The 57671-nt window shown below is 63.7% G+C and carries 48 protein-coding genes and 2 tRNA genes; 22 read left to right on the forward strand and 28 right to left on the reverse strand.

Annotated features, from left to right (window positions below; genetic code table 11):
• Positions 1–311 precede the first annotated feature (311 nt).
• Entirely contained in the window at positions 312–2153 is a 1842-nt protein-coding gene (locus ACOJSI_RS18990) for a PAS domain S-box protein (protein WP_420139887.1), read from the reverse strand.
• A gap of 134 nt (positions 2154–2287) precedes the next feature.
• Between ACOJSI_RS18990 and ACOJSI_RS18995 the strand changes: the two genes are divergently transcribed.
• The 6 genes from ACOJSI_RS18995 (at position 2288) to ACOJSI_RS19020 (ending at position 8942) form a co-directional block, all read left to right on the forward strand.
• Positions 2288–3463, forward strand: a complete 1176-nt coding sequence (locus tag ACOJSI_RS18995; RefSeq protein ID WP_420139888.1) for a zinc-dependent alcohol dehydrogenase — start codon at positions 2288–2290, stop codon at positions 3461–3463.
• A gap of 11 nt (positions 3464–3474) precedes the next feature.
• Positions 3475–4065: a hypothetical protein gene (locus ACOJSI_RS19000; RefSeq protein ID WP_420139889.1), complete on the forward strand. Its 591-nt coding sequence runs from the start codon at positions 3475–3477 to the stop codon at positions 4063–4065.
• A gap of 211 nt (positions 4066–4276) precedes the next feature.
• The gene (locus ACOJSI_RS19005; RefSeq protein WP_420139890.1) at positions 4277–4576 is read left to right on the forward strand and encodes a hypothetical protein; all 300 of its coding nucleotides are present in this window, start codon (positions 4277–4279) and stop codon (positions 4574–4576) included.
• Between the two features lie 10 nt (positions 4577–4586).
• Positions 4587–5750 (forward strand): zinc-dependent alcohol dehydrogenase, encoded by a 1164-nt coding sequence (locus ACOJSI_RS19010; RefSeq protein WP_420139891.1) that lies wholly within the window; start codon positions 4587–4589, stop codon positions 5748–5750.
• Positions 5751–5761: 11 nt separating this feature from the next.
• Positions 5762–6853 carry an ion channel gene (locus ACOJSI_RS19015; RefSeq protein ID WP_420139892.1) on the forward strand — a complete coding sequence of 364 codons (1092 nt, stop codon included), beginning with the start codon at positions 5762–5764 and terminating at the stop codon, positions 6851–6853.
• Between the two features lie 250 nt (positions 6854–7103).
• A complete protein-coding gene (locus ACOJSI_RS19020) occupies positions 7104–8942 on the forward strand; it encodes an AI-2E family transporter (protein ID WP_420139893.1) in 1839 nt (612 codons plus the stop codon).
• A 277-nt stretch (positions 8943–9219) separates the two neighbouring features.
• On the opposite strand, the gene ACOJSI_RS19025 is transcribed toward ACOJSI_RS19020, so the two are convergent.
• The 7 genes from ACOJSI_RS19025 to ACOJSI_RS19055 form a co-directional block, all read right to left on the reverse strand.
• A complete protein-coding gene (locus ACOJSI_RS19025; RefSeq protein WP_420139944.1) occupies positions 9220–10059 on the reverse strand; it encodes an aldehyde dehydrogenase family protein in 840 nt (279 codons plus the stop codon).
• A 164-nt stretch (positions 10060–10223) separates the two neighbouring features.
• On the reverse strand, positions 10224–12731 hold the full coding sequence (locus tag ACOJSI_RS19030; protein WP_420139894.1) for a TonB-dependent receptor domain-containing protein: 2508 nt from the start codon (positions 12729–12731) through the stop codon (positions 10224–10226).
• Positions 12732–13289: 558 nt separating this feature from the next.
• Positions 13290–14240, reverse strand: coding sequence for a FecR family protein (locus ACOJSI_RS19035; RefSeq protein WP_420139895.1), 951 nt, complete (start codon positions 14238–14240; stop codon positions 13290–13292).
• Positions 14237–14713 (reverse strand): RNA polymerase sigma factor, encoded by a 477-nt coding sequence (locus ACOJSI_RS19040; protein ID WP_420139896.1) that lies wholly within the window; start codon positions 14711–14713, stop codon positions 14237–14239. Before ACOJSI_RS19040 ends, ACOJSI_RS19035 begins: the two co-directional genes overlap by 4 nt.
• A 68-nt stretch (positions 14714–14781) precedes the next feature.
• Positions 14782–15765 (reverse strand): amidohydrolase family protein, encoded by a 984-nt coding sequence (locus ACOJSI_RS19045; RefSeq protein WP_420139897.1) that lies wholly within the window; start codon positions 15763–15765, stop codon positions 14782–14784.
• Positions 15762–17717 carry a prolyl oligopeptidase family serine peptidase gene (locus ACOJSI_RS19050; RefSeq protein ID WP_420139898.1) on the reverse strand — a complete coding sequence of 652 codons (1956 nt, stop codon included), beginning with the start codon at positions 17715–17717 and terminating at the stop codon, positions 15762–15764. Before ACOJSI_RS19050 ends, ACOJSI_RS19045 begins: the two co-directional genes overlap by 4 nt.
• Positions 17718–17768: 51 nt before the next feature.
• Positions 17769–20471: a TonB-dependent receptor domain-containing protein gene (locus tag ACOJSI_RS19055; protein WP_420139899.1), complete on the reverse strand. Its 2703-nt coding sequence runs from the start codon at positions 20469–20471 to the stop codon at positions 17769–17771.
• Between the two features lie 675 nt (positions 20472–21146).
• Between ACOJSI_RS19055 and ACOJSI_RS19060 the strand changes: the two genes are divergently transcribed.
• Both ACOJSI_RS19060 and ACOJSI_RS19065 read left to right on the forward strand, forming a co-directional pair.
• Positions 21147–22967, forward strand: coding sequence for a diguanylate cyclase (locus ACOJSI_RS19060; protein ID WP_420139900.1), 1821 nt, complete (start codon positions 21147–21149; stop codon positions 22965–22967).
• A 144-nt stretch (positions 22968–23111) separates the two neighbouring features.
• Positions 23112–23273 (forward strand): hypothetical protein, encoded by a 162-nt coding sequence (locus ACOJSI_RS19065; RefSeq protein WP_420139901.1) that lies wholly within the window; start codon positions 23112–23114, stop codon positions 23271–23273.
• A gap of 120 nt (positions 23274–23393) precedes the next feature.
• Here the strand turns inward: ACOJSI_RS19065 and ACOJSI_RS19070 are convergent, their stop codons facing one another.
• The 4 genes from ACOJSI_RS19070 to ACOJSI_RS19085 form a co-directional block, all read right to left on the reverse strand.
• Complete coding sequence (locus ACOJSI_RS19070) at positions 23394–23828, reverse strand: NUDIX hydrolase (RefSeq protein WP_420139902.1); 435 nt, start codon at positions 23826–23828, stop codon at positions 23394–23396.
• A gap of 74 nt (positions 23829–23902) precedes the next feature.
• The gene (locus ACOJSI_RS19075; RefSeq protein ID WP_420139903.1) at positions 23903–24370 is read right to left on the reverse strand and encodes a tyrosine-type recombinase/integrase; all 468 of its coding nucleotides are present in this window, start codon (positions 24368–24370) and stop codon (positions 23903–23905) included.
• 174 nt (positions 24371–24544) lie between these two features.
• The gene (locus ACOJSI_RS19080; RefSeq protein ID WP_420139904.1) at positions 24545–24970 is read right to left on the reverse strand and encodes an Arm DNA-binding domain-containing protein; all 426 of its coding nucleotides are present in this window, start codon (positions 24968–24970) and stop codon (positions 24545–24547) included.
• Positions 24971–25104: 134 nt separating this feature from the next.
• Positions 25105–25180 (reverse strand) — tRNA-Thr (locus ACOJSI_RS19085).
• A gap of 189 nt (positions 25181–25369) precedes the next feature.
• Between ACOJSI_RS19085 and ACOJSI_RS19090 the strand changes: the two genes are divergently transcribed.
• Complete coding sequence (locus ACOJSI_RS19090) at positions 25370–30019, forward strand: NAD-glutamate dehydrogenase (RefSeq protein WP_420139905.1); 4650 nt, start codon at positions 25370–25372, stop codon at positions 30017–30019.
• Between the two features lie 15 nt (positions 30020–30034).
• On the opposite strand, the gene ACOJSI_RS19095 is transcribed toward ACOJSI_RS19090, so the two are convergent.
• Positions 30035–31741 (reverse strand): heparinase II/III family protein, encoded by a 1707-nt coding sequence (locus ACOJSI_RS19095; protein WP_420139906.1) that lies wholly within the window; start codon positions 31739–31741, stop codon positions 30035–30037.
• The gene (rpe, locus tag ACOJSI_RS19100) at positions 31738–32406 is read right to left on the reverse strand and encodes a ribulose-phosphate 3-epimerase (RefSeq protein ID WP_420139907.1); all 669 of its coding nucleotides are present in this window, start codon (positions 32404–32406) and stop codon (positions 31738–31740) included. The genes ACOJSI_RS19095 and rpe overlap by 4 nt, the downstream gene beginning before the upstream one ends.
• 174 nt (positions 32407–32580) lie before the next feature.
• On the opposite strand from rpe, the gene ACOJSI_RS19105 reads away from it, so the two are divergent.
• From ACOJSI_RS19105 to ACOJSI_RS19115, 3 genes are all read left to right on the forward strand, one after another.
• On the forward strand, positions 32581–32856 hold the full coding sequence (locus tag ACOJSI_RS19105) for a DUF4242 domain-containing protein (protein WP_420139908.1): 276 nt from the start codon (positions 32581–32583) through the stop codon (positions 32854–32856).
• Positions 32856–33938 carry a GlxA family transcriptional regulator gene (locus tag ACOJSI_RS19110; protein ID WP_420139909.1) on the forward strand — a complete coding sequence of 361 codons (1083 nt, stop codon included), beginning with the start codon at positions 32856–32858 and terminating at the stop codon, positions 33936–33938. Before ACOJSI_RS19105 ends, ACOJSI_RS19110 begins: the two co-directional genes overlap by 1 nt.
• Before the next feature lie 215 nt (positions 33939–34153).
• Entirely contained in the window at positions 34154–34471 is a 318-nt protein-coding gene (locus ACOJSI_RS19115; RefSeq protein ID WP_420139910.1) for a UrcA family protein, read from the forward strand.
• Between the two features lie 39 nt (positions 34472–34510).
• On the opposite strand, the gene ACOJSI_RS19120 is transcribed toward ACOJSI_RS19115, so the two are convergent.
• A complete protein-coding gene (locus tag ACOJSI_RS19120; protein WP_420139911.1) occupies positions 34511–35785 on the reverse strand; it encodes an RsmB/NOP family class I SAM-dependent RNA methyltransferase in 1275 nt (424 codons plus the stop codon).
• A gap of 38 nt (positions 35786–35823) precedes the next feature.
• Between ACOJSI_RS19120 and ACOJSI_RS19125 the strand changes: the two genes are divergently transcribed.
• Both ACOJSI_RS19125 and ACOJSI_RS19130 read left to right on the forward strand, forming a co-directional pair.
• The gene (locus tag ACOJSI_RS19125; protein ID WP_420139912.1) at positions 35824–35991 is read left to right on the forward strand and encodes a DUF1674 domain-containing protein; all 168 of its coding nucleotides are present in this window, start codon (positions 35824–35826) and stop codon (positions 35989–35991) included.
• A gap of 38 nt (positions 35992–36029) precedes the next feature.
• Positions 36030–37871, forward strand: a complete 1842-nt coding sequence (locus ACOJSI_RS19130; protein ID WP_420139913.1) for an AsmA family protein — start codon at positions 36030–36032, stop codon at positions 37869–37871.
• Here the strand turns inward: ACOJSI_RS19130 and ACOJSI_RS19135 are convergent.
• From ACOJSI_RS19135 to ACOJSI_RS19145, 3 genes are read right to left on the reverse strand one after another with little or no spacing between them, the layout of a single operon-like run.
• Positions 37868–38845: an NAD(P)H-dependent glycerol-3-phosphate dehydrogenase gene (locus ACOJSI_RS19135; RefSeq protein ID WP_420139914.1), complete on the reverse strand. Its 978-nt coding sequence runs from the start codon at positions 38843–38845 to the stop codon at positions 37868–37870. The genes ACOJSI_RS19130 and ACOJSI_RS19135 overlap by 4 nt on opposite strands.
• Positions 38842–39876, reverse strand: coding sequence for a tRNA (adenosine(37)-N6)-threonylcarbamoyltransferase complex transferase subunit TsaD (gene tsaD / locus ACOJSI_RS19140; protein ID WP_420139915.1), 1035 nt, complete (start codon positions 39874–39876; stop codon positions 38842–38844). Before tsaD ends, ACOJSI_RS19135 begins: the two co-directional genes overlap by 4 nt.
• Before the next feature lie 31 nt (positions 39877–39907).
• Positions 39908–40246 carry a DMT family protein gene (locus ACOJSI_RS19145; RefSeq protein WP_420139916.1) on the reverse strand — a complete coding sequence of 113 codons (339 nt, stop codon included), beginning with the start codon at positions 40244–40246 and terminating at the stop codon, positions 39908–39910.
• Between the two features lie 83 nt (positions 40247–40329).
• Between ACOJSI_RS19145 and ACOJSI_RS19150 the strand changes: the two genes are divergently transcribed.
• A complete protein-coding gene (locus ACOJSI_RS19150) occupies positions 40330–40761 on the forward strand; it encodes a pyridoxamine 5'-phosphate oxidase family protein (protein WP_420139917.1) in 432 nt (143 codons plus the stop codon).
• Here ACOJSI_RS19150 and ACOJSI_RS19155 read toward each other — a convergent pair.
• Both ACOJSI_RS19155 and ACOJSI_RS19160 read right to left on the reverse strand, forming a co-directional pair.
• Complete coding sequence (locus ACOJSI_RS19155; protein WP_420139918.1) at positions 40751–41542, reverse strand: ABC transporter ATP-binding protein; 792 nt, start codon at positions 41540–41542, stop codon at positions 40751–40753. The two genes, ACOJSI_RS19150 and ACOJSI_RS19155, sit on opposite strands and share 11 nt — an antisense overlap.
• Positions 41536–42507, reverse strand: a complete 972-nt coding sequence (locus tag ACOJSI_RS19160) for a FecCD family ABC transporter permease (protein ID WP_420139945.1) — start codon at positions 42505–42507, stop codon at positions 41536–41538. Before ACOJSI_RS19160 ends, ACOJSI_RS19155 begins: the two co-directional genes overlap by 7 nt.
• Before the next feature lie 123 nt (positions 42508–42630).
• On the opposite strand from ACOJSI_RS19160, the gene ACOJSI_RS19165 reads away from it, so the two are divergent.
• A complete protein-coding gene (locus ACOJSI_RS19165) occupies positions 42631–43425 on the forward strand; it encodes an ABC transporter substrate-binding protein (RefSeq protein WP_420139919.1) in 795 nt (264 codons plus the stop codon).
• A 35-nt stretch (positions 43426–43460) separates the two neighbouring features.
• A tRNA-Gly gene (locus tag ACOJSI_RS19170) sits at positions 43461–43534 on the forward strand.
• A 104-nt stretch (positions 43535–43638) separates the two neighbouring features.
• Here ACOJSI_RS19170 and ACOJSI_RS19175 read toward each other — a convergent pair.
• The 7 genes from ACOJSI_RS19175 to ACOJSI_RS19205 form a co-directional block, all read right to left on the reverse strand.
• Positions 43639–44382 carry a hypothetical protein gene (locus ACOJSI_RS19175; protein ID WP_420139920.1) on the reverse strand — a complete coding sequence of 248 codons (744 nt, stop codon included), beginning with the start codon at positions 44380–44382 and terminating at the stop codon, positions 43639–43641.
• Positions 44383–44519: 137 nt separating this feature from the next.
• Positions 44520–44978 (reverse strand): hypothetical protein, encoded by a 459-nt coding sequence (locus ACOJSI_RS19180; RefSeq protein WP_420139921.1) that lies wholly within the window; start codon positions 44976–44978, stop codon positions 44520–44522.
• A gap of 223 nt (positions 44979–45201) precedes the next feature.
• On the reverse strand, positions 45202–46263 hold the full coding sequence (locus ACOJSI_RS19185) for a hypothetical protein (RefSeq protein WP_420139922.1): 1062 nt from the start codon (positions 46261–46263) through the stop codon (positions 45202–45204).
• Positions 46264–46316: 53 nt separating this feature from the next.
• Positions 46317–46676: a hypothetical protein gene (locus ACOJSI_RS19190; protein WP_420139923.1), complete on the reverse strand. Its 360-nt coding sequence runs from the start codon at positions 46674–46676 to the stop codon at positions 46317–46319.
• A 122-nt stretch (positions 46677–46798) separates the two neighbouring features.
• Positions 46799–48445: a M28 family metallopeptidase gene (locus ACOJSI_RS19195; RefSeq protein ID WP_420139924.1), complete on the reverse strand. Its 1647-nt coding sequence runs from the start codon at positions 48443–48445 to the stop codon at positions 46799–46801.
• A gap of 127 nt (positions 48446–48572) precedes the next feature.
• Positions 48573–50888 carry an ATP-dependent Clp protease ATP-binding subunit ClpA gene (gene clpA / locus ACOJSI_RS19200; RefSeq protein WP_420139925.1) on the reverse strand — a complete coding sequence of 772 codons (2316 nt, stop codon included), beginning with the start codon at positions 50886–50888 and terminating at the stop codon, positions 48573–48575.
• Positions 50889–51004: 116 nt separating this feature from the next.
• Positions 51005–51202 (reverse strand): DUF1192 domain-containing protein, encoded by a 198-nt coding sequence (locus tag ACOJSI_RS19205; RefSeq protein WP_420139926.1) that lies wholly within the window; start codon positions 51200–51202, stop codon positions 51005–51007.
• Between the two features lie 169 nt (positions 51203–51371).
• Here ACOJSI_RS19205 and ACOJSI_RS19210 point away from each other — a divergent pair, with 169 nt between their 5' ends.
• A complete protein-coding gene (locus ACOJSI_RS19210) occupies positions 51372–52370 on the forward strand; it encodes an NAD(P)H-quinone oxidoreductase (RefSeq protein WP_420139927.1) in 999 nt (332 codons plus the stop codon).
• A 10-nt stretch (positions 52371–52380) separates the two neighbouring features.
• Here the strand turns inward: ACOJSI_RS19210 and ACOJSI_RS19215 are convergent, their stop codons facing one another.
• Positions 52381–52701, reverse strand: coding sequence for a GIY-YIG nuclease family protein (locus ACOJSI_RS19215; protein ID WP_420139928.1), 321 nt, complete (start codon positions 52699–52701; stop codon positions 52381–52383).
• A gap of 151 nt (positions 52702–52852) precedes the next feature.
• On the opposite strand from ACOJSI_RS19215, the gene ACOJSI_RS19220 reads away from it, so the two are divergent.
• The 4 genes from ACOJSI_RS19220 to ACOJSI_RS19235 all read left to right on the forward strand — a co-directional run bounded on the left by ACOJSI_RS19220 (position 52853) and on the right by ACOJSI_RS19235 (position 57656).
• Entirely contained in the window at positions 52853–54781 is a 1929-nt protein-coding gene (locus ACOJSI_RS19220; protein WP_420139929.1) for a CocE/NonD family hydrolase, read from the forward strand.
• Between the two features lie 167 nt (positions 54782–54948).
• Positions 54949–55275 carry a hypothetical protein gene (locus tag ACOJSI_RS19225; RefSeq protein ID WP_420139930.1) on the forward strand — a complete coding sequence of 109 codons (327 nt, stop codon included), beginning with the start codon at positions 54949–54951 and terminating at the stop codon, positions 55273–55275.
• A 188-nt stretch (positions 55276–55463) separates the two neighbouring features.
• The gene (locus ACOJSI_RS19230; protein ID WP_420139931.1) at positions 55464–56663 is read left to right on the forward strand and encodes a diguanylate cyclase domain-containing protein; all 1200 of its coding nucleotides are present in this window, start codon (positions 55464–55466) and stop codon (positions 56661–56663) included.
• A 105-nt stretch (positions 56664–56768) separates the two neighbouring features.
• Entirely contained in the window at positions 56769–57656 is an 888-nt protein-coding gene (locus ACOJSI_RS19235) for an AraC family transcriptional regulator (RefSeq protein ID WP_420139932.1), read from the forward strand.
• Positions 57657–57671: the final 15 nt, after the last annotated feature.

The following is a 57671-nucleotide window of genomic DNA, read 5'->3' on the forward strand; positions in this document are numbered from 1 at the left end:
GTTCAGAACAAAGTCTCGCTCGTGCGAGCTTCTCCGAACACGGCCACAGCACCGCGCCAAGGCTTAGCCTCCAAGGCAGGCTCCCATCTAGCCGCGGTGTAGATCGTCATGACCTGCCCCGCCTCAGGTTCTGAACAGAAGACGATTGCGTCCATCGCGAGCTTTTCGACCTGCACGGTAAGTTAGTGCACGGGAGAGGAAGAAGGTCTCACAGCTTAACGCAAAAAAATCGACGCCGGTTCACCAAGGCGACTGGTCACCTACCGCTGTTGCGCGATCCGCCTCAAACTCGTTCCTGATGCCTCGTTTCCCTAGCTGCCCACCCGCTGTTCGCCGGCATCTCCGGCCGACGGCATGATCCCGGCGGCGAGCGCGATCTGAAGAAGTTCGGCAAGGCCGCTTGCATTCAGCCGGTTCATCACTTGGGCACGGTGGAGTTCAACCGTGCGGGGGCTGATGCCCAGCCTTTGACCGATCACCTTGTTGGTTCCGCCATCAATCAGGCCGATAAGTACTTCCCGTTCGCGTGGGGTCAGCCGCGCGATGCGCGCGCTCGCATTGTCGTCTCGCGTCGAAATGCGCGTGGATCCCTGACACTCCGCGACTGCGCCGGCGATGCTTGCGCGCATCGAGGCTTCGTCTCCGGCAATGATATAGTCGACGGCGCCGGCCTTCATGGCAGCGACGGCGTACGAGATGTCGGCGCCCGGGGCATCCAGTGCGATAGTGGGTATAGAGATTGATAGCGCCCTGAGCTCGCGTGGTACGCACAGCGCTTCCTCCCTCCTCTTGCGCAGGTCGAGCAGGACGCAGCCCGAAGAGAGTATAGGCGCGAGATCAAGAAAGGTCGCGCCGCTTTCAAACGTGCGGGCGCGACAACCAATGGCGCGAACCAACGCGCTCAGCTTACGGGCCTCGGCAGCCTTGCCGCTCACGATATAGACGTGTCGGACCTCCTCTTGCGTGAGATCTTCAGTAATTCCGCCAATCCGCGTCACAACGCCTGCTCCATCAAAGATGGGAAAGCTGGTGTCGCGCAGCCAGCGGATAGCCCCATCGCCGGGGCGAACGATCTTATACTCGAATTGCCTGACCTCGCCTGCCTTGACGGCGGCTAAGGCGTGGTCGACTTGTTGACGGTCATCGGGGTGAACGTCCTCAAGCCACGCCGCGAAGCCGTTCGCTGCGGCATGGCACGGCACGCCCCAGATCCGTTCATAGGCGGCGCTCCGGTAAACGATCGTGTTTGACGATGGATCGCCAATCCAGATCAGGTTGCTGCTGTGCGCTGCGAAGCTGCGAAATTGCGCCTCGCTTGCGCGAATGGCAGCTTCTCTCTGGTACTGAGCCGTCACGTCGATCGCCGCGCCGATAAACCCGGTCGGACGCCCCTCGGCAAAACTGGTTCGGCCGGAGGTGGCGATGCGGCGCACGATCCCGTCGTCTCGCCCGATCACGCGATATTCGACATTGTAACTGCCGTCTCCAGTGGGATCGACGCAGCGGGCGATCGCGTCGCGGACCCTCTCACGATCCTCTGGATGGATGCCGGCCTCGAAGACTCCGGTATCGACAGGCGCATCGGGCGCCAGTCCCCACATTGCCCGTAACCGCGCGTCCCATTCCAGCGAATTGGCAACCGGGTCCCAGGAGTAGATGCCTATGCCAACCAGCTCGGTCGCCGCGCGCAGGCGCGCCTCGCTCGATCGTAAAGCGTCTTCAAATGCCCGCCGATCGCTGGTGCCGCGCGCAACCCCGACCACCAATTCGATCGAGCCGTCCTCGGCGCGGATGGGGCCCCATAAATAGGCGAAATCGGCGGCGCGGCCGGTGGGACTTTGGAAGAACGCCTCGTCCTCGACGGTTACGCCCTCAGCGAAGATCCGGTCGATCTGCGCGTTGAGACGACGAGCCAGGTCCGGCGGGTAGTCCAGGTCGGCGAAAGACTTGCCAAGTATCTCATCTGCCGAGAGCCCAAGGAAGGCGAGCATCGCCGGGTTCGCGTAGGCGAAGCGGCGCTGCCGGTCGAACGTGTACACATAGTCCGGGAGCGACGACAGGTTTTCATCAAGGAAACGCGCCTGACTCGTCAGTAATTTCTCCGCGGCGAGTTCTGTAATCTCTCGCGCTGCAACGGATAATTTTTCAGTCACGCTGCCCCGGCCCCACAATGCTTGCCGGCATGTCCGGCAATCCCCGTGAGAGGGTAAGGTTCCTTAGGGATCGCCCGTATGTGCCCGTCCTGAGACGAAACTTACGTCGTCCCCATCCAATGCAGGAGACCGGCATGAAAGCCCTAGTCTGGCACGGCAAGGAGGACATCCGATACGACACGGTGTCCGACCCTGCGATCGAAGATGCTCGTGACGCCATAATCAAGGTTACGAGTTGCGCGATTTGCGGCTCGGATCTTCACCTCTTCCACAATCTCGTTCCCGCAATGCTGCCCGGCGATATCATGGGGCACGAGACGATGGGCGAAGTCGTCGAGGTTGGTAATGCGGCGAAGGGATCGCTCAAGAAGGGCGACCGCGTCGTCATCCCGTTCACGATCCAGTGCGGAGAATGCGACCAGTGCCGTCGCGGCAACTTCTCTGTCTGTCAGCGGACCAATCGTAAGGGTGAGCTGGGCGATAAAGCCTTCGGGCACAGGACGGCCGGTCTATTCGGATATACCCATCTGACCGGTGGCTATCCGGGCGGCCAGGCCGAATATCTGCGCGTTCCCTTCGCCGATACCACGCACATCAAGGTGCCCGACGGCATCGACGACGAGAAGTTGCTGTTCCTATCGGACATCTTGCCCACTGGTTGGCAGGCGGCGGTCCAGGCGGACATCCAACCAGGGGACACGGTCGCGATCTGGGGCTGTGGCCCGGTCGGCCAGATGACGATCCGCTCCGCTATCCTGCTTGGCGCCGAGCAGGTGATCGCGATCGACTATCTTCCGGAACGACTGTCCATGGCGGCAGCCGCGGGGGCGACAGTCATCAACTTCAAGGAAGAAAGCGTCGTCGAGCGGTTGAACGAGCACACCGGCGGCCTTGGTCCGCACAAATGCATCGATGCGGTCGGCACAGAGAGCCATGTCAGCTTCGGCCAACCGGACACGGTGCTCGACCGCGCCAAGCAGATGCTGATGATGGAAAATGACCGGCCGCACGTGTTGCGGGAGATGATCTACGTCTGCCGCCCGGCGGGCGTCATCTCGATCATCGGGGTCTATCTCGGCTTGGTCGACAAGATCCCGATGGGTCAGGCGATGAACAAGGGCCTGACCTTCCGAATGGCGCAGGCCCATGTCCCCCGCTGGACGGGCGACCTCCTTCGCCGGATCGAGGATGATCAGATCGATCCCTCGTTCGTCATCACCCACAAGGTCAACCTTTCCCAAGGTCCCGAGATGTACGCCACGTTCCGCGACAAGGCGGACGGCTGCATCAAGGTCATGCTCCAGCCCTGAAGGAAGCATCGATGCCACTCACCAATCTCACCGGAATCACGCGCTCGGAAGGGGATCCCCGGATCGAGCGCAAGGGGCCCAGCTCGCTCAGCGGTGCCGACCGGCTCGCACGGGCGCTCGGCTGGTTCTCCATCGGCCTCGGCATCACCGAGTTGGTGGCGCCGGGGAAGCTCGCCCGCACGTTGGGTCTCGACGACAAGGAAGGCTTGATCCGGGCCTACGGCGCGCGGGAGCTTGCCAGTGCGGTGCCGACCTTATCGGTCGACAAGCCCATCGGCCTTGCCACACGGATCGGCGGCGACGCGCTCGACTTGGCCACGCTTGCGACCGCCCTGCATCGTGACAATCCCAAGCGCCGCAACGCCGCGATCGCCACTGCCATGGTGGCGGGGATAACCTTGCTCGACCTTGCTGCCTATGCCGGCGTCAAGGCTGCGCACCGCCGCGACCCGAGCAGCGCCGATCACGATTACTCGGATCGGTCGGGTTTGCCACGCGGCACCCAAGCATCCCGCGGCCTCGCCCGTCGCGACTTTGAGATCCCTCCGGATTATCGGGCGGAAGGCCAGGTCGCGGATGCAGTTCCGGCACTCGCGTCATGAACGCCCCAGCCGCGGAAACAGGGCTCGACGCCGCCACCCATGCTGCGGTCACGATCGGACGATCGGCCGACGAGCTTCGTGCGCTCTGGCTCGCTTCGGAGACGCAATCGCAGATCTGGACGCATTTCGCGGATGTGGCCCCGCTTGATGATCGCACCGCCGACTGGGTCGCCCGCGGCCCGGCCGGGGCGAATATCGATGGCGTACCAGATTGGAAGAAACCGGCTCGGACGAGATCCGCTGGTCGTCCCTGGACGGCGCCGATGTGCCGAACGCCGGCACGCTGACCTTCCGGCCGGCGCCGGGCGATCGCGGCACCGAGCTTCATCTCAAGATAGGGTTCGATCCGCCCGGCGGAGCCGTCGGTGAGGCCGTCAGCAAGCTCTTCCACATCGTTCCGGCCGAGATTGTGCGGAAGGCGCTCTACAAGTTCCGGGCGCTTGCGCTGACGGGCGAGATTCCCACCACCGAACCGCAGCCGGCGCCCCGCCGCGGCGGGGCCGACCGATAGGAGCAATGCCATGCGCGCACTGTGCTGGAATGGCGTCAACGACCTTCGCGTCGAAACGGTCGCCGACCCTGAAATCCTGAATCCGAAGGACGTCATCCTGAAGGTGCGTCTTTCCACGACCTGCGGGTCCGACCTGCACCTCCTCGACGGCCTGATCCCGACGATGCGCGCGGGCGACGTCCTGGGGCACGAGTTCATGGGCGAGATCGTCGACGTCGGCCGTGAGGTCACCAAGGTGAAGCGCGGCGATCGGGTCGTCGTCCCGTCCTTCATTGCCTGCGGACAATGCTGGTACTGCCAGCACGATCTCTACTCGCTCTGCGACACCAGCCATCCCAAGCCGGAACTGCAGGAGCCGCTGCTGGGCTATCCCACCGCCGGCATCTACGCTTACTCTCACGCCTTTGGCGGATATGCGGGCTCGCACGCCGAATATGTCCGCGTGCCGTTCGCCGACACGGACTGCTTCGTGGTACCGGATGGCCTTCCCGACGAGGACGCCTTGTTCATCTCGGACGCCGCGCCCACCGGCTTCATGGGCGCTGACTTCTGCAACATCCAGCGGGGCGACGTCGTCGCCGTTTGGGGCTGCGGCGGCGTTGGCCTTATGGCGCAGCAAAGCGCGATGATCCTCGGCGCCGAACGCGTGATCGCGATCGATCACTATCCGGAGCGGCTCGCCCAGGCGCGGGCGTTCGGCGCCACCACGCTGGACTTCACCAAAGTGGACGTGATCGAGGCGCTGCAGGAATTGACGGGAGGGCGCGGCCCCGATGCCTGCATCGACGCGGTCGGAATGGAGGCGAGCGGCACCGGCCTCCAACATGCCTATGACCGCGTGAAGCAGGCCCTCTATCTGGAAACGGATCGCGGCACGGCGCTGCGCCAGGCCATGTTTGCCGTGCGCAAGGGCGGCACGCTGTCGATCCTCGGCGTCTACGGGCTGATGGACAAGGTTCCGCTCGGGCTGCTCATGAACAAGGGTGTGACGGTGCGAACCGCGCAGCAACATGGCCAGGCCTATGTCCCGCGCCTTCTGGACCACGCCCTGCGCGGCGAGCTTACCCCTGCCGCGCTGGCGACGCACCGTTTCTCGTTGGAAGACGGTCCGAAGGGATATCACATGTTCAAGCACAAGGAGGATGGCTGCGTGCGGGCCGTATTCATGCCTTGAGCGGGGCGGGCATGGAGCTCATCATGACGCTTGAACAGTGTCTCGGCGCGGCGCTGATGCTGCTGTTCCTCGCGGACATCTTCCTGACCATTCTCTACGCCCGGGCCGGCACGGGGCTGCTCGCGCCGCGCTGGAACCGCGCGATGTGGGCGGTGCTGCACGGCATCGCCAACCGGTCAGGAACGCGCCGCGGCACGATACTTTCTCTGGCCGGCCCGATCATCGTCGTCTCCCTCATCGGTTTCTGGGCGATCGGCCTGGCGCTTGGCGCGGCGCTGATCGTACAGCCCGAGCTCGGCACCGCGATCCGCCCGTCGAATGGCGCGGCGTCGACCGATTTCGTGACGTCGCTTCTCGTCGCGGGCAACAGCCTGTCGATCGTGGGCAGCGGCGATTACGCACCCCACACGACCGCGACGCGCCTCCTCTTCCTCATGAACTCGCTGATCGGCGCATCCGTGCTGTCACTGGTGCTGAGCTACCTCGTCCAGGTCTATGCCAGCCTCCGGGAGCGCAACGCTCTGGCGCTGGCGGTGGACTTGATGAGCGAAGGCTCTGGCGACGCGGCGGTGATGCTGGCGCGGCTCATGCCCGATGGCGAGGGCAGCGACGCGACCAGCGAGCTGGGCAACCTCATCCGCTCCCTCGCGGCGACAAAGGAGGCGCACCATTTCTATCCCCTGCTCTTCTATTTTCGTTTCGAAGAGCCGCTCTACGCCGTCTCGCGCTTCACTTTTATCCTTCTCGATGTGACCACGCTCATCGAAACCGCGCTCGACCGCCGGCGCTACAGCGCTCTTGCAAAGTCTGCCCAGGTCGCCTCCATCCACCGGGGCGCTCGGATGCTGCTAGATACACTCAATTCCAGTTTCCCGACCACGGGCGATCGCGCCGACGGTGCCGCCGAAGCCTGGTGCCTCCGCCAAAGCTACCTTGCCACAACCCGCACTCTTGCCAGAGCCGGGATCGCAGTGCAGGCAGAGGGTGCTGAGGCTTATATCGCTGCACGCCAGGAGTGGGAGACACTTGTCCGACGCGTTGCTCCGATCCTGGGGTACCGGATGCCGGACATTGATGTGCGGCTCAATGCACCGGAGCCTTAAAGCACCGATTGCCGCCGTCGTAGGAGACATTTCAGCGGAGAGCGCTTCAGTAACGAGCCGCCGCGTGCCAAAGTCGCACGCTATCTCCATCGCAACCTGCGCGATCGCACGCACGTAAGGGGCGCCGGGTTGGCGAGCAGCTGAGTTGCATTCCATGTCTATCTTCTATCCGGACTTCCCAAAGTGGGTATAACTGCCTCCGAGTAAGCGTGGTCCTGGTGATGATTACTGCGGGGAGGATGGGCAAAATATGGTGACGGCGCCTGATCGTAAGAGCGACCCCGCCCTTTCGATCAAACGCCGTCGGCCACTGTCTGAAATCGGCTCGCTCGTACCGTGGATGATCGGCACGATAGTGGCCTGCTGGCTCTATTTCGGCCGGACTGTCCTGATACCGCTCGCGCTTGCCATATTGCTGTCTTTCCTGCTCGCGCCCGTCGTCGGGGCTTTTCGTCGGCTGCACTTGCCCCGCACCCTGTCCGTCCTGCTCGCGGTGGGGCTCGGCCTCGGCGGTGTAGGCCTCACGGGCGCGGTGATCGTCAGCCAGGCGTCGACGCTCAGCGAAGATGCGCCTGCCTATGCTGAACAGATTTCCGAAAAGGTGGCCAGCGCGCGGGCAAATATCGAACAGAGGCTCAGTTTCCTTACACGGGAACGCGGCAATGGCAGCAGTGGGCATCGTAAGGCACAGCGCGCCCGCGAGCAGGGCCTGCAGCAACTATCCAGCCGACCAGCTGGCAATGCGATCCCGGTAGAGGTCCACGAGCCGCCACCCACCGCGATCGCGGAGATCCGCAACATCATTCTCCCGGCGCTGGCCCCTATCGAGACCGCCTTGATCGTGATGGTGGTGACGATCTTCATCCTCTTTCAGAAAGAAGACCTGCGCGATCGGCTCATTCGGCTCATGGGCTCCGCCGATCTGCATCGATCCACCATCGCGTTGACGGACGCGGCGCAGCGTCTGAGCCGCTATTTTCTGTCGCAGTTCGTGGTTAACTGCGGATTCGGCGCGATCATCTGGGGCGGATTGTTCGCCCTCGGAGTGCCATCTCCGGGGCTCTGGGGGATCTTGGCCGGGCTGCTCCGCTTCGTGCCCTATGTCGGCAGTCTCGTTGCCGCGGTCGGCCCGCTAGGCCTAGCGGCGGCAATCGATCCCGGCTGGAGCCTGCTTCTGTGGGTAACCTTGCTGTTCCTGATCGTCGAGCCGATCATAGGCTACGTCATCGAACCCCTGCTTTATGGTCATTCAACCGGTCTTTCGCCGGTGTCGGTGGTCGTAGCGGCCTTGTTCTGGACCTGGATCTGGGGTCCGATCGGCTTGGTTCTGTCGATGCCGCTCACCCTCATGCTGGTCGTGCTTGGCCGTCATTTACCGGCATTTGAGATGTTCGACATCCTGCTTGGGGATCGGCCCGCCCTCACCCCTGCCGAAACCTTTTATCAGCGTGCGCTGGCTGGCCATGCGGAGGATGCGATCGACCAAGCCGAAGATCTGCTCGAGAACATGCCGCTCGCCACCTTTTACGACGAGGTCGTGATCGCTGGCTTGCGGCTGGCGGCGGCAGATGTCGATCGGGGCGCTGTCCCACGCTCGGCGATGCCTGCGATCTGCGAAGCAGCGACAGAGATGATCGCCACGCTGGCCGATCATGAAGATATCGCGGCGGACGCCGCGTCCGATGGAGGTCACGCAATATGGGCGGAGCTGCGTGGCTGCCATCTGATTTGTGTGCCCGGACATGGTCCGCTCGACCCGGCAGTGGCGATGATGACCGCACAGTTGCTACGCCGCGCCGGCTGCACAGTCAGCGAGCACTCGCGCGATCAGTTGAGACACCTCACTGGGACGCTGAAGCCGGGAGAGGCGGAGATCATCTGCCTGCTCGGCCTTTTCGATCAGCGCGGGTCAGCACGGATGCGGCGCATTGCTGCGACGATCGAGGAAAGCTTCGCATCCATCAGAGTTGTGATCGGCGTCCAGCGTGCCTTGGAACGGCCAAGTGAAACGGTCCAGTCCGAACCGATGCTGCCATTTTCGCTGTCGGAACTGGCCTCACGCGCGCTCGCCGCAGCCGAGAGAGGATGATGGATCTTGACGGGCGGTCGCGGGGGCTTTCGCGGTTTGAGATGTCGCTGCTCCCCGCATTAACCATGCTCCGGTGCTCTCCGGAAAGCACGACCGCGCGTTCTGACACGCAAATTGCGAGGACAGCCCACGTGCGGCGCATGATCTATCTGGGTGGCGAAACTATCCGCGAAACCTGGTTACTGATGCAGCGAAGATGGCGAAGCGGCATGCAGCCGTCGCGGAAGCGCGCCATCTCTCGGGAGCTACTCCCCGCTCATGCCCCGATCGTCTAGCCCTATGAAAGGGACTGCAGACGCATTCGGATAAGCTTCGGCTCAAGATAGGCGGCCAGCCCTTCGGGTCCGAGCTCGCGACCCATGCCGCTCAGCTTGCAGCCTCCGAACGGCGCCTGCAATTCGGACGTGTCGTTCACGTTGAGACCAATCATCCCGAATTCCAGTTCCTCCGCGATCCGCCAGCCGCGTTCCAGATCCTCGGTATAGAGATAGGCCGCCAGCCCATAATCGAGGCCATTGGCGATCGTCAGCATTTCATCGACCGTATCGAAGCTGCGGACCGCCGCGAGCGGCCCGAAGCTTTCGACGGACATCGGCAAGCTGTCGAGCGGCGTCTCGTCGATCAAGGTCGGCCGGAAGAAATAACCGCCTTCCAGGCCGTCCACTGTTTCGCGACCGCCACCCGCGACCACCCGCCCGCCCTTGGATATCGCATCGGCAATATGCGCCTCGGTCCGGTCGATCACGCTCGGGTTGAGGACGGGGCCGTAGGCGATAGCCGGGTCGAGCCCGTGACCCAGGCGGATGGCGTCGGTCAGCGCCGCCAGCGCCTCGACGAAGCGGCCATGCACCGCGCGCTGAACGAGGATACGGTTTACCGCGATGCAGATCTGTCCCATGTTGGAGAAGGATCGCCGCAGCGCCGCGCTGGCCGCCGCCTCGACATCGGCGTCGGCCATGACGATGAACGGTGAATGGCCGCCGAGTTCGAGGCTCAGGCGCTTGAGGTTGCCGGCGACCTCGTTGGTGGCCGATCTTGGCGGGCAACAGGCAGCGGCAGCCTCTGGTGTTCTCAGGAATGGGAAATGAGCGATTTCTCCGTAATGACTGCACTGCAGGGGGGGGCGTTCCGCTGCGCGATGCCAGCGCTTGCACTCGCGTCACAACAGGAGCTGAGCGGGTACGGCGGCTGCGCCCAACTATAAGTCTACTCGAATATTGCATGGTCTCACGACGCCGATGCTAGAACGGGACTCCTAGCGCCGAACGCGTGGCAGCGGTATTAAAGGTGAATGCGCAGGCCCACTGTCATAAATCTCCCTACGACGTCATAATAAGGCGAGTACAGCGATTGCGGAGGGGGCTTCTTGTTGAGCATGTTCGCTATGTTGAGCGACAACTCCAATCCGCTCCATCCCCGCCTCGCCATGATCTCCTTGGTTATTTCGCAGTCGAGATAGGAATATGCGGGGATTGCATTGTTGATGATGTTCACCAGCTTGTTGTAGCTGCCGGCTGCAAGATAACGCATGCGGACCCGCGCCGAGAAATCATCCAGAGCATAACCGACGATCATGCTCGCGCGCAGGTGCGGCACGCCAGGATTGAAGGCATTTCCCTGCGATCCGGCATAATCGAACCGGCTGACGCCATCGTCGATCACGAATTTGTCGACCCAATTGGCCGACATCCGCAATGTTAGATCGCCCGGCAGCGAGGTGATCTCCCGCAGCGGCATCGTGGCGCTCAACTCGGCATCGATACCCTCGGTGCGATATTGTGACAGGTTTAGATAGGATGCATTCGTCTGGATGACATTGCCTGCCGCGTCGCGGACGACACGCGTGCAGAGGTCATGTGCTCCATCGAAGCAGCGTGTCACGAGATCCTGAGGCGATAGGGTTGAAATGACGTCCCGCACCCGGATTTTGTAATAATCGAGCGACAGTCGGAGATTTGCGCCACGCGGCGTCAGCGCCATGCCAAGCGTGACGGTATCGGCCGTCTCCGGTCGCAGGGATCGATTGCCGCCGCCGACATTCTGCACGTACACGCTTGTCCCCTTCAGCGGGTCCGTGATCGTGTTGTATCCGATAGTCGCCTGCGTAAATAATTCACTTAGGTTGGGCGATCGTATGTCGCGCGAGCGCGAAAGGCGGGCGGCAAGCCCAGGCGCCACGTCGCCGGTCACGCCGATTTTCCAGGACCATGAGGTACTCGTGACATCATAGTCCAGCATACGCGCGGCGACGTCGAGCTTGATGTTGCTGATCGCCGCCTTGGCGCTCGTAACTGGGAGCAGCATTTCGGCGAACGTTTCCTTGACGAAAAAGCTTCCGGAATATGCAGCGAAGTTGAACGAGCGGAAGGCACGGGCGCTATCAAGCGCGCCGACGTGCTGATGGATCGACTCTCGCCGCACCTCTCCCCCGGCGGCAACCGAAACCGGCCCAGCGGGAAGGCTGATGGGCTCACCGCGCAAGCTGACACCGGCGACATCGAGCGCCGAAAGCGCGCGCTGATGCGGCGAGCCCTGGATGTAAGCGAGCGCCTCGGCAGAGGGCGCACCATCACCGAACAGGTTGATCGGAACGCAAAGACTGGAGGGGTTCGTAAGCTTCACGCGGCAAATCGGCTGGCCGCCGACAGGATCGAGCACAGAATCTACAGCCTGTGCGAAATTGCTGGCTAATACGAAGCCGGGCGTGTCGATGTCGCTGCGATAGGCACCGTGACTGTAATAACCGCTCCATCGCCAATGCGTCCCGATCTTACCGTCAACGGCAAGTGTTCCCTGGGTGGCGACGCGTTGGTAGTCGATGCGCGGGAAAGGAAAATCCGAGTTGAAACGGCCCATGGTGAAGCCGGTCTCGCCCGCGGCCGAAAGCAGCGCGCGGACGGCGGGCGACAGAAAAGCATTGTCGGCGGAGATGCTGATATTGCCCCGATTATTGTCGCCGAACCAGACATGGTCGTCCCACGCCCGCGCGTGGCGGATTTCACCGCTCAGGGTCAGCCAGCTGCTAATCTGGAAGGAGGCGCGCGCAAGACCGCTATAATGCTTCTGCGGCGCAACGAGCGGGCTGATCGTGTCGTTGGAAGGCCCCTCACCTCCTATCATGTCGTTGCCGACGACCGTCCCGAACTGAAAATCGCGTAAACCACCCTCAGGTGTGAACGCTTTTCCGGCCAGTGAACCGGTCAGGATCAGGCCACCCACGGCCGCATTGGCAAAGCCCACATCCGGTGTGATGCGGAAGGCGCCGTCCGACGTAGCAACGGTCGCCCATCGGCCCACATGGCTTCGGGCGGTTTTCGGCACCACACCTGCGCTCGCCACATATTCGCCGCCGAGCACCAAATGCCCTCTTGCATCGGCAAAGGAGGTGCCCACCGCCCCATCGATCCCGTGTACGGCAGCGTCGCCATAGGTGGAGATGCCATGGCGCACGCCCAGTTTGACCCCACTGAAGTCTTGATCGACGACCATATTGACGACGCCTGCCACCGCGCCTGATCCCCACGCGGCAGAGGAGCCCCCCATCACGACGTCGACCGCCTTCACCAGGATGGAGGGGACGCTGTTGAGATCATTGTCGCCTGAAAAACGCCGACCGTCCAAAAGCACGAGCGTGCGGCTGACGCCGAGCCCGCGCAGATCCACAGGAGCAAGTCCACTCGCCACATTGGTACCGGTAGTCTGGGGAGATGTCGTCCCACGAAATTGCGGAAGGTCATTGAGGGCTGCGGCAATATTCTCGCGTGCACCGATAGAAAGTGCCGGTGCCAACAGATGCATGGTTGGAGTAGGCGCTGCAAAACCAGGAGCATCAATGCGTGACCCGGTAATCACGATCGTGCTGTCTGCCCCAGGAGCATTTATGCCAGATTGTCCGGCGTCGAAGTCGTGTCGTTTGGGCGCAGGAGTCCGCGCCTGCCGAGGCGCTGCGGCGCGTGCCACAATGTAGGATCCACCCGACGTCATGCTGACGGCGAGGCCCGAGCCTTTCAGCAGCCGTTTGACCGCCTCGCCCGCGTAATAGCGCCCCTTGAGCGCCGGCGCCGTCCGATCGCGCACGCTCTCCGGAAGAAAGAAGATGTTCGCATGCGCCTGGCGCGCGACGACTTCAAGCGAGCTGGTAAGCGACTGTCGCGGCAGTGCAAAATCGAGGCGGGCGTCGGTCGGAAGTGGAGAAGCGCGCGCGCTACCGGCAACAGCTGTCAGCGCAAGCAGAGCCGCGGCCGCTCCTATTGTCCAGCCCCCTCTAATCTCTGCATCCTCGGAGGCGTGCGCCAATAACTCGTTGTTGGAATGTCGAACGAAGCGGACCATGCACGCGCCGGGTCATCAGGAGATCAGCAGCCTGTCAGCCTCTCGCCGCACGCGGAGCCCGTGAAGCTGGGCGACAGCGGCGACAAACTCGCGGGTATCCTCCGTCGAAAACACGCCGGAGATCGGCAATCTGGCCAACCGTGGATTGGCGACGACCACTTGCAGCCGGCCATAACGGTTCACCTCCGCCACGGCTTCCGACAAAGGTGTAGCGCTGAATAATATCTCGCCGCGTTGCCATGCGGTTATCGTCTCGAGCGACGGACGGTCGAGCTTCGGCAGGTCGTCGGCGCCAACGGAAAGGCGGTCGCCCGGCTGCAAGATCGCCATCAGCTCTGGCTCTTCACCCGTACGGCGGACTTCCACGCGCCCGCGCAGCAGTGTCACCCGAACCTCCGGCCCGTCCTTGCGAACCACGAACGCGGTTCCCAGTGCTCTGATCTGCTCCTTGCCCGCATTGACGATGAAAGGACGCGCAGCGTCATGGGCCACGTCGAACATCACCTCACCCTGGCTCAACAGGATACGGCGTTCCTTGCGCGCGAACCGCACGGTGACGTGACTGTCCGTATTGAGGGCCACACGGCTTCCGTCGCCCAAAGTCGTCACGCGCTGCTGGCCACGTTCGGTTGACAAGAGGGCGTCCGGGCTATGATCGAATGTGCCGTTATAGGAAATCACGCCGGCACCGATCGCAGCCAGCAGCGACGCGGCAAGCGCATATGGCAGGACGCGACGACGCGTCACCGGAGGTGCGACAACTGGACGCCCCACCGCCACGGCACCCGGCAATATGTCCCAAAGCTCGGTGGCACGCTCAAAGGCCGCCTGGTGCGCTACATCGGCGCGCAGCCACTCCTGCAGCGCGGCTTCCGTCTCGGCGCTGCGATGTGGGCCCTGCAGCCGCGCCAGCCAGGCCGACGCCTCCGCATATATGCGCTCGCGATTCCCGGAGGGGCGCGTCACCATTGCTCCATCCACTTCATCATCTCCAATGTCGCTCGAGCGACTTGTTTTTCTACTGCGGGGACACTCATCCCCTCTTCTTGCGCGATGACCGCGTAACTGACCCCATCGAGCCTCCGCCGAAGGAGAATGCGTCGCGTCCGGTCGGGCAATTTTTCCAAGCCAGCCGATGCCTGCACCAGGCGTTGCCGCGCCCGCAGCACCTGTTCAGGATCGGGAGCGTGATCCGCGATGGCGCTGAGATTTGCCGCCGATCCGAAGGGCGCCCGCGCATTGCGACGGGCTTCATCGATCGACAAATTGACCGCCGTGCTCATCAGGAGCGCCTCTTGCGAGCGGACGGCCTGACGCTGTTCGTAACGTTCCACTTTGAGAAATGCTTCCTGAACCAAATCTTCTGTGTCTTGATCCGCAACGCCGCGCCGACGCAGCGTGAGACGAACACGCCGAAGCATTTCACTCAACTGATTCATGACGCTCCATGCTCGTGCTATAGACGAAACTCATGTCGTAATCCGACATCATGATCGTGGCGGCCGGGTCAGGGACCGACATTGCGTGAGATCCGCCGCCACTCCTTGGGTTCAAGTGGCAAGGCGGCGAACGCGGCGTAATAGGCCCGCAGGTCGAGCGCGAACGGCCAGTCCGAAGCGGGCACGAAGTGGCTGATCCCGATGCGACGCATGAGCGTAACCAGCAATGTTCGGTCGGCGGCCGATATCGTCTCAACCCGCAATGCCGCGAGGTCGAAGGTAAGCCGGCGGCAAATCGTTCGATCCGCTTCGCAGGCGTCCGCAAACGCTCCGAGCGCAGACAGGGTAGCAGTGTCGATCCCGCCCCAGCCGGCAACATGGGCGATCTGCACCGGCTGCCCGCGTGCCGCCGGCAAGACATCGCGCAGGAAAATGCGGACATCTTCGGCGCCATAGCCGGTTGCGGCGTTGCGCATATGGATCATGATACGTAGATGCTGGCCGGCAACGGTACGGAACACATCCGCCAGCATCTTGACCTGCCGGGCGTCCGCATAATCAAAGCGCGCATTGGCAAGATGGAGCTTCAGGCCCGTGACGAACTGGTTGCCACGCCAGTGACGGAGCTCCTCTAGCGCAGTCGGTGAAACGGGGTTGACCGCGACATAGGCCTGGAACCGCGTCGGATGAAGCTGCGCGAGCTTGACCGTGAAACTGTTGGCGCTGCGCAGGATTGCAGCGTGATTCGGAACGAGCGTTCCTATAATCGGGCTCTCGGCCAGATATCCGGTCGACATGATCCGGGCGCGCGCGATCCCCGCTTCATCCATGGCTTTGAGCAGATCGTCCGCTGACAACGGCCGAGCGAAATCGGGATCACATTTCGATGCCCTCGCCGGACTTGAACAATAGGCAGGGAGGAAGGCGAGGATCGCCGGCGAGTGTACATGGACGTGATGATCGACCTTGATCAGACCTGTTCCGCGCGCCGCCGCCGGCGCAGCCACCAATGCAGCCACACCCACGGCGATGGCGCGCGCGAAGGTGATCAATTCGGTTTTTCTCCCAACAGCATCTCCTTCCAGAAGAGCATGCTCACCCAGAAGTAATAATCCTCATTCTCTTTCTTGTGATAAACGTGGCCCTCATTCTCGGCGAGAACATGCCAAGCGGTGCCGCCATTGGCGCGCACGGCCTTGATCATCTGCATTGCCTCGGAGGCAGGGACGCGAGGATCGTTGCCGCCGGTCGCGACCAGCAGCGGCACCTTGATCTTGTCAGCGCTCGTCAACGGCGAAATCTCTTCGAGCTTCTTGCGCTGCACGGGATCCCGCTCGTCACCATATTCGACCCGGCGCAGATCCCGGCGATAGGATTGCGTGTTCTGGAGGAAAGTGACGAAATTGGAGATGGCGACGTAGCAGTTCGCGCCCTTTAGCTGCGAACTATAATGCGTTGCCGTGGCGTAGCACATATAGCCGCCGTAGGAGAGCCCGTTGACTGCAAAGCGCGCGGGATCGAGCGTTGGGTCCCTGCGCAGTGCGGCGAGGAAGGCGCCGATGTCTTTGACACTATCCTCTCGGCGGAACGGGCCGTTATCGAGGTTGACGAAGCGATTGCCGTAGCCGGTCGAGCCGCGAACGTTCGGCTCGAACAGAGCGATGCCGAGCTCGTTCAGCAGATAGTTGAACCCACCGATCCAGTCAGGCCGCGTCTGCCCTTCGGGACCGCCATGGATATCGATGATCAGAGGGCGCTTGCCTGGAAACTTCTTCGGATCAGGGCGATACAGGAAACCTGAGATCCACTCACCGTCGAAGCTCTTAATCTCGACCAACGTCGGTTCGACATTCTGGGACGGATCGAGGCCGCCGGTTTCGCTGTTCGTCCATCGGGTCACCGCCAACGTGTTGGGGTCGATCGAAAAGGCGTCTCCCGGCACTTTGGCAGACGCCATGCTGAGGCCGATCGCTCCCCAGGGTGCTACCTCGATCGCCGAGCCGATCGCATAGGGGATGACGCCACTCGGCAGCCCCGTGACCGGGCGCACTGCGCCTGTTTTCAGATCGAGGATGCGCACGCGGCTGACGCCCGCTTCGTTGATCGCATAGACAACAAAGCTCCCATCTGGCGCGAGGGCGAAATCACTGACGTCCCACTTGGGCTCGTTGGTTCTAGCGACAAAGGCGCCGGTAACACGATCTAGTACCCCTAGCCGAGCAAAGTCCGATCCGGCGTCCGAGATCAACCAGACACTGTTTTCGGGGCCATAATGAATATCGCTGAAGGACGCAGGCTTGCCTTTGTTGAGCTGCGTCAACTTGCCGCTCGCCACGTCGAGCTCATAGACGTCGGCACGATTGACCGACATCCGGTTGAGCACCAGCGCCTTCTCGCCGCTCTCCGAAAAGTCAGCGATATTCCATCCGCCGCCTGATAGTTGCGCGACCATATGGTCTGTCTTCGGGTCACGCGGATCCATGATGTACAGATCTGAATCCGTCCCGTTTCGTCGCGTCGAGGAATAGCCGATATACCGTCCATCCGGACTCCAGCTGCCAAACCAATTGCGGCTCTTGCCATCGGTGATGAGCGTTGCGCGCCCTTGGTCGAGCCGGAACAACTGGTAGAATTCGGCGCCCCCAACATCTTCCTGGAACACGAGCACGTCACCGCGGCCGGGTGCAAGCGCGCCCGTCAGAACGGGTTCGCTTTCAAAGGAAATCTGTGCCCGCATTGCTCCTGGTGCACGGACGGTATGAAGCTGATTGGTGTTGCCGAAGCGGGTCTTGATCAGCATCGAACGATCGGCCGGATTCCAGCCCAGGAACCCCGCGTTGCGCGATTCCAGATAGGGTTGGGTCGCTGCGACGAGAGAGCGCGGTATTGCCGGTACGCCGTCAACGACGATCGCAGCGGGTTTCGGGGCGACGGTATCAGGAGTTGCGGCTGCGGCAGTCGCGATTGTTGCGAACAGCAGGCCGACGTGTGCACGAATGGACATGGACTTCCTCCAGCAAGAGAAACTGGCGGCCTGTGGCCGCCAGCGTCGCAATCAGAATTTCACGCGAGCTCCCACCGAGATGAAGCGCCCAATGACATCGTAATAGGGCGAATAGAGCGAGCTGACCGGCGGCTTCTTGTCGAACAGATTACTGACATTCACGTAGAGTTCGAGCGCTCCCATCTTATCCGTCGGGATACGGGTATGCGCCTCCATGTCGAAATAGGTGTAAGCCTTGATGTGGTTATTGGTCAGGTTAACCGTGCTGTTGTAGCTGCCCGACGAGATATAGCGGGCGCGCAATAGGCCGCCTGCGTGCGCGCCCTCATAACCCACGCTGCCGTTGACGCGCCATTTGGGAACGCCAAGGCCGAACGAATATCCCTGAGAGCGGACGTAATCGATGGTGCTGACACCGTCATCAACGGCCAGATTGTTGACCCATGTCCCGGCAAGATGGAAGCGCATGACGCCCGGTGCGTCGGCGACGATCCGATCGAGCGGCACCCGGTAGGAAAGCTCGGCGTCAATCCCATCTGTCTTGTATCGTGATAGATTGACATAGCCAGAGCGCGTCTGGGTGATCGTGCCACTGCTGTCGCGACTGATCTGAGAGCAAAGGGCGGTATTACCGTTGAAGCATCGCGTAACGAGATCCTGCGCCGCTATCGACGTGATGATATCCTTGATCTTGATATTGTAATAGTCGAGCGACAGATCGAGGCCGGGCGCGAATTTGGGCGCGTAGGTAAAGCCACTCGTCCAGGTATCGGCTGTCTCCGGCTTTAGATTACGGTTTCCGCCACCGATATTCTGGACGTAGACGCTCTGATTGGTGGCCGGATCCGTGAGATTGTTATAGCCGATGGAGGACTGGGTGTAGAGCTCGGTCAGATTGGCTGCCCGGATATCGCGCGAGCGTGTCGCGCGGAGCCGGAATCCGGTGAAGACTTCATCCGTCAGCCCGAGCTTCCACGACCAGATCGAGCCGGACGTGCTATAGTCTGAGACGCGCGCTGCGGCATTCAACTCGAGGTTGCGCAGCAGTGGCACGTCCTTGGCCAGCGGCACCAGCAACTCGCCGAAGCCTTCCTTCACCGTGAAGCCGCCGTGCAGAGGCGAGAAACTGAAGGAGGTGAAGGCGCCGGCGGCATCGAGTGCCCCGACCGAGGTATTGATCTTTTCCCGCCGGATTTCGCCGCCGATCGCGAAGGAAACAGGACCCGCCCAGGTGCTGAACGGCTCGCCACGAAGGCTGACGCCACCGATATTGAGCGTCTGGCGCGAATGGGATTCCGGCGTGCCGGTGACATAGTCGATCGCAGCTTGCGACGGCGCGCCCTCACCGAACAGGTTGATCGGCACGCAGCCGGCGGCCCGGCTACGACACACAGCCTGGCCGGTCGTCGGATCGATGATAGAATCCACAGCATTTGCGTAATTCTGAGTCAGCAGGAAGCCGGGCGTCTTGATGTCGGTGTCATAGGCGCCGTAGCTATAATAAGCGCTCCAGCGGAACTCCTTGCTGCCGACCCCGAACCGCCCATCCGCTGCCAGCGTGCCTTGGGTTACAACGCGCTGGAAATCGATGTGCGAGTAGGAAAGATCGCTGTTGAAGCGCCCCATCGTGAAGCTGCGCTCATTGGCAGACAGCATCGACTGCCGAACGCTTGATGGCAGAAAGGCGTTGTCCACGCTGATGTTCAGGTTGCCGCGATTATGATCTCCGAACCAGATGTAGTTGTTCCACATCCGCGAGTGCCGGAGCTCACCGGTCAACTTGAAGGCATCGGAGAAGTCATAGCTGACGCGGCCGAGCGCCGAATAGCGCCGCTGCGGGGTGACGAGCGGGCTAAGATCGTCATTCGAGGGCGCCTCGTCACCAATTGCATTGGTCCCGATCGTCTTGGTCACATCAAAAGCGTGGAGTGTGCCGTCCGAGCCGAAGACCTTCCCCTTGTTAATGCCGGACATGATCAGACCACCGCGCGCTGCATTGGCGAAGCCGACGTTAGGCACGAGCGAGAACGTGCCGTCACCATTGGATATTGTTGCCCAGCGACCAATGCGCGAACGGCTGGCCTTGGGAATAACGCCGTCGCTGTCATAATATTCGCCGCCGACCAAGATATGTCCGCGGCCATCGGCGAAGCCCGCGCCGACCTTCCCCTGGAAGCGGGTCGAGGCATTATCGCCAAAGGAGGATATCCCCTTCTCGGCCCCTAGCTCCAATCCATTATATTTGTCGTCGAGAACGATATTGACGACGCCGGCGACTGCGCCGGACCCCCAGGCCGCCGATGCGCCGCCGGTCACGACGTCAACCGTTCGCATCAACACCGTCGGAATGGTGTTAAGATCATTGTCGCTGACAAGACGACGTCCGTCGAGAAGGACCAGCGTGTGGGTGATGCCAAGTCCGCGCAGGTCAACCGGGGCCTGACCAGCGCCGGTGTTGGTGCCGGTGGTCTGCGCGGAGGTCGTGGCCCGGAATTGCGGCAGATCATTCAGCGCGGCCGCAACATTGGCGCGCGCACCGATCGCCAGCTGTTCAGCCGTCACATGCACGGTAGGCGTCGGTGCCTGGAAACCGGCACGATCGATACGCGAGCCGGTAACAACAACAACATCGTCTTCCGGTACCGAGGCGGCATCGCTCCCAGAGGCTAGAACCGACTGAGCTGAGACTATGCCGCTGCCGGCAATCGCCGCCATGACCGCGCACACACGCAACACGCTACCGAATCTCGTCATTCCCTTAACCCCCGGTTGGTAGCCGAACAGAGGATGCCCGGCCCTCTTGAAGGAAGACGAGCGGCTGTCACAAAACCGACAAAAATTTTTCGGAACCGGTGTCCGCGAATTGCTACGTCGGCCAGGCCCGGCCCTTCTCATCAAGGCCGATGATCTTGCGCAGTGGCCGTCGCTGCCCTGACTGCGTTTCTCGCGCGCAGACCTGAAGCACCCCCGTTTGATGACGGCAGCGGCGCTCTCGCATTTTTGAGACACCCAGCTTGCGCGCTAGTGGCTCACGCGCAGTATATTCGGGGACCAGAGCGCGGCCGGAGCACCGGCGGCTGCGAGAGGTCGATCCCGCCTGCACAAAAAGCCAGCGACGACCGCGCAACCGTCGAGATCAAGCCTAGGTGGCCGTTGAGTGGCAGGATCCAAGGGTACGAGTAGGAGAGCGACCTTACTCTTCTGGTGCCGCAAGCTCGGGTGGGTCGCAGCCTAATTGATCAATGACAATCAAGAGCGTTCTAGGAAAGTTCTGCGATCGATTTAATGGCGGGTCTAAAATCCCTCTGGTGCGTTCATGCGCCCAAATATCAGTGATCGACGCCGCCCCACTCACGCGACAGGTAGTGACGATTGCGTAGAGACGCTGCAGTTTCGATCATTGTCGCTGGGGGACCTTTGATAAATAATGTGGGCCTTACCCCAGACAAGCGGCCTGTATTCTCGAATATAAAGGCAAAACGGGTCTCAGACATCGCGCTGACCGCAATATTGTGGTTCGCATGTGCCACGCTGACAATGCAGCTCACGCGCTTCGGCGGCGGGATCTCGATCGTGTGGCTTGCCGGCCCGTTTCTGTTCGCCACACTTGCCAGTGTCCCAAAACGTTACTGGTTAGCGCTGACGCTCGGTTGCCTTCCGCCAGCGATCGGTGCGAGCGCCATCTTCGGTATAGGCGGGTTCGCATCCATTCCGATCGGGATGATCTCCCTGGCGGAAGCCTATGCGGCAGCATGGCTTTCGCGGCGCTTCTCTCCCCGGTACGTTAAATTCGCCTCGGTCGCCGATGTGGGCTGGTTCCTGCTTGCGGCGGGCCTCTTGGTGCCTGCGGCCAGCGCCACTCTGGCGGCGCCGTTCGCGCAACTGGCGGCAGGCGCGCCTTATTGGGCTGCGTGGCGCGATTGGTTTACGGGTCATAGTCTCGGCCTAATCGCCTTCGGCCCGCCGCTTGTCTTCGCGCAACGCGGCGAGCTCCAGCGGCGGCTATTCGCACGAGGACGACGTCGAGCACTGGAGATAGGCCTCATGCTTGCGGCGGTAGCTGTCGCATCGCTCGCCGCTTTCCTGCAAAGTGCTATTCCGCTGGTCATGTTGCCGATCGTCCCGATGCTTGCCTGCGCCTTCAGGCTTGGGCGGGCGGGCGCCGTAAGCTCGATCCTCATCTTTGTAGTGATTGCGATGTCATGTTCGCTGCTGGGGCTTGGGCCTACCGTCCTCCTGAACGGCAACATGACCTTCAAATTCCAGGTCCTTCAGATCTACATTGCGATGACGGTTGTCACTCTTCTGCCCGTAGCGGCTGAGCTGAGCATGCGTCACCGCCTCACCGAGCGTCTACGCGCGGCCGAAGAACTGCATCGCCTGATATTGGAACGCTCAGGAGACGTCGTGTTGCGCTGCGATCGCACCGGTCGGGCCTGCTACGTCTCACCAATGGTAACGAGCGAATGGGGCTACGCGCCTGAGGAGATTATCGGGAAAGTGATATTAGACTTCATGCGGGCGGAAGATCGCGCCGCTCACAAGATGGCGCGAGAACGTGCGCTTGATAATCCGGACCAGACGGCCATCGTCGAATACCGAATTCAGCCCCGCAAAGGGGGCATTATCTGGGTAGAAAGTCATATTCGCGCAGTGCTGGATAGAGACGGTTATGTCGCTGGAACAATAAGCATAATTCGGGAAATTACCCAGCGCCGCATGTTGGTTGAAGAGCTCGCCTATCGCGCGAGCATCGATCCGCTTACCGGATTGCTGAACCGCCGCGCCTATCAAGAGGCACTTGCTTTGCGCTTGCAAGAGGCAGCGCACACCCACGAAGAGGGGTGTCTGGCTCTTTTTGACCTCGACCACTTCAAAAGTATCAACGATCGCTACGGGCACGCCGCGGGAGATCAGGTCCTTCAACACTTTGCGAAGATCGTGCGAAGCGCAGTTCGGGAGGGGGATATTACGGCGCGCCTGGGAGGCGAAGAGTTTGTGGTTGTGCTGAACGATGCGTCGGTCGACGACGCACGAAAAATCTGCGAGCGCATCCGGCTAGAATTTGGCAGGCAGGAGCACCGGATCTCTTCCGATGTGAAGATGCAAGCTACTGTCAGCGTGGGCATCGCCCCTTTGAAGCACGGAGTGAACCCGAGTGTATTTCACGCAGCCGCTGACGAGGCGTTGTACCGCGCGAAAGCTGCTGGTCGGGACCGCTTATGTCTCTCCAGCGATTGTAGCTGTTAATCCAGCGCACGTAGCGCGCCTGCAGCGTCAGGCTTGATCCCACAGGCTGCGTCACGCCGAGCGAGTGTGCCTTCTCGATATGCAAGCCCAAGCGGGACCGAAACCAGCCTTCGGCAGTTTCGAATACATCTCGAAGGGATCGATATGACTGAACAGTCCGAAGATGCGAGCGCGACCTCTGACAAGCACAGTGACACGCCGCAAGGGGATGCTGATGAACATAGGTTCGGTGATCAATCTGAACAAAGCGAGAGGCAGGTCATTGCAGAAGACCAGACGGCCGAGCAGCTAGGGAACTTCGCTTAACCCTCTCAGGCCCTGTCATACTCCAGCCGAGGAGCCGCGTTGAGCATGGCCGATCATAGTTAGCGTCGACCCAAGAACGTCACGGCAAGCGCAGCCCACGTCAAAACCCGTTGATAGCGCTCACGACGGGAACCTCGGCATCGAAGGTAAGCGCAAGGGTTCAAGCAACCGGGAAAGCGGCAAAACACGCTCGCGAGTCAGCAGAGCGAGCGGCATCGCCAGCGCTTCAGCGTGGCTGACCCATAAGGCTTCCTCTATCTCCGCCCGGGTGTCGGGGATATGCTCAACGCGTATGTGATAGATGTCGGCTTCAACGATGAAGTGAGGCTCGTTCGCCGCCGGGGCCGAATACCGGCCAAGATACCGAGGTTCTTCACTTGAGTATGAGAGCCCTATCTCTTCTTCCAACTCTCGTCGAAGTGCCGACAGTGCATCCTCCCCGTCCTCGATCTTACCACCTGCCTGCATGAACCACTGCGTGCCGGTCTTCCGGACAAGCAATAGCCGTCCAGCTGCATCATCGATGAGAGCTGCCGCGATCCGGATCGTAGGCATTGAGGCGGCTCCACCGAGGGAATGATAGCATGCCCGCAGGCTGCTCGGCCAACATCCAAATACATCGCCCGCGGCTATTTACGACTGATGCGGCTAGGGAACCTGCCCTTCAGAACTTTGCCACCTGCGCGCAGTTGATCGAGATGGTCCGACCACCACTGCGCCATTCGAACGCGCTCCGCCCAATGCGTGCCACGATGATAAGCTGCGCGGACCCGGTCCTTTTCGCCATGCGCCAAGGCGCGTTCGATCGCGTCAGGATGCCAAAGACCAGATTCGTTCAGCAAGGTGCTGGCCGTCGCCCGAAAGCCGTGGCTCGTCATCTCGTCATTACCATACCCCATCCGCGGGAGCGCCACGTTGAGCGTGCCATCAGACATTGCGCAGTGCGCGGAGCAGATCGACGGGAACAGGAAATCGCCCGCCTTGCGTAGGGTCCGGAGCTCATTGAGGAGGTAGAGCGCCTGGCGTGACAATGGCACCGTATGGGGTTGCTTCATCTTCATACCCTCCGCAGGGATCCGCCAGACCTTTTCGGCCAAATCAATCTAGGTCCATCTCGCCTGTCGGAGCTCGCCTGGCCGGAGGGAGACATGCGCGATCAATTGGAGCGCCACCCGCGTCTCCAGACGGCCATCATAGCCATCGATCGCGCAGGAGCTCACCTACCTTGCTCGGCGCGATGAGAGCCGCATGATGTTTGACGCGCGGCGAAATCAAGGCGCCGCCCTGTCGAGCAGTTCGAGGAACCAGCGTGCTTTCTTGAGCGTGGCGGGCGAGCGGCCCTCGAGCTCCATCTTCTGGATATATTCCTCAGCGACGAGCTGAAACGTCGTTTGCGCCGCGATCGCCGCCTTCAGCTTGCGCTGCCGCTTCTCCTCGACCGGATCGCCGCCGTCCTCGATCTCGCAATAGGCGAGATCGCGCTTCTTGCGCGCCTGAGCCAGGGAGACTTCTGGAAAGCTGCCGAGCGACAGTTTCCGCTCGGTTCCGTGCGCCTTGTACCGATACCGCCACAATAGCGCGCCGGATGGCTGCACGGGCAGGAAGAGGCCGTCAGCATCCGGAACCTTGTAGGGCTTGGCGGCAGGCTTCAGCCCCTGAATTTTTATTGCCGTAAGAATGATGGGCCACGACTCCACAGCATCTCGTGGTCCACCGTTTTGTGGCCCATTTTGGGTGGGCCACAGCGGAACAAAGTGGGAAACTTTGGAACCGACGCAACGCTATTTTAACGCAGTTTTCTGCGGATTTCTAGAGCGTGTTCACTTATGTATGGTGCCGCCTACAGGACTCGAACCTGTGACCCCCGCATTACGAATGCGATGCTCTACCAACTGAGCTAAGGCGGCGTCTGGATGCGGGCCGTTACCAGCGCTTGTCGGGCCTGACAAGGGACCGCAGCACGCAATCCTCGTCAATGCGCGCCTACGGCGAATGGGACGGCGCGGGTTGTCCCGACTGTAACACAAGCGCATAGGGCTTGGCTTAACCGAACAGCAGCGCACGATTGCGCCAAGCAGATCGTGCCGGAGAGCAGGATGACGAACAGCGATTTGGCCACTCCCACCCTTGGGGAGGAGGCCGCTGCCGCTATTTCCGCGGCCCTCGTCGAAGGCGCCTTGCCCGGCGAAACCGATAATTTCGACACGTCCACCCATACCGAAGCCACCGCCTTCATGACGCGGCTTGCCGCCCAGCGCATGCCGGGCCAGCCGTCCATCGGGCTGGAGTCCGGCAGCAGCGATAGTGTGCAGCGGCGGATGCGGCTGGGCATCGTCAATGACGATATGCCCTTCCTCGTCGATTCGGTTGCGGCAACGCTGGGCGCACGCGGGATCGACGTGCATCGCCTGCTCCATCCGGTCCTGTCGGTACGTCGCGACGGCGACGGCACCCTGCGCGCCATCCTGCCAGCCGGCAGCAGCGGCGAACGACGCGAATCGATGATCTACATGGAAGTGGATCGGGTCGACGCCAAGATACGGCGCACACTGGAAGGCGATCTGGCCGCCATGCTCGGCGACGTGCGCGCGGCGGTGGAGGATTGGCCGCGCCTGCAGCTCGCCTTGCGCGATTGCGCTCAGACGCTGCCGGATGGCGAGGGTGCGGCGCTGTTGCGCTGGTTCCTGGAACGCCATTTCACCTTGCTCGGCGCGCATACCGAGCGGCGAGACGGCACGGCCGAGGCCGGTCTTGGCATCCTGCGCACCAAGAGCGAGCCTTTATGGTCCGATGCGGCACGGGAGGCCGCCTTCAACTGGTTCGAACAGGGCGGCGAAGCGCCGCTGGTGGTCAAAAGCGATCGGCTTGCCACGGTCCATCGCCGGGCAGCCATGGATCTTCTGATTGTCCCCATCCGCAGCGGCAGTTCGGTTGATGCGCTGGCGATCGTTGCCGGCTTGTGGACGAGCGCGGCGTTGCGGGCGGCCTCCGACAAGGTGCCCGTCTTGCGCACGCGGCTGGCGCAGATCGAGGATAAATATGGGTTCAGCCCCTCCTCGCACGCCGGCAAGGCCCTGCATCACGCCTTGTCCGATCTGCCGCACGACATCATCATCACCTTCGCGCCGGCTGTGCTGGAACAGGTCGCCCTCACTGCGATGAGCCTTGCCGACCGGCCCCGCCCGAAGCTGGTCCTGGCCCCCGGGCCGTTGCTGCGACATCTTTTCGCCTTCGTCTGGCTCCCACGCGAGGCGTTGAGCACGACCCAGCGCGAAGCGATCCAGACGATGCTGGAACAGGCCGCCGATGCACCGGTGACCAGCTGGGCCTTAGATTTGGGCGAAGGGGACCTTGCGCTCATCCGTTACACGCTCGATTTGCCGTATGGCGCAACCGTGCCCGATGCCGAGCTGCTCGACCGGCAGCTTGAAAATATGTTGCGCGGCTGGGCACCGGGCATCGAACTGAAGCTGGGCGAGACGGTGGCGCCGACCCGCGCCGCGCGGCTCGTGCTCGACTGGGCCGACGCCTTCCCGTCCGATTATCGCATGCGCTCGACGCCGGATGAGGCGGCTGCAGATATCCAGCGGCTCGCCGATCTGAACGACACCAGCGCGCGGGCGATCCGCCTCTATCGCGGTTCGGGGGATAGCGGGGCCCGGCTGCGGCTGAAAACCTATCGCTTGGGCGAGCTCATCCCGCTGTCCGAAGCCGTACCGGTTTTCGAACATTTCGGCTTCCGCGTGCTTGAGGAAATGCCGACCCCGCTGCGGAGCAGCACCGCCGCATATATCGACGAGTTCCTGCTGGAGACAGACAGCGCCGAGGCCGCAGAGGCGCTGCTCGCGCGCGCCGATGTCGCCGAGTCCGCCATCGCCGCCGTGCTGGCAGGGCAGGCCGAGAATGACGCCTTCAACGCGCTTATCGTCGGCGTCGGCCTCGATCCGCGCGAAGTGGTGCTGACGCGCGCTTGGTTCCGCTATCTGCGCCAGATCGGCCTGCCTTATGGGCTGCAGACGGTCGCAGATGCGCTGGATCATGCGCCCGACGTCGCCCGCGCGCTGATCGCTTTGTTCGACGCCCGTCATGATCCGGATGGCAATGGCGAGGAGGGCGCCGCGGCGGATCGGCTGGAGGCCGCTCTGGCCCAGGTCGCCTCGATCGAAGACGATCGCATCCTGCGCCGGCTGGCCGGCGTGGTGCGGGCGATCCTGCGCACCAACGCGTTTGCCCCGGCGGCGCAGGAGGCCCTGGCCTTCAAGATGGATTCGGCGCTGGTGCCGAACCTGCCCAAACCCCTGCCCTGGCGCGAAATCTGGGTCTATTCACCCCGGGTGGAGGGTATCCACCTGCGCGGCGGTCCGATCGCGCGCGGCGGCCTGCGCTGGTCCGATCGGCGCGATGATTTCCGCACCGAAATTCTCGGCCTGATGAAAGCACAGGTCGTCAAGAATGCCGTGATCGTACCGACCGGCGCAAAGGGCGGCTTCTATCCCAAGCAATTGCCGCCGGCCGCCAATCGCGATGCCTGGCTTGCGGAAGGGACCGAAAGCTACCGCATCTTCATCCGCTCCCTGCTCTCGATCACGGATAACCTGGTCGAGGGTGCCGTCGTGCATCCCGATCGTGTGCGCATTCGCGACGGCGAAGATCCCTATTTCGTGGTCGCCGCCGACAAGGGCACCGCGACCTTCTCCGATATCGCGAATGCCATTTCCGAAGATCATGGCTTCTGGCTTGGCGACGCATTCGCTTCGGGCGGCAGCCACGGTTATGACCATAAGGCGATGGCGATCACCGCACGCGGCGCGTGGGTCTCGGTGCAGCGCCACTTCCTGGAACGCGGCGTCGATGTGCAGACGGATCCAACCACCGTGGTCGGCTGCGGCGACATGTCGGGCGACGTGTTCGGCAACGGCATGCTGCTGTCGAAGGCGCTCAAGCTGGTGGCGGCGTTTGACCACCGCCACATCTTCCTGGATCCGGATCCGGATCCTGCGCGCAGCTGGGAAGAACGCAGCCGCATGTTCGCGCTGCCGCGTTCGTCCTGGGCGGATTACGATCCGTCCCTGATCTCGCCTGGCGGCGGCATCTATCCGCGCACGCAGAAGATGATTCCGCTGTCGTCGCAGGTAAAGGCCGTGCTGGGCATCGACGCTGACGTGCTCGATCCGTCCAGCCTGATTGCCGCAATCCTGCGCGCGCCGGCGGACCTGCTCTGGTTCGGCGGGATCGGCACCTATGTGAAGGCGTCCGATCAATCCAATGCCGACGTGGGCGATCCGTCCAACGATGCCCATCGCATCAACGGTATGGAGGTTCGCGCCAAGGTCATCGGCGAAGGCGCCAATTTGGGCGTCACACAGGCCGGACGGATCGAGTTCGCCGCCAATGGCGGGCGGATCAACACCGATTTCATCGACAATTCGGCCGGCGTCGACTGCTCGGACAATGAGGTGAACATCAAGATCGCGCTGAACCGGGAGATGAATGAGGGGCGCCTGCCCTTCGAAGAGCGCAACGCCTTCCTCGCGGACATGACCGAAGACGTGGCGCACATCGTCCTGGAGGATAATCGCCTGCAGACGCTGGGGCTCAGCCTGGCCGAATATGGCGGCGCAGGCGCCTTGCCGGCGCAGTTGCGCGTCGTGGAGATCCTGGAATCCGGCGGCCGCATCGATCGTAGCGTCGACGGGCTTGAGAGCAACGCTACCCTGCTACGGCGCGCCCAGGAAGGCCATGGTCTCACGCGACCGGAGCTGGCCGTAATCCTCAGTCACGGCAAGCTGGCCTTGCAGGCAGCGATCGAAGCGAGCGACGTTGCCGCCGATCCGCTCTTGCGTCCGCTGCTCCACGCCGCCTTCCCGCCGGCGATGCAGGCGCGCTTCGCCCAGGCGATCGACGACCATCGCCTCCGGCCGCAGATCATCGCCACCAAGATGTCGAACCGCATCGTCAACCGGCTCGGCTTGGTCGCGCCGTTCGAGCTGGCCGAAGAGGAAGGGGTGACGCTGGCGGAGGTGGCGGCCGCCTATTTCGCCATCGACGCGATCCTCGGCCTGGAGCCGATGTTCGAAGCGATCGAGCGGTCGGCAATGCCGGAGACGACGCGCATCGCTTTGCTGGTGGCGGCCGGATCGGCGGCACGCCTGCATGTGGCCGACGCGATCCGCGCGGCCAATGGCGACATCGCCCCCGGCGCCTTTGCCGAACGTCTCACTCCCGGCGTGGCCCGGCTGGAGTCGCAGCTCGACAGCCTGCTCAAGCAGGAAGCACGCGCGGGCGCGGCGGCGCTACGGGCGCGGTTGGGTGCCGACGGCGCTGCGGATGATATCGTCGCGCAGATTGTGCGGCTGTACGAACTGGATGGCGCGATCGGCACCGCCAGCCTGGCGGCACGCATTTCCGCCGACGAACTGGTCGTGACTGAAGCCTACGTCCGTTTAGGCGAGGCGCTCGGGCTGGATTGGGCCAAGCAGGCGGCCCTCCGGTTCGTATCGTCCGATCCCTGGGAACGGCTGCTTGCGGCTGGCCTTGCCCGCGATTTCGAGCAGCTGCGGCTCGATTTCCTTGCCCGCGCGGGCGACGCCGATCCGCAGCAGGTGGTCGATAGCTGGCTGCAGGCGCAAGCCCCGCGGGTCGAACAGTTCCGCACCTTGGTGGATCGCGCCCGTCTGGCGCCCACGCCGAGTGCAGCGATGATTGCACATGTCGCCGCCCAGGCGCGCGGCCTGCTGGGGCGGTGATTCTTAACGCGGCGGCTAGCTGACCCGGCGGAACGACCAGGGGATGGTCGTTCCGCCCTCGGCTGCGTCCAGCGCCACCACCAGCGCCTTCGACGCGCGCGGCCGCCCCGCGCCGTCTACCCAAAGGCTATCCTCCAATGACAGGGATCCGGCACGCGTCCGGAATTGCCATCCTGCCCCGGAGCTTGGACGCAGCAGCGCCCCCTGCCCGTCGGTCGTCAGTACCGTTTCGATGCCGGGCGCGAGATGAAACCATAAGCTGAGCGGCGTCGGCGCCGCTTTCTTCCGCCCGCTCGGCAACAGGCGATCCTCGCCTTCCAGAGCGCGTCCGTCAGCGGTGAGGCTGAGGCGGCGGACATGGCTGAAGCCGAAGCGTTTGACATAGCCGTCATGCGATGCCTCGATCCGGCTCGCTTCGGCGCCGTCGTTGCGCGACATCTCCACCTGGGTGACGCCGCGCCCCATCGTGCCGTCGGGGTGAAGCGCCGTCGAATTGGTTTCCGCGAGTACCAGCGTGGAATGCGCCGCCGTCGTGCGCAAGCCTTTGACCAGATCGGCCGGCAGGCCCGGGCCGCCCCCGCAATTGACCACGAGCCGCTGCGCGCCATCCGACATCTCGAACGCCAGCGTCGATGCACAGGCACCGCGGGAGAGTGCTGCCGCCGGTGGCGGCGCCGCATCCATGATGACGCGCGTCTTGCCGCAGACCAGCCGCTGATAGCCCCAGTCCCGCGCATCGTCGCGCGTCCCGCCCCGCACGCTGATCGCCGCCAGCGCCGCGGCCACACGCGCAGCGCTTGCCGGACCGCCGCCCTGCCAGCTCGACAAGGCGCCATCGCCCAGCGTCGCGCTGGCGAGGACGGGCACCGCATTGGCCAAGGCGAGCGCAACCGCGCCGGAGGGCGGCCGCGCCCGCACTTCATAAACGCCGCGCAGCTGCGCCAGCAGCTCGACCAAGGCCAGTTGCTCCACCGGCGCGCGCGAGATGAGGCCGCCGTCGACATGTACCGCCAGCGCCAGCGCACGCGTGATGCCGGCTTCGCCGTGGGCGGCGCGCAGATCGCCGCCCGGAAACAGCAGGCCTGCCGCGATCACGCCGGCCCAGGCCATCACCCGGGGCAGGCCCTGCGGCGCTGTATCGGCCGCGCCATCGAGATGGCGGGCACCCCGGGCCAGCGCGTTCAACACCGCCTTGCGATAGTCGGCATCCTGCGTGTCGAGCAGGATCGGCGCGTAGGCCGTCCAGAACAGGATACGGCGACCCCACAGATCGGGCCGCCAGGCGGGCTCACTGACCGTACGGGCGTGGACGGCAAGCCACTGGCGCATCAGCCCGTCGGCGATCGGCGTGGCTGTGCGCCGATCGGTTGCCGCCGCCAGGTCACGCAACCAGGCGAAGCTCTGCCAATATTCCGCGAAAGCCGGCGAAAAGCCGCCACGGTCGAGCGCATCAAACGCAATGCTCTCGCCGGCGACGACCATTCGCTGTTCCAGCAGCGCCCGTCCTGCCGCCACGTTGCCAGGAATGGGATCGGCCGGCACGTCCAGCAATTGCAACGGATAGCGACCGCGCAGGCGAAGCTTGTGGACCGGCGTCCGCCAGGACAGCCGCTTCAAGCCATGGCCAAGCTTCTCGGTCAGCGATGTCCCCGGACGCTCGCCGGCCCGAAGCTGGCGTTTGTCCGATCGCTCGCCATCGCCCGAACCGGGCTCGTCGGTCATCCGCGCGCCTCGCGCAGGGCGGCGACGTTCGCCGCATAATGGTCCGGCCCGCCTTTGAAGGTCGATGTTCCGGCCACCAGGATGTTGGCCCCTGCCGAAACCGCCCGCGCAATGTTCTGCGGTCCGATGCCGCCATCCACTTCAAGCCCGATGTCACGGCCGGTGGCATCGATCCGCGCCCGCAAGGCTGCGATCTTGCGCAGTTGGTTTTCGATGAAGCTCTGGCCGCCGAAACCGGGATTGACGCTCATCACCATGATCACGTCGAGATCGTCGATGACATAATCGACCGCCTCGACCGGAGTCGCCGGGTTGAGCGCCAGCCCCGCTTTCTTGCCGAGCCCCTTCACCGCCTGGATCGTGCGGTGAAGATGCGGGCCCGCCTCGGCATGGACAGTCATCAGGTCGGCACCCGCTTCGGCGAACGCCTCCAGATAGCGATCGACCGGAGAGATCATGAGGTGCACGTCCAGCGTCTTGGCCGTGTGCGGGCGGATCGCCCTCACCGTCTGCGGCCCGAGCGTGATGTTGGGCACGAAATGCCCGTCCATCACATCGACATGGATCCAGTCCACCCCGGCCGCATCCACCGCCCGCACCTCTTCGCCGAGCCGCGCGAAATCGGCGGACAGGATCGATGCGGAGATCAGGATCGGACGCGTCATGGCGAAGCTTTAGGATGCGGACTCTGGCCGGGCAATGGCCGTGATCGCGCACCGGTCGCGATCGGATTATGGCCGCTCCGGACGCAGTCACCCCGCTTCAATGTCCGGATCGCCACCTTTTCGCTGATGCGGCCGCCGTTCATTACGGCTGCGCATTCAACCAGGGGCGAAACCATGAAGAACTATCTTATCGAACGCCACATTCCGGGCGTTCACATGCTCTCGGCGGAGCAGCTTCGGGAGGCGGCGGCGACATCCAATGCCGCACTGGATCGGCTGGGTCCCCACATCCAGTGGGTGAGTTCGTTCGTCACCCCGGATCGCACCTTCTGCCACTATCGGGCGAGCGGCGAGGACATCATCCGCGACCATGCACGTATGAGCGGATTTCCAGCCACCACGATCACCGAAATTGCTGATACGATCAGCCCCGCGACGGCAACCGGCTGATGATCATGCGCAAGATCGGGCAGAGCGAGCAGCAACCTCCGCAAATGGACGTCACCGTCGTCATGTTCGACGACGGCCTGTCCTCGACCGCGGTCATGCCGTCGGAGATCTTCCATACGGCGGGCACCTTGTGGAACATGCTCCATGATCTGCCGGTCAAGCCCGCTTTCCGCGTCCGTACGGCGTCGGTCGACGGCAGGCCGGTGCGCAGCCCCTACGGCATTCTGCTCCAGCCGGAGGCGAGCATCGACGACATCGGCCGAACCGATGTGATCATTGTGCCTACTTCGGGCCTGGATCTTGACCTGGGGCTCGTCGCGAACAGTGCGATGATCCCATGGCTGCGGCGCCATCACGCGGCTGGCGCCTACGTGGTCGGCGTGTGCATGGGCGCGGCCTACCTCGCCGCGGCGGGCCTGCTCGACGGACGCATGGCCACCACACATTGGGCGGTGTGCGACGACATGGCCAAACGCTTTCCGACCGTACGCTGGCACCCCGAACTGTTCCTGACCGAGGATCAGCGCGTGCTGTGCAGTGGCGGGGTCGGCAGCGCGATCGACATCAGCCTCTACCTGGTCGAGAAATTCTGCGGGCATGAGATCGCGCTGCAGACCGCGAAGGCGCTGCTGCTGCCGATGCCGCGGCTGCATCAATCGGGTTATGCGATGCTGCCCGTGTCGCAGGTGCACGACGACAAACGGATCCGCGAGGTCGAAGCTTTCCTGCAGGAGAATTTCCGCTGCGAAATCTCCACCCAGTCGCTGGCCGAACAGGTCTGCCTTGGCGAGCGTACCTTCGTGCGCCGCTTCAAGGCCGCGACCGGGCGCCTGCCCGCAGCCTATCTTCAGGCGCTACGGATCGAGGCAGCAAAGGCGATGCTCGAGCAGGATGGACAAGCGATCCAGTCGGTCAGCGCCGCGGTTGGCTATAACGACGTCGCCTTCTTCCGCTGCCTGTTCAAGCGCGCGACCGGCATGACGCCCGCGCAATATCGCGCGACCTTCGCTCCGATCCGCGTACTCGGCCACGCGCCGCCGGAAACCGGGGAGACGATGCGCAGCGATTTCCTCGACGCCTGACGCGCCACTTCCAAGGATGAATTCGACGCATGCGATGGATCGCTGAACCACGGCGCGCGCCTATCCCACGGCCGCATCGCTGGCTGCCCTGGAGCCTGTGCGACCTGGGCTGACCGCCTGCCAGACACCTCTTCCCCACGACGCACGCGCGGTTCGGTCCCGGTCGAGCCCTTGGAAACGTGCGCCCGCCTCACACCTGAAAAAGGAAACCGACCATGATCCGCAAGCTCGCCACCACCACCCTCGTCGTCGCGCTGACCGCCCTTATCGGTAGTCCCGCGGTAGCGCAGGAGATACGCCGCGTCGTGCGCTACCACGATCTCGACCTCACCCAGATCGCCGGCGTGCGTATGTTGCGCCACCGGGTCGTCCGCACGGTCGCGCGTGTGTGCGAGGAGGCGATTCCGCATGTTTCGCTGCTCGACACGCATTATCGGCAATGCCGCCGGGACCTGACGCGCCACGCCGAACCGCAGATCGCCCAGGCGATCGAGGCGGCGCGGGCTGCTCCAACGTGCTTGGCCGCCCGCTAAACCGAACATGGCGTGTTCGGCCGAAAACCGCGCACGCCGTTACTTGCGACGGAAACGCGCCACGAAGAAGCCGTCGGCGCCCCCCTTGTCGGCCAACACTCCCGGCAGGACCCGCACCTGACCCACACCATCGGGCGCGATGCCGGCGGGAAGCTCGTCGGCGGAGACCGGGTCGGCGACGAAGCCGCCATGGCTTTCCAGGAACGCCGCCGCATTGCGCTCCCCTTCTTCGGGCTCGAGCGAGCATACCGAATAGACCAGCACCCCGCTCGGCTTCACCAAGCTCGCCGCACGGGCAAGCATCGCGCGCTGCTGCTCGGCGAGGCCCGCAATCGCGCGTGGCCGCGCGCGATAGAGAACGTCGGGATGACGGCGAAAAATGCCCGTCGCCGAACAGGGCGCGTCGAGCAGCACTGCGTCATAAGGATCGTCGGCGAAGGTCAGCGCGTCGCCCGTCACCAATGTCGCTTCGAGCTTCGTCCGCTTCAGATTGTCACGTACGCGCTTCAGGCGCGGTTCGGCCATGTCGACCGCAGTCACGGTCCATCCCGCCGCGGCCAGCTGCATCGTCTTGCCGCCCGGCGCGGCGCACAGGTCGAGCGCGCGCCCCTTCCCTTGCCCGATCAGGCGGGCGGGCAGCGACGCCGAAATGTCCTGCACCCACCAACCGCCTTCCGCGAAACCCGGCAGTTCGGTCACGCGCGCGCCCGCGGGCAAACGCACATGTCCCGGTGCCAGACTCTCCCCGCCGAGCGTGTCCACCCATATACTTCCGGCGTCGCGCAGGGTCAGGTCGAGGGGGGGCGGTGCGGCGATCGCGCTCTCCGCCGCCGCCAGCATCGCGTCGCCCCACGCGCCGTGCCAGCGCAGCGCCACCCCGTCGGGCAGCGTCGGCTGATCGGGCAGCCGCACGCCCTTGCGCATCAGCGCGCCGAACACGCCATGGACCAGCCGGCGTGGCCCGCCGTCCACCAGTGGCAGCACGGTCGAGATCGCCGCGTGGGGCGGCGTGCCCAACTGCAGCGCCTGCGCCAGCGCAATCCGCAACACGAACCGCGCCTTGGCATCGGTGGGCAGCGGCTTGGCGGTGGCACTGTCGATCAGGGCGTCCAGGTCGGTGAGCCGCCGCAGCACCTCCGCCGCCAGCGCATGGGCAAGCGCGCGATCGTCGGCGCGGTCCAGACCGCGCGTGGCATTGTCCAGCGCGCTTTCCAGCGGCAGCCCGCGGCGCAGCACCGCCTCCAGCAGCCGCAAGGCGGCCGCACGCGCTGCCACGCCGGCGGGTTGAGGATCGCTGCTTGTGTGTTCGGTCATCCATGCCCACATGGAGCGGAACAGCGCGAGCCGCAACGATGACCGAACCTTCCCGCCGCCCCCCGCACGTCAAACCGCCCGAGCATCTGTCGCCAAGTCCCCCGGTTCCCGAGCCGGAAGAGGTGGTGCAGGAACCCGATCCTGATGGTATTTCGCCCGTTCGCTACGGCGATTGGGAAAAGAACGGCATCGCGATTGATTTCTGAGGCGGAACGAACCTGAGGTTCCGTGCGTCTCGGCAATAATGCGCGCCGCGGCCTTTTTTCAGCGTCATCGACGCGCATCTTTCGCGATCCTCGGCGTGATTGTCACGTTGCTGGTGATCGCGCTTCTGCTTCTCACCTTTGGCTGGGCTTATCTGCGAAAGCCGATGGAATCGGCCTTGTCGCGACGTCTGGGGCGACCTGTGACGATCGGCGCGGTGAAGCGGGTCGATCATGGCTTCGCAACCGCGGTGCTGCGCGTCTCCGATATCAGGGTGGCGCAACCCGCCTGGGTCGGCGGTGGGTCTATGGTTGCCGTGCGATCGGCACAGATACGGCTGCCTATCCTGCCCTTGCTGTTCGGTCAGGCGCGTCCCCAAGCGATCGATATTGACGGCCTGCGGATCGCTCTTGTTCGGCGCGACGCCACTTATGCCAATTGGAAGGGTTTTGCGCCCGGCGGTGGTGGCGGCGGCAGCGGCGCGACGCCGTACATCACCGTTAGCAACGGGTTGCTCACCCTGGATGATCGCAAGCGAGATCACCGCTTTTCCGCCGGCTTCCGTATCGACGACAAGGGGCTGCGTCTCGCCGGCACGGGCAGCCTCGCCGGTGCGCCATCGACCATCGCTCTGGCCGGAGCGCCCATCACCGGCAATGGGCGCTGGCCGTTTCGGTTCGACTATCGCTCACGGATCGCCAACGGCACCTTGGTCGGACAGATGGATCGGCCACTCAGCCTCGCGCATTTCGATGCGCACGCCACCGCATGGGGCGACAATCTTGAGCATCTCGATCTGCTGATCGAGGCCGGATTGCCAGGAACGCAGCCGGCGCGGCTGACGGCCGATCTACGTCACGACCGCAGCGACTGGACGATCCGCAAGCTCGATCTGAAGGTGGGCCGCTCAACGTTCGTGGGCGACGTCGCCGTCGCCAAGCGGGATGGACGAACGCGCCTGGATGCGACGGTCACCTCCACCGGGCTCGACTTCGATGATCTTGCGTCCGATGAAGGGCTTGCCCGTGCCGCGGCCAAGCGCAAGGCATTCGGACCGCGCATCTTTCCCGATACCGCGATCCACCTTGACCATATGCAGAAGACGGACGGCACCATCCGGTTCGATGTCCAGCGCCTGCTCTTCAAGCAGCCGTCCACCTTCCGCGCCGCGCGGGGCACACTGACGCTGGATCATGGCGTGCTCACCGCCGAGCCGATCGTCGTCACCCTCCAGCGGGGACGGATGACTGGTCATATTCGGGTGCGCCACCAAAGCGGAACACCTTTGCTGTCGATGGATCTGCGCGTGCGGGACGGGCGGCTGGAAGCCATGCTCGGCGATCTTGCTTCCGGCGGTTTGACAGCGCGTATCCACATGCAGGGCTATGGCCGGACGGTGCGTGCGGCGATTGGCCGGGGCAATGGCAGCATCGCCGTCGTTGGCCGCGACGGCGCACTCAACCGGCGTGCGGCCTTGCTCTTGGGCTCTGATGTCGGCCGGGCGCTGTTTGAGGACAAATCGGACAAGGCAGGATTGCGGTGCCTGATCGCGCGGTTGGACGTGCGCAACGGCTTGGCGACCGTAGCGCCGCTGTTGCTGGACACCAATGTCTCGCGCACCGAAGGCAAGGGATCGATAAATCTGGCGAGCGAGCGGCTCAACCTCCGCCTCGCCGGCGAGCCAAAGCTGGACCGCGCCGTCCGCTTAGACATACCGATCGTCGTCGCGGGCACGCTGTCAGACCCGAAAGTTGTGCCACAGAATGTGCCGAAGACGATCGGCACCGCGCTCAAGCTGATCGGCAATGCCATTGCCGGCAAACATGCCGATCCGGCGCCGGACGCGAATTGCGATGCTCTGGCGGCCCGCGCCTTGCGCTAGACGGCTTCGTCCTTGAGCGGGCGCGCCAGCAGCGCCTCGACAGCGGTGCGCACGTCGACCCGGCCGGCCAGCAGCGCCGCCACCGCCTCGCAGATCGGCATTTCCGCTCCCACCTTGCCAGCGGCTTCCACCAGAACCGGGGCGGTGAAGGCGCCTTCCGCGATCGTCCGGCGGTCGGACATCAGGCTGGCGGCATCGCCGCCCTTGCCGAGGCCGAGGCCCAGCGAGAAATTACGCGACTGTTCGGACGAGCAGGTCAGCACCAGATCGCCGAGTCCGGACATCCCGGCGAGCGTTTCGGGCCGCGCGCCCCGCGCCAGCCCGAAGCGGGTCATCTCGGCAAAGCCGCGCGCGATCAGCGCTGCGCGGGCATTTTTCCCGAGCCCCGCGCCCTCCACCACGCCGCAGGCGATCGCGAGCACATTCTTGACCGCGCCGCCGATCTCGGCACCGATGACGTCGCTGGAGCGGTAAGGACGAAAGCCAGGCCGCGCGATCCTGTCTGAAAGCCGCGTCGCCACAGCCTCTTGCGCGCAGGCCAAGGTCACCGCCGTCGGCAGGCCCCGCGCAACCTCCGCGGCGAATGTGGGGCCAGACAGAACCGCGATCGGCGCATCGGCGCAGGTTTCTGCCGCCGCTTCGGACATCAGCGCCATCGTCTCTGCCTCGATCCCCTTGGAACAGAGGACCAAGGGCCGTCGACCGACCGGGGCCGCCGCCAGGATCCGCCGCATATGCTGCGCCGGGGTGACGACCAGCAACGCCTCGCAATCGGCGACATCGGCTAGGTCGTGCGTCGCCCGGATGACCGGCGACAAGATGATATCGGGCAGGAAGATCGGGTTCAGATGATCGCGATTGATCGCATCGACGACATCCTGTTCGTGTGCCCAAAGCAGAACGTCGCCGCCCGCGGCGGCAACCTGCGCCAGCGCCGTTCCCCAGGCGCCGCCCCCGATCACGCCGATCTTCATGCCTTCACCCCCGCCCCGCGCGCCTTTTCCGCCGTCGGATCCAACGGCCAGCGCGCACGCGCCGGCATGTCGAGCGGATCGCTCAGGCCGACGGCGAACCGCTCCGCCCCCGCCCACGCGATCATCGCGGCATTGTCGGTGCAGAGCCACAGGGGTGGTGCCACGAAACGCAAATCATGCTGCGCCGCCAATCCCTGCAGCGCGGCGCGGATCGCGCCGTTGGCCGCCACCCCGCCGGCCACCACCAGCGCGTTCATGCCCGGCGCCCGCCCGATCGCGCGGCGGGTACGATCGGTCAGGCAATCGATCACCGCCTGCTGGAAGGATGCGGCAATGTCTTCCGCCGAATGGACACCGGCATCACGCGCGCGCAGCACCGCGCTCTTCAGCCCGGCGAACGAAAAATGCGGCTCAGCCGATCCCAGCAGCGGGCGTGGCAGTGGCACGGCCCCTGGATCGCCGATCCGTGCCGCCGCTTCGATGGCCGGGCCGCCGGGAAAGCCCAGACCAAGCAACTTTGCTGATTTGTCGAAAGCCTCGCCGGCGGCGTCATCGATCGTTGTCGCCAGGCGCCGATAGTCACCGGCGCCGCGCACCTCCAGCAGCTGGCAATGGCCCCCGGAGACCAGCAGCAGCAGATAGGGGAAGGCAAGCTCGGGATCGGCCAGCCGCGGTGACAGGGCATGGCCTTCCAGATGGTTGATCCCGATGAGCGGCTTGCCCGCCGCCATCGCCAGCGCCTTGCCGGTGACAAGACCGACCATGACGCCGCCGATCAGGCCGGGTCCGGCCGTGGCGGCGATTGCGTCGATCTGATCCAGCGTCACCCCGGCCTCCTGCAGGGCTGCCTGCGTGAGCGGCGTCAGCACCTCGACATGGGCGCGCGCGGCGATTTCTGGCACGACACCGCCATAAGGACGATGCTCTGTCTCCTGCCCCGCCAGCTTGTGCGACAGCACCTGCCGATCAGAGGTCACCACGGCCGCCGCCGTTTCGTCGCAGGAAGATTCTAGCCCAAGGATCAGTGCCATCCTGCTCCTGTGGGCGTGGGATCGGCTCGTTTCAAGCTTTGCCGACGAACAGGAAGGCTACGCCTGCCATGATGCACACGAACGCCGCCGCGTGGCGCCAGTGCAGGGGTTCACCCAGCACCAAAACCATGAAGATCCCGAAGATGATAAGCGTGATCGCTTCCTGGGCGATCTTCAGCTGGCCGCCCGTCCAGCCGCTTGCGTAGCCCAGGCGATTGGCAGGGACGGCCAGGCAATATTCGAAGAAAGCGATGCCCCAGCTGATCAGCACCACCATCCACAGCTGTTTGTGCGCCCCGCCCTTCAGGTGCCAATACCAGGCGGTCGTCATGAAGATGTTGGAGATGGTGAGAAGGAGGATCGTGGGCATCGGCAGTGCATCCTGGTTGACGGTAACGCCGCTGAACCTCCGGCGCAGGCGAAGCGTTCAACTCCAAAACAGGAGCTTGATCCATGACAAAGACGCTCGCCGACATCTCTGAGCAGATGCGCGACATCGATTTCACCATGTTTTCCACCCGGGCTGCCGACGGCAGCATCGCCGCGCGGCCGATGAGCAACAATCGCGAGGTCGATTATGACGGCGACAGCTATTATTTCAGCTATGACGATGCGCACACGGTCGCGGATATCCGCCGCGACAACCAGGTCGGCTTGTCCTTCCAGGGCAAGGCAGGGATGCTCGGCATGCGCCCCTTCTTCGTGGCCGTCGAAGGCGCGGCCGAATTGATCCGCGACAAGGGCGAGTTCGAACAGCATTGGACAAAGGACCTGGATCGCTGGTTCCCGGACGGTATCGACACGGCAGGCCTCATCCTGATCAAGGTGCACGCCAAGCGCGTCCATTATTGGGATGGCGAGGACGAGGGCGAGGTCAGCCTCTAGTCTGATCCGCCGCTGGGCTGCCGGCCACGCGGTTCAGCGGCACCACGATCGGCGCTCCGCCGGAGCGGCCGAGATGCGCCGTCACGCCGTAGACAGCGGCGATCCGCTCCGCGTTGAGGACCACGTCGGGGCTGCCGTCAGCCACCAGCCGCCCCTCGTTCAGGATCAGCAACCGGTCACACCAGCGCGCGGCGATCGTCAGATCGTGCAACACTGCGATCACAGTCGCGCCCCGCGCCGCCTCGCCGCGCAGCAGCCCCATCACCTCGATCTGATGTGATGGATCGAGCGCGGCGAGCGGCTCGTCGGCAAGCAGCAACGGTGCCTCCACCGCCAGCGCCCTTGCGAGCAAAACGCGCGCCCGTTCCCCGCCGGAGAGCTGATCGATCGGCCGATCGCGCAGCGCGGTAAGTTCGGTGCGCTCCAGCGCCGCCGCGATCGCAACTCCGTCCACCGCACCCGGCCGCGCGAACGGTGCCAGATGCGGCAATCGGCCCAATGCCACCAGTCGCTCCACCGTGAGCGGCCAGTGGATCGTCTGCCCCTGCGGCAGATAGGCGATCCGCCGCGCCCGCTCGCGTGCGGCCAGGGGGGCCGGCCTTCCATCGATTGTGATCACGCCTTCATAGGCCATCAGCCCGGCGATCGCCCGGATCAACGTCGATTTGCCCGCGCCGTTCGGCCCAATCAGGCCGATCACGCCGTCCCCAAGCGCGGCACTGACATGGTCCACGACCTGGCGGCCGTCGAGTGTGACCGAAACCTGATCCAGCGTCACCATTGCCGCCGCGCCCGGATCAGCTGATGGAGGAAGATCGGAACGCCAATCAGCGCGGTGACCACGCCCAACCGTGGTTCTTCCAACGTCGGCACGGTCCGCACCAGCGCATCTGCCGCCGCCAGCAACGCCGCGCCGCCAAGCGCGGACGGGACCAGCAAGGACGACGGCCGGCGGTCGGTCAGCGGGCGCACCAGATGCGGTACCACCAGTCCGACAAAGCCGATCGCGCCGGACACCGCCACCGCTCCGCCTACCCCGACCGCGGTGGCGATCAGCAGGCAGAGGCGTGTGCGCCTCAAATCGGTGCCGAGCGCGATCGCGCCTTCCTCCCCCAAAGTCAGCGCATCCAGCGCCCGCCCCTGCAGCAGGATCAGGCCAAGGCCGACGATGATGCAGGGCAGCGCCAGCCAGACGTGCAGGAAGGATCGGTCCGCCAGACTGCCCATCAGCCAGGTCATGATCTCGACCGCGGCAAACGGATTAGGCGCAAGGTTGAGCGCCAGGCTGATTCCGGCACCGGCGGCCGTCGCGATCGCCACGCCCGCCAGGATCAGCGTCAGCGGCCCCTCACTGCGCGCGGCCAGCAGCAAAAGCGGCACCAGCCCCGCCAACGCGCCGGCAATCGCGAACAGCGGCACCGCCAACGGACTTGCGACCGCGAAGCCGTAATAAAGCGCGATTACCGCGCCCAGCGCGGCGGTACTCGATGTGCCGAGTACGCCAGGGTCCGCCAGCGGGTTGCGCAGATACCCCTGCAGCGCCGCGCCGGCCGCGCCAAGCATCGCGCCGACCATCAACGCCAACAACGCCCGCGGCAGCCGTAGCTCCCACACGATCGTGCGCGCGATCGGATCGCCCCCGCCCGTCAGCGCCGCACACGACCGCTCCCAGCCGAGGTGCGCCGGCCCGATGCCCAGCGACACCGCCGCACAGGCCGCCGCGAGCGCCGCCAACAACAGGTTCATCGAGACCGCGGATCGTGTCACGTCCTGCTTCCTACGGCGCCAGCCGGGGAAGTCGAGCAGGCTTGAAGCGACGCGTGTCGGATGGTGCTTCATCGCGATGCGATCCATGCCTAAAGGCAGACAATGCTCCGCCCGCTGGCCTGCCTGTTCTTCATGCTCGCCGCGGCGGCCCAGTCCATGCCACCGCGTCGGGTCGCGTCGATCAACCTTTGTGCGGATCAATATCTGGTCGCGCTCGCCGATCCCGGCCAGATTAGCGGTCTGACGCGCCTGTCGCACCGGCCGGACATGTCGCCGATCGCTGCCGAGGCGGCACGCTTCCCGGCCATCGGCGCGTCGGCAGAGACCCTGCTGGCCCATCGTCCAGATCTGCTCCTGACCGGCTGGCCGGGCCAGGCCGATGCCGCCATCCATGCCGGGCTGACGTCCCGCATCCTCGTCCTCCCGCCCGCCAACAGCTATGCCGACATCAAAACCCAGGTCCGCCTGGTGGCTCAGGCCGTAGGCCATCCTGAACGTGGCGAAGCGCTTATCCGGCGGATGGACAAGGCCCTCGCCGCCATTCCCAAGTCGGGCCGAAACCGGGTCGCCGCCGATTATCAGCGGCGCGGCTACCTATCCGGCGGCGGCACGCTGATGGATGAGATGATGCGCCGTGTCGGCCTGGTCAACCTCGCCACCAAGCTCCATCGCCCCGCTCTGTCCAATCTCTCGCTTGAGGACATGGTCGCGGCGCGCCCCGATTTCCTGATCACCGGCGGCAAGCCGGCCCGCGACATCGGCAGCGCGATGCTCGATCATCCCGCCATTGCGGACATTCCGCGGCTCTATCTTCCCGGCCAGTTGGCCGATTGCGGCGGGCCGTCTTATCCCCAGGCGATCCGCACATTGTCGGATCAATTGCGCCAGAAGCGTTGACCGCAGGCGCCTGCCGATGGCATGGGGATGCCCGCGCGGGTATAGCTCAATGGTAGAGCGGTAGCCTTCCAAGCTTCATACGCGGGTTCGATTCCCGCTACCCGCTCCATCCACCACCATCTTCGTAGCCGCTACATGCACGTCATGCCGCCGAGGAACGTGCGCGATGTAAGCCGGGCGTTTCGGCAGGCAGAGGCCCAAACCCGTCCCGCATCATTCCACGACAAAGTTAGGCCACTGCACCCGCTCGCACCGATCCATGGGCCTGGCCGTTTTCACCGCGAGCGCGGTTCGCAGCGCGGGCAGTGCCGCCACCGCCTCGCGGAGAGCCGCGACGTCCAGCGTGCCGCGCGCCAGTTCCGGGCCAGCGCCCAGCCGATCGGACGGACGGATCAGGGTCCAGTCGAGCGCGTCATAGCCGTCTGCATAAGCGAGCAGATCGCCGAGCGGCAGCTCGCCGTGCCCGTTATGGGCGTCGTGGGTATAGGGAAAAACTTGGGTCGAGAGCGCGGTACTGCCGATGACGCCATATGGCTCGACCGGGAACGGTCGCTGCATCTGGATCCACGACACCTCTGGCAGGTCCGCGTCGATGCCGACCCGAACCTTGATTTCGATCCTGCGCAAATCGATCGCCGGTTGCGTTGCCTGATCCCAGATATAGCCAAGCTCCAGCTCAAGCGGTCGCTGCGTCTTTTGCGGATCATAGCCACGCTGGTTCCATCGCATGAAATCGCCGGCATCGGGCTGACCATCTTCGGTATAAATCCGACTGAGGGAAACAGTGCCGCCTTTTAGCGTCTGCTCTACGTCGCAGCTGTAGCGCCACATGGCCTTCGTCTGCGCGGGCGCGGCAGACGAGGTGTGCTTACCCTGGGCGGGGAGACGGCGCGCGTCCGCCCCGGTAGGAACCAGCAAGAGCAGCGGGATCAGGTTCAGACAGTGACGCAGCCGCATTCATCTTTCCCATCCGTGAGGTCGTCGGCGGGATAACAGCATCCCCTCCTCTATTTGAAGATTTATCCGCCGATAGGCTCGCGCCATTCAAAGCGCGGCTGCCGATGTTGAACTGGCTTGCGCCGCGCGGGCTACGATCATCGCCGTGGCAATTTGGGTGGCGGAGGCTCCGAACGAAGGTCATCGTCCTTGCCACGCTCGGCACGCTGCCGCGCGGTTTCCGACCGCAGGGGATCGATCACGGGCACACCATCTTCCCAGGCGACGATCCGCCCGACCAGAAGCGCGCCCTCACCCTTGTTCGGGACGAAATCACATGCGGAAGGGTGGCTCGGGCTTATGATGATCTTCGATCCTCTGTAACTCCCACGCACCCGTTGTTCGACGACCGCATGGATGATCGGCACGGGCCCGGTGCCGCCGTCATCCAGCGTGAGGATCTTCCCGGCGAAGTCGCCCATGCCGTTATCCTCATCCTGGAAATAGGTTGCCACGTCGATCGCATCGCAGCCCGCTTTGGCCATCGTCGGCGCAGCCCAGCCACAGGCCAAGGCTAAGCCGGCCGGCACCAGAAGACGCAGCTGCAAGAAGGTCATGCTCATCCCTTCAACGCCCCCCCGCCGCCCGCATTCACCTGCCAGTCCGACGATATCAACCTAGGGCACGTGGGCGAGCCACGGAACACAACGCATCGCAGAATGCCAGCACAGCGTTTTGCGGTCGACGATCGATCGCCAAGCTCGAAGGCGATTTGGAGCGCGCGCTGCCAGGTCGCCCCCGCCGATTACGGGGGCGCAGCTGTAACGCTTCAGCTGTCCCTCAGGCGATCGCCTCCATCGGGCTCAACGGCTTCATCTTGATCGCGATCTGCGCAAGCATGCGGTCAGCCGTCTGAAGCTCCGTGTCCTTCTCCGTGTCTGCCGGACCGCCGAGGCCCCACAGCGTCGATCCATAGACCTCCTTCCCGAAGATCTTCTTGGACAATTCGTTCGTGCGCTTCTGCACGTCGCCGCCGGCCCGCTCGATGGCGATATGCTGATAAGCGGGCTGATATCCGGAGAGGGTGGGCGGCGGAATATTGGGCTTCGGATAATCCTTCGCCAGCGGCCGCTGCTGGATCGGCTGGGACGTCGATTTGGCCGACGTGCCGCTGCCATAAGGATTGGGCACCCCGCCGCTCGTGCTGACCAGACTGTCCGTCTCCAGCATAGCGGAAAGATAGAAGGTCAGTTCGATGATCTCCGCCATGCTCGCCTTGAACGGCGGGCTGCGGCGGACTGGCTTCTTCAGGAAGGGGGAAGACCGCAGATGGCGATAGGCCTCGTTCTTCTGGGCTTCATTCATCGAGCGATCATCCTCGATCAGCTGCGCCATGCGTAGGGCACAATTCTGATTGGCGCGCATGAATGAGTCGAGCTGAAGATATTGGACAAGCGGCTCCGGCGTGATGAGGCCGTTCACCGAATGCATATAATCTTCGACGATCTTCTCGGCCCCCTCCTTCGCCTTGTCCTTCAGCCCATCGACAAAAGCGCCGACGGCGAAGGCGACGCCGTCATTCTTGCGAACCGACCGAAACAGCCGGAACATGGTGTCGTTCAGGGTGCGGCGCGCCACTGTCACCACCGTGCGCTTGGCAAGCATCCTCAGCGTCACGCTGCCGATGCTGCCGAGCAAGATCGAACCGGTGGCGACGCAAGCGGCAGTGACGAACAATTCGCCCGCCTCCTTGTCGGAGTCCCTCTGCTGGTCGAGAACTTCCTTATATTTGGTGTATGCCTGAGTGTAGGCCACGACATAAGGGTTGCCGACAGTCGTCCGCCAGTCATTGTCCGCGAGCGTAACCGCTGTTTGGAACTCCTGAAAACGCTGGCTCGCCACGTATCTCTCCTCCTGAGCTACCTACAAGATCAATGTGCGGCAGAACTGCCGCCTTACTTCCACCCCGCTTCTATGCAGCGCGCAACCGCCGGAGCCGCGCTGTCCGCAAGAGTACCTTGTACTTTCGCTTCGCAGTCTTTGCGCACTTGTTCATACTTTTCGAAATTTTCCGACTGGTAGCGGCCCAGTTGCGCGATCAGCCGTTTATTCTCGGCGATCGCCCGATCATTCTGCTCGATCAGCGAATCACCCTGATTGGCCATGCCCCCGTTTTCCAAAGCGGATTGGGCAGGGTCGGCTGACGAAGATTGGGTCGCCGCCGGCGTGCTGGCGGCAGGCTCGGTCGGCTTGCTGGAACGGTTGCAGCCGGCCAGCAGCGCGGCGGCGGCCAGTGTGACCACCAGCGGCGTCATTCGCGTCATGTTGATCTCCCTCTGCTTCAAAAAACCGCAGGACGGCGCGAAGGTTCCGGCGCCGTATCGTCGCTCGGGAAAGCTACGGCCGAGCTATGATCGCGCGGTCGTCGACACTGAATCTAAGGTTTTCGGGCCGCAGCCGACGTGTCGCGGATTGCCCTGAATTCGCTATCCGCGCTCCAGTTCGGCCATTCGCGCGAATTGGCCAGCCGCTGTCCCAGCGCATAGATAAGCTCGGCATCCAGTGCCTGGCCGCTCGCATTCCAGTCAGGCGTCCATTCGTCGGCCGGCTGGTGATATTTATCGCGCACATAGGCTTCGCTCTCGGCCTTGCCGGCGGCCTTGCCGCCCTGCACCAGATCCTCGCCGCTGCCGATCGAAATGGCGGGCACGCCACGCTTGGCCATCGGGAAGTGATCCGAGCGGTAGAAGTGGCCGGCCTCAGTCTGCGGATCGGGCGTGAACGTACGTCCCTGCTTCGCGCCTTCCGCGATCAGATCGTCGAGCAGGCCCAGCTTGGCGCTGCCCGAAATCGTGAAGTCGCGCGCGGGGCCGGCGGTGCTCAGAGCATCCGTGTTGAGCATGCCCACCGTGGTCGCCAGCGGATAGAGCGGATTGGCGGCATAATATTCGGATCCCAGCAGGCCCTTCTCCTCGGCGGTCACCGCCAGGAACAGGATCGATCGGTCCGGCTTCGGGCCGGCGGCAAAGGCCCGCGCCATTTCGATCAGCACGGCGATGCCATCGGCATTGTCGACCGCACCGTTATAGATGCGGTCGCCCTTCGCATCGGGCTGACCGATGCCGAGATGGTCCCAATGCGCCGAATAGACCACCGTCTCATCCGGATGCTTGGCGCCAGTCAGCCGCCCGACGACGTTATGTGACACGATCGTCTCCGACTGGACCGCATAATTGGCCGACAGCGTTGCTTTGAGCGGCATCGGCTTGAAGTCGCGGCTCTGCGCTGCCTTCTTCGCTGCCTCGAAATCCAAGCCCGAATCCGCGAACAGCTTCACCGCCAGATCGCGTTGAATCCAGCTTTCGAATGGCGTGTGCGCCGCCTTCGGATCGGCCCGCACGATGTCGAACATCGTGTTCGTGTTGGAATTCTTGACCGTCGCCCAGCCGTAAGAAGCCGGTGCCGTCTCATGCACGATCAGCACGCCGGCGGCCCCGCGCCGCGCCGCTTCCTCATATTTGTAGGTCCAGCGACCATAATAGGTCATCGCCTTGCCGCCGAAATCGCCCGAGCCGGTTTCGAAATCGGCATCGTTGATCAGCACGACCAGCAGCTTGCCGCGCACATCGACGCCCTTGAAGTCATCCCATTTCCGCTCGGGTGCGCTGGTGCCGTAGCCGACGAACAGCAGCGGGACGTTGTGGAGCGTGACCTGCTTTTCGCCGGTCATCGCCGCGCGCACCGCGATCTGATCGCCCTGGGCCAGCGGAATGACCGTGCCGTTGCTGGTGATGCTGAGCGTCGGCGTGCCGGTGATGGAGGCGCGCAGCAGCGGCACGTCCTGCGTCCACGCGCGCGTGCCGCCCTTCAGGTCGCCGCCAGGCTGGATACCAATCGCTTTGAACTGGCCGACGATATAATCTATGGTCTTGGGCTCGGCCGCAGTCGCAGGCCCCCGCCCCTCATAAGCATCCGACGCCAATATCTCGACATGGTGCGACAAGCGCGCCGGATCAAAATGCGGCGTCGCCTGGGCGAGCGCTGTCGACGACAAAAAGGCGAACAAGAGCGGGAGTGTTTTCATAGGCTAAGCTTGGCAGGGAAGCGCGATCGTTTCAATCCAGCCTCTCCTCCCCGTTCCGGGAGGATATAAATGAAAAAGCCCGGCAGATTGCTCCGCCGGGCTCCTTTACTTGGCTTGGTCGTGCGGCTTACGCCTTGGCTTCCGCCTTCGGCTTACCCTTGCGTTTCGGCTTGGGCGCGGCCGCGACGATCTCGAAAGCGAGCGCGCCGTCCTTCATATGGACCTTGACCTCGCCGCCGCTCACCAGCTTGCCGAACAGCAATTCCTCGGCCAGCGGTTGCTTGATCTTCTCCTGGATCAGGCGGCCCATCGGACGCGCACCGTAGAGCTTGTCATAGCCCTTCTCGGTCAGCCACGCCTTAGCGTCCTCATCCAGCGAGATATGCACCTCGCGGTCGGCCAGCTGCAGCTCAAGCTGCAGGATGAACTTCTCGACCACGCGGGCGATCACCGGCGTCGGCAGGTAACCGAACGGTACGATCGCATCCAGCCGGTTGCGGAATTCCGGCGTGAACATCTTCTTGACCGCTTCCTCATCCTCGCCCTCGCGGGTGAGGTTACCGAAGCCCAGGCTTTCGCGCGCCATGTCGGACGCGCCCGCATTGGTGGTCATGATCAGGATCACGTTGCGGAAATCGACCGTCTTGCCGTGATGGTCCGTCAGCTTGCCGTTATCCATGACCTGCAACAGGATGTTGAACAGGTCCGGATGCGCCTTCTCGATCTCGTCGAGCAGCAGCACCGAATGCGGATTCTGGTCGACCGCGTCGGTCAGCAGACCGCCCTGATCATAGCCGACATAGCCCGGAGGCGCACCGATCAGCCGGCTGACCGAATGGCGTTCCATATATTCCGACATGTCGAACCGCTGGAGCGGAATGCCCATGATCGAGGCGAGCTGCCGCGCGACCTCCGTCTTGCCGACGCCGGTCGGGCCGGTGAACAGATAGTTACCGATCGGCTTGTCCGGATCGCGCAGGCCTGCACGGCTGAGCTTGATCGCGGAGGACAAGGTGTTGATCGCCTGATCCTGCCCGAACACGACCCGCTTGAGATCGGTGTCGAGCGTCGCCAGCGCCTTCGTGTCGTCGGTGGAGACCGACTTGGGCGGGATACGCGCCATCGTCGCGATCACGGCTTCGATCTCCTTGGCGGTGATCGTCTTCTTGCGCTTGGCCGGCGGCACCAGCATCTGCATCGCGCCGACCTCATCGATCACGTCGATCGCCTTGTCCGGCAGCTTGCGATCGTTGATGTAGCGGGACGACAGCTCGACCGCCGACTTGATCGCATCGGTCGTATACTTGACCTTGTGATGGCTCTCGAACGCGGTGCGCAGGCCGGTCAGGATCTTGATCGTGTCCTCGACCGTCGGCTCGTTCACATCGATCTTCTGGAAGCGCCGGAGCAGTGCCCGGTCCTTCTCGAAATGATTGCGGAACTCCTTGTAGGTGGTCGAACCGATGCAGCGGATCGTACCGCCCGACAGCGCCGGCTTTAGCAGATTGGACGCGTCCATCGCCCCGCCGCTGGTCGCCCCAGCGCCGATCACCGTGTGGATCTCGTCAATGAACAAAACCGCATGCGGGAGCTTCTCGAGCTCGGTCACGACCTGCTTCAGCCGTTCCTCGAAATCGCCGCGATAGCGCGTGCCGGCGAGCAGTGCGCCCATATCGAGCGAATAGATCACCGCGGGCAGCAGCACCTCGGGCACATCCCCCTCGACGATCTTGCGTGCGAGACCCTCGGCGATGGCGGTCTTGCCGACGCCGGGATCGCCCACATAGAGCGGGTTGTTCTTGGAGCGGCGGCACAGGATCTGGATCGTGCGGTCGACTTCGGCGGCGCGGCCGATCAGCGGATCGACGCGGCCCTCCTTGGCCTTGGCATTCAGATCGACGCAGAACTGCTTGAGCGCGCTCTCGGCCTTCTTGCCGCCGCCCTCTGCTTTCTGCGCCTTCTCTTCTTCCGTGCCCTTGGGCTCGCGGCTTTCGCCCGGCTGGCCGGCCTTGCCGACGCCGTGGCTGATGAAGGACACCGCATCGAGGCGGCTCATGTCCTGCTGCTGCAGGAAATAGACGGCATAGCTCTCGCGCTCGCTGAACAGCGCGACAAGCACGTTGGCGCCCGTCACTTCCTCGCGGCCGGAGGACTGGACGTGCAGGATGGCGCGCTGGACGACGCGCTGGAAACCGGATGTCGGCGACGGATCGTTGCCACTCTCGGTCTTGAGCGCATCAAGCTCGCTGTCGAGATAGGTGGCGACCGCCTCCTTGAGCTCGTCGAGATCGACCCCGCACGCCGTCATCACCTTCGACGCATGCTCGTCGCCCACCAACGCGAGCAGGAGATGCTCCAGCGTCGCATATTCATGGTGGCGCGAGGACGCGGCGGTCAGCGCGTTGTGAAGGGTCTGTTCGAGCTCGCGGGCAAAACTAGGCATGTAACTTTACTCCCGCAGGGGCAGCGAGGATGCCGCCCTGCCGATACCAATGTCGGAACGCGCCGCCCGCGTATCAAGCACCCCCTGCTTGGGAGTGCTAAAGGCGGCGTTTGGCGTCATCGCTTGAACAGGCTTTCAGCGCTGCTGCGGTGATTGACGGCGTGATCGATCCGCGCCCGCGTTCGCGCGATCTCCGCCTCCAGCGTCGCGATCCGCGCTTGCAGCTCGTCGACCGACAGCGGATCGAGATCCTGCTTGGTCAACGCGGCAAGCGGGTCGCCGGGCGTCTTGGGAAGATAGTCTTCCAGATCCATCCCCGAATGCTCCACCCTTCGGACGAGTCTGTCAAATCCGCTTTGCGTCACACGGCCATTTTCCAGGATGTCTTGCTACGTCATGCCAGCGCAGGCTGGCATCCACGGAACGCACCGCATGCCCCACCGCTGGGGTGACGGCACACGACACAAGGTCTAAATCGTCCCCATGACGACCATCCCTCAGACCATGACTGCGATCGACCCCAGCGAGGCGGGCGGCCCCGAAGTCCTGCAGCCCGTCGAACGCCCGGTCCCAACCCCCGGCCCTGGCGAATTGCTGATCAAGGTCGCCGCCGCCGGCGTCAATCGGCCCGATCTGATGCAGCGTGCCGGCAAATATCCGCCGCCGCCGGGCGCGCCGTCCATCCCAGGGCTTGAAATCGCGGGCGAAGTGATTGCGCTCGGCGAAGGCGGTGACCCGCGGCTGCTCGGCCGCCCCGTCATGGCGCTGGTGGCGGGCGGCGGCTATGCCGAATATGCAGTCGCCCCCTCCGGCCAGTGCATCGCCGTCCCGCCCGCTTTGTCGATGGTGGAGGCCGCTGCCTTGCCCGAAACCCTTTTCACCGTCTGGTCCAACCTGTTCGATCGCGGTCGCGCCGCGCCCGGCGAAATTGTGCTCGTTCATGGCGGTACCAGCGGCATCGGCACGATGGCGATCCTGCTTGCCAAGGCATTCGGGCTGACCATCATCGTCACCGCCGGCTCGGCCGACAAATGCCGCCGCGCGCTGGAGATCGGCGCCGATCACGCGATCGACTACAAAGCGCAGGATTTCGTGGCGGAGGTAAAGCGGATCGTGCCCGATGGCGTGCATGTCGTGCTCGACATGGTCGGCGGCGATTATCTCGCGCGCAACCTCGCCTGCCTGGCCGACGAAGGCCGTCACGTCTCGATCGCTACCCAGCGCGGCGCTACCGTCGAACTGCCGCTCGGCCTGGTCATGCGCAAACGCCTGACACTGACCGGATCGATGCTGCGCGCCCGCGACGTCGGCTTCAAATCCTCGATCCGCGATGCGCTCGTCCAAAGCGTCTGGCCACTGCTCGCCCAAGGCAAGCTGAAACCGATCATCGACGCCACCTTCCCTCTGCGCGACGCCGCACAGGCCCACGCCCACCTGGAAAATGGCGACCATGTCGGCAAGGTCGTGCTGACTATGGCCTGAAGGGGTGAACCTAAGGGTACGTTCGGCCTGAGCTTGTCGAAGGCCCGTTCTGCTTTTGGCCGCGCGAAAGGCGGCTGATCTCGTCCCAGTCGCCGCGGATCAGCGCCATCTTCTTGGCGCGGCTCCACCCCTTGATCCTGCGTTCCATCTCCAGCGCTTCAATCCGCTGAGAGAACGTCTCGGACCAGACCAGCTTCACGGGACCTCGATCCCGCGTGAACCCTGGGATCTCCCCAGCTTCATGCAGCGCAACCCGACGCTCCAGATCGTCGGTATGTCCGACGTAGAACACGCCACCCGCGCAGTGCAGCATATACGTCCAGAAGGCCATGCGACGAAGGCAGCACAAGACCAGGCCTTCGACAAGCTCAGGCCGAACGGCTCTAGATCGGCCCTCTTGCTTCCGCGTACGTCACAATCCCGCTCGACACGCGTCCCGCTCGGTACCAAGCTCCCGCGATACAAATAGAACGGGAACATCCATGACCAAGACGCTCGCGCTTCTCCTGCTCGCCACCTCCACTCTCGCTGGCGCTCAGGCACCCGAGCCGGTTTTTCCCAAAAGTGGAACCGATTTCCCGGTCAAATATGTCGAGCCCACCGACAGCTACGATTACATGAAGCGCGAAGTGGAAATCCCGATGCGCGACGGGGTCAAGCTCCACACCGTCATCGTCGAGCATAAGGGCACGCGCAACGCGCCGATTCTGCTCAATCGTACGCCTTACGATGCCGATGGCCACACCACCCGCAACAAGAGCGGTGTGATGCGCGCGATCCTGCCGCAGAGCTACGACGTCTTCGCCGATGCGGGCTATATCATCGTCTTCCAGGACGTGCGCGGCCTCCACGGTTCGGAGGGCGGCTATGTCATGACGCGCCCGCCGCGCGGGCCGCTCAACCCGACCAAGGTCGACAACACCACCGACGCCTGGGACACGACCGATTGGCTGGTGAAGAATCTGCCGGAGAGCAACGGCCGCGTCGGCATGATCGGCTCCTCCTACGAAGGCCATACCGTCGTCATGGCGTTGCTCGATCCGCATCCCGCGCTGAAGGTGGCGGCGCCGCTCAGCCCGATGGTCGATGGCTGGATGGGCGACGACTGGTTCCATTACGGTGCCTACCGTCAGGGCAGCTTCGACTATATCGTCAGCCAGGAAAGCCCGAAGAAGCAGAAGGCCAGCCTGATTACGTCGAACGCCGACGATTATGACGCCTACCTCAAGGCGGGCTCGGCGGGCGATTTCGCGAAGCTGCATGGGCTCGATCAATTCGGCATGTGGCGCCGCCTGTCCGAACACCCGGCCTATGACAGCTATTGGCAGGGCCAGGCGCTGGACAGGGCCGTCGCCGCCCGCCCTTCGACCGTGCCGACCATGTGGCTCCAGGGTCTGTGGGACCAGGAGGATATGTGGGGCGCGATTCACAGTTGGGAGGCGCTCAAGGCCGCCGGCCATATCGACAACAATTACCTGGTGATGGGCCCCTGGATGCACAGCCAGATCAACCGCGGCGGTTACAATCTCGGCCCGCTCAAATGGCCCGGCGACACCACCACCGAATTTCGCCGCAACGTCATTCTGCCGTTCTTCAACCAATATCTGAAGGACGGCGCGCCCAAGTTCGATATGCCGCGCGTCCAAATCTACAACACCGGCGAACAGCATTGGGACAAGTTCGCCGATTGGCCGCTCGCCTGCCAGCAGGGCTGCGCCAGGGCGCTCACCCCCATCTATCTTACCAGCAATTTCTCGCTGAGCTTCAATAAGCCGACTGCGAGCCAGGCGGGGGATTCCTACGTGTCCGATCCGGCTCACCCGGTGCCCTACGTCCCGCGTCCGACCGACTTCGGCAATCGCGATCAGTGGGGCCCGTGGCTGGTGAGCGACCAGCGCCATGCCAATTCCCGGCCGGACGTGATGAGCTACGCCACCGCCACGCTCGACAAGCCGGTCCGCATCAGCGGCGCCGCCATCGCCGATCTGTTCGCCGCCACCACCGGCACGGACGGCGATTTCGTCGTCAAGCTGATCGACGTCTATCCGGACGAAATGCCCGACCAGCCCGAGCTTGGCGGCTATCAACTGGCGGTCGCGATGGACATCTTCCGCGGTCGCTATCGCGAGAGCTACGAACATCCCGGCGCCATCCCGGCCAACCAGACGGTGGAGTATAAGTTCGCGCTGCCGACCACGAACCACGTCTTCCTGCCGGGCCACCGCATCATGGTGCAGGTCCAGTCGAGCCAGTTCCCGCTCTACGATCGCAACCCGCAAACCTATGTACCCAACATCTTCTTCGCCAAACCGGCCGATTATCAAAAGGCAACGATCACCCTATCCCGTTCGGCCAGCCAGCCGAGCGCGGTCTGGCTCCCCCTCGTGGACGTGGCGCAACCCGCCTCCTGATCCGTACGCGGCGCATAAAGCCGCCCTCGTCACGCACGCCGATCTGTCCGATGGCAGCACGGCGCCGGGGGCGGCAATGCGTGCGTGGCGACAGTAACGGCGGAGACAGCCTCGATCGATCCGAAATACGCTAGGGTAAGCCGACAGAGCCATGCCATAGCCCGAACGTGCCGACGGCCTCTTCCATCCTGGTTCACACGCTGGTGGCTCTCGCCGTTGGGCCACTGCTCCTTGTCGGCATCCTGTTCTTGCTCACCTATTTCAACCTTCCGACGCCGATGATCCTGATCGACGCGATCTATCGAACCATGCTCGTCCAATCGACGACGGGCGCGCTCGTGAATGTCGTCTTGGGCATGGCGGCCGTTGCAGGCGCCGTGTGGCTACCCATCCATGATCCGTCGGGTCTTCATCTTATCCTGGCGCCGCTGCTCTTCCTCTTCGGCCTATGGCGCCTGTGGCGCGGCGTCACCGTCTTGCCGATCGACCGTTAAGGTCGTTGCCCCAACGCTTTCCGGGGCCCATTCAATCTGTTCTTCAACCGTCTTTTTAAATCTCCGCTCGCGATACGGCTCGACTGCAGCGTTGGTAAGGAGGAGAAGTTTTTCGACAAGCTCCCAAGTGGATACGTCTTGCGGCACAAGCTATCGCTTCCGTTCCAATAACTGTTATTCTGCCGCCAATGTCTGGTCTGCCGACACTCTCGCGCAACGCCGAGCATCTGCCGGACGCCGTTTATCGCGATCTGGTGGACATGTTGTTCAGCATGACCATTCCCGTCGCCTTCATGGGCAGCGCGTTCGCCGGCATTGCCTTTGTTGCCGGCAACGCCTTCCACGACCCGCTGATGCTGGCATTCGCGATCGCCGTCACGATCCTCACCGTAATCCGCTTGTTCACGCTGCGCGCCTATCGGCAACGGGCCGGCGCGACGCTCGCCATCGCCACGCTAGCGCGGTGGGAGGCGCGCTACGCGTGGAGCAATTACCTGTTCGCCATCCTGCTCGGCCTGTTCAATGCCCGCGCATTGATGTTCCACGACGCGCTGCTGCACCTGATCGCGGTCAGCCTGGTCTTCGTCTTCGGCGCAGGCCTGGTATCGCGCGTCTCGATCCGGCCCCGCATCTGCATTGTCAGCATGCTGCTGGCGACCGTCCCCACCGCGGCCACGCTGCTCGCCCACTCCTTCATGGCGCATGAGAACCCCGTACACGAGGAACTGTTCGCCATCGAGGCGCTGTTGATGACCGCGGCGATCGTGATGAGCCTGCAGAGCATCGGCCACCTTCACCGGTCGATGGTCGAACACCTCACGACGAAGCACGATTATGGCATGCTCGCGAAACGGGATGCGTTGACCGGCCTGCCCAACAGGCTGCTCCTGCGGGAAAGATTTCAGAAGGATATTGCCCGCGTTTCCCGCACCGGCACCCGCCTGGCGCTCCACTATCTCGACCTGGACGGTTTCAAGGCGGTCAATGATCTGAACGGCCACCCCGCGGGAGATGCCGTTCTGCGCGAAGTCGCGGTACGGCTGGAGGCGGTAATCCGCGCCGAGGATACGCTCTGCCGCCTCGGCGGCGACGAATTCGTCGTCCTTCAGGCAATGATCAGCCATGAAGCGGAAGCCGAGATGCTGGCACGCAGGATCATCAAGAAGCTCAGCGCGCCCTATCCTCTTGGCGAGGTCGACGCGCGGCTGTCGGTCAGCGTTGGCATCGATGTCGCCACGGAAAGCGGCGCGGATCTCGAGCAGTTGATCGGCCGTGCCGACACCGCTCTCTATGCCGCGAAGACCAGCGGGAAGGGCCGCTTCTACTTCTACGGCGACACTCTCGCGCCTGCCGCTCCGGCGCCGCTCTCCAAAGCGCGGATGCCGTAGCCGGATCGTGCCAGGCGGCTCGAATGAGCCCGCCACAAAGCGCAAGATCGGTCGAGCGGACGCTACGGCGATAGCGTTAATGGGCGCTACCACAGGGTAGGAACCATGACGGCGGCGCTTCATCATTATCAGGCCAGAATGCGGCGTGTGCTGGATCATATCGACCGGCAGCTTGATGCCGATCTGGATCTGGAAACGGTCAGCGGCATCGCCGCTTTCTCGAAATTCCATTTCCATCGTCAGTTCAGGGCGACCTTCGGCTTGTCCTTGCACCATTATGTCCAGCTCGCGCGCATGCGGCGCGCATCGTATCGGCTGACCGACAAGAACGGGCTCAGCATCACGCAGATCGCGCTGGAAGCGGGCTATGATGCGCCCGATGCCTTCGCCCGCGCCTTCCGGCGCCGCTTCGGGCAATCGCCCTCCTCCTTTCGGACGTCCCCCGATTGGGCACCCTGGTTTGCCGCCTTCGCCCCTCTCGACACAGCAAGGACCATGCTCATGCACAACCCGCTCACCCAGGACGACGTCACCATCCGGGTCATGCCGCCTACGCCGGTTGCCATCCTGGAACATCGCGGTGACCCAGCGACGCTCGACGGCACCATCGAAGCGTTCGTCGCCTGGCGGAAAAGCGCCGGACTATCCCCGCTGACCAACCCGACCTTCACGATCTTTCGATCGGAACGCCGCCCCGATAATCCTTTGGAATATAGTGTCGACCTCTGTGTGGGAACCGATCGGCCGATCGCAGCGGCAGACCATCCGATGAAAGCGGGCATCATCCCAGGAGGCCGCTGCGCGGTGCTCCGCGTGGTCCACGATACTCATGATCTCGAGCGTCCCGCTTTATATCTCTACCGGGATTGGCTTCCCGCGAGCGGGGAAGAAGCGCGGGATTTTCCGATCTATTGCCAGCGCCATCTTGCCGTGCGCGACGATGGTGTGGGTCACGCCCCCGTCGCCGATCTCTTCCTTCCTCTCGCCGGCTAAGCGCCGCCCGGATCA

This window comes from Sphingomonas sp., assembly GCF_048595155.1.
Classification (GTDB): domain Bacteria; phylum Pseudomonadota; class Alphaproteobacteria; order Sphingomonadales; family Sphingomonadaceae; genus Sphingomonas_I.

What these genes read in the sequence shown, in the direction of transcription:
- ACOJSI_RS19230 (WP_420139931.1), top strand. Translation starts at nt 55,464, where the DNA reads ATGTCTGGTCTGCCGACACTCTCGCGCAACGCCGAGCATCTGCCGGAC.
- ACOJSI_RS19095 (WP_420139906.1), bottom strand. Translation starts at nt 31,741, where the DNA reads ATGACCGACGAGCCCGGTTCGGGCGATGGCGAGCGATCGGACAAACGC.
- ACOJSI_RS19105 (WP_420139908.1), top strand. Translation starts at nt 32,581, where the DNA reads ATGAAGAACTATCTTATCGAACGCCACATTCCGGGCGTTCACATGCTC.
- rpe (WP_420139907.1), bottom strand. Translation starts at nt 32,406, where the DNA reads ATGACGCGTCCGATCCTGATCTCCGCATCGATCCTGTCCGCCGATTTC.
- ACOJSI_RS19055 (WP_420139899.1), bottom strand. Translation starts at nt 20,471, where the DNA reads ATGACGAGATTCGGTAGCGTGTTGCGTGTGTGCGCGGTCATGGCGGCG.
- ACOJSI_RS19010 (WP_420139891.1), top strand. Translation starts at nt 4,587, where the DNA reads ATGCGCGCACTGTGCTGGAATGGCGTCAACGACCTTCGCGTCGAAACG.
- ACOJSI_RS19050 (WP_420139898.1), bottom strand. Translation starts at nt 17,717, where the DNA reads ATGTCCATTCGTGCACACGTCGGCCTGCTGTTCGCAACAATCGCGACT.
- ACOJSI_RS19015 (WP_420139892.1), top strand. Translation starts at nt 5,762, where the DNA reads ATGGAGCTCATCATGACGCTTGAACAGTGTCTCGGCGCGGCGCTGATG.
- ACOJSI_RS19125 (WP_420139912.1), top strand. Translation starts at nt 35,824, where the DNA reads ATGACCGAACCTTCCCGCCGCCCCCCGCACGTCAAACCGCCCGAGCAT.
- ACOJSI_RS19130 (WP_420139913.1), top strand. Translation starts at nt 36,030, where the DNA reads ATGCGCGCCGCGGCCTTTTTTCAGCGTCATCGACGCGCATCTTTCGCG.
- clpA (WP_420139925.1), bottom strand. Translation starts at nt 50,888, where the DNA reads ATGCCTAGTTTTGCCCGCGAGCTCGAACAGACCCTTCACAACGCGCTG.
- ACOJSI_RS19145 (WP_420139916.1), bottom strand. Translation starts at nt 40,246, where the DNA reads ATGCCCACGATCCTCCTTCTCACCATCTCCAACATCTTCATGACGACC.
- ACOJSI_RS19065 (WP_420139901.1), top strand. Translation starts at nt 23,112, where the DNA reads ATGACTGAACAGTCCGAAGATGCGAGCGCGACCTCTGACAAGCACAGT.
- tsaD (WP_420139915.1), bottom strand. Translation starts at nt 39,876, where the DNA reads ATGGCACTGATCCTTGGGCTAGAATCTTCCTGCGACGAAACGGCGGCG.
- ACOJSI_RS18995 (WP_420139888.1), top strand. Translation starts at nt 2,288, where the DNA reads ATGAAAGCCCTAGTCTGGCACGGCAAGGAGGACATCCGATACGACACG.
- ACOJSI_RS19090 (WP_420139905.1), top strand. Translation starts at nt 25,370, where the DNA reads ATGACGAACAGCGATTTGGCCACTCCCACCCTTGGGGAGGAGGCCGCT.
- ACOJSI_RS19115 (WP_420139910.1), top strand. Translation starts at nt 34,154, where the DNA reads ATGATCCGCAAGCTCGCCACCACCACCCTCGTCGTCGCGCTGACCGCC.
- ACOJSI_RS19180 (WP_420139921.1), bottom strand. Translation starts at nt 44,978, where the DNA reads ATGACCTTCTTGCAGCTGCGTCTTCTGGTGCCGGCCGGCTTAGCCTTG.
- ACOJSI_RS19235 (WP_420139932.1), top strand. Translation starts at nt 56,769, where the DNA reads ATGACGGCGGCGCTTCATCATTATCAGGCCAGAATGCGGCGTGTGCTG.
- ACOJSI_RS19135 (WP_420139914.1), bottom strand. Translation starts at nt 38,845, where the DNA reads ATGAAGATCGGCGTGATCGGGGGCGGCGCCTGGGGAACGGCGCTGGCG.
- ACOJSI_RS19110 (WP_420139909.1), top strand. Translation starts at nt 32,856, where the DNA reads ATGATCATGCGCAAGATCGGGCAGAGCGAGCAGCAACCTCCGCAAATG.
- ACOJSI_RS19150 (WP_420139917.1), top strand. Translation starts at nt 40,330, where the DNA reads ATGACAAAGACGCTCGCCGACATCTCTGAGCAGATGCGCGACATCGAT.
- ACOJSI_RS19160 (WP_420139945.1), bottom strand. Translation starts at nt 42,507, where the DNA reads ATGAACCTGTTGTTGGCGGCGCTCGCGGCGGCCTGTGCGGCGGTGTCG.
- ACOJSI_RS19205 (WP_420139926.1), bottom strand. Translation starts at nt 51,202, where the DNA reads ATGGATCTGGAAGACTATCTTCCCAAGACGCCCGGCGACCCGCTTGCC.
- ACOJSI_RS19020 (WP_420139893.1), top strand. Translation starts at nt 7,104, where the DNA reads ATGGTGACGGCGCCTGATCGTAAGAGCGACCCCGCCCTTTCGATCAAA.
- ACOJSI_RS19000 (WP_420139889.1), top strand. Translation starts at nt 3,475, where the DNA reads ATGCCACTCACCAATCTCACCGGAATCACGCGCTCGGAAGGGGATCCC.
- ACOJSI_RS19155 (WP_420139918.1), bottom strand. Translation starts at nt 41,542, where the DNA reads ATGGTGACGCTGGATCAGGTTTCGGTCACACTCGACGGCCGCCAGGTC.
- ACOJSI_RS19195 (WP_420139924.1), bottom strand. Translation starts at nt 48,445, where the DNA reads ATGAAAACACTCCCGCTCTTGTTCGCCTTTTTGTCGTCGACAGCGCTC.
- ACOJSI_RS19120 (WP_420139911.1), bottom strand. Translation starts at nt 35,785, where the DNA reads ATGACCGAACACACAAGCAGCGATCCTCAACCCGCCGGCGTGGCAGCG.
- ACOJSI_RS19215 (WP_420139928.1), bottom strand. Translation starts at nt 52,701, where the DNA reads ATGGCCTTCTGGACGTATATGCTGCACTGCGCGGGTGGCGTGTTCTAC.
- ACOJSI_RS19040 (WP_420139896.1), bottom strand. Translation starts at nt 14,713, where the DNA reads ATGAATCAGTTGAGTGAAATGCTTCGGCGTGTTCGTCTCACGCTGCGT.
- ACOJSI_RS19220 (WP_420139929.1), top strand. Translation starts at nt 52,853, where the DNA reads ATGACCAAGACGCTCGCGCTTCTCCTGCTCGCCACCTCCACTCTCGCT.
- ACOJSI_RS19070 (WP_420139902.1), bottom strand. Translation starts at nt 23,828, where the DNA reads ATGCCTACGATCCGGATCGCGGCAGCTCTCATCGATGATGCAGCTGGA.
- ACOJSI_RS19210 (WP_420139927.1), top strand. Translation starts at nt 51,372, where the DNA reads ATGACGACCATCCCTCAGACCATGACTGCGATCGACCCCAGCGAGGCG.
- ACOJSI_RS19175 (WP_420139920.1), bottom strand. Translation starts at nt 44,382, where the DNA reads ATGCGGCTGCGTCACTGTCTGAACCTGATCCCGCTGCTCTTGCTGGTT.
- ACOJSI_RS19190 (WP_420139923.1), bottom strand. Translation starts at nt 46,676, where the DNA reads ATGACGCCGCTGGTGGTCACACTGGCCGCCGCCGCGCTGCTGGCCGGC.
- ACOJSI_RS19165 (WP_420139919.1), top strand. Translation starts at nt 42,631, where the DNA reads ATGCTCCGCCCGCTGGCCTGCCTGTTCTTCATGCTCGCCGCGGCGGCC.